Source organism: Paenibacillus sp. FSL R5-0470, from assembly GCF_037975205.1.
In the GTDB taxonomy this organism is placed as follows: domain Bacteria; phylum Bacillota; class Bacilli; order Paenibacillales; family Paenibacillaceae; genus Paenibacillus_AQ.
This window is the reverse complement of sequence record NZ_CP150238.1, coordinates 3,056,022-3,113,692: the sequence shown is the minus strand read 5'-3', so window position 1 is coordinate 3,113,692 and position 57,671 is coordinate 3,056,022. Positions and strand designations below refer to the sequence as shown.

At 40.6% G+C, this 57,671-nt stretch carries 62 protein-coding genes (2 of these 62 cut by a window edge); 9 read left to right on the top strand and 53 right to left on the bottom strand.

Annotated elements, in window-relative coordinates:
- The 15 genes from MKY99_RS13680 to MKY99_RS13610 all read right to left on the bottom strand — a co-directional run.
- On the bottom strand, nt 1-10 hold the 5' end (the start) of the coding sequence (locus tag MKY99_RS13680; RefSeq protein WP_339271070.1) for a hypothetical protein. The gene continues 1,190 nt to the left of window position 1, outside the view; the window shows 10 of its 1,200 coding nt (coding positions 1-10); it begins with the start codon at nt 8-10; the stop codon falls past the left edge of the window.
- Nucleotides 11-34: 24 nt separating this feature from the next.
- The gene (locus MKY99_RS13675; protein WP_076285824.1) at nt 35-880 is read right to left on the bottom strand and encodes a hypothetical protein; all 846 of its coding nucleotides are present in this window, start codon (nt 878-880) and stop codon (nt 35-37) included.
- Nucleotides 877-1,563, bottom strand: a complete 687-nt coding sequence (locus MKY99_RS13670; protein ID WP_042187925.1) for an ABC transporter ATP-binding protein — start codon at nt 1,561-1,563, stop codon at nt 877-879. The genes MKY99_RS13675 and MKY99_RS13670 overlap by 4 nt, the downstream gene beginning before the upstream one ends.
- Entirely contained in the window at nt 1,560-1,970 is a 411-nt protein-coding gene (locus MKY99_RS13665) for a GntR family transcriptional regulator (protein WP_042187923.1), read from the bottom strand. The genes MKY99_RS13670 and MKY99_RS13665 overlap by 4 nt, the downstream gene beginning before the upstream one ends.
- Before the next feature lie 282 nt (nt 1,971-2,252).
- On the bottom strand, nt 2,253-2,804 hold the full coding sequence (gene pgsA / locus MKY99_RS13660; protein WP_339271068.1) for a CDP-diacylglycerol--glycerol-3-phosphate 3-phosphatidyltransferase: 552 nt from the start codon (nt 2,802-2,804) through the stop codon (nt 2,253-2,255).
- The gene (locus MKY99_RS13655; protein ID WP_339271632.1) at nt 2,801-3,451 is read right to left on the bottom strand and encodes a phosphoribulokinase; all 651 of its coding nucleotides are present in this window, start codon (nt 3,449-3,451) and stop codon (nt 2,801-2,803) included. Before MKY99_RS13655 ends, pgsA begins: the two co-directional genes overlap by 4 nt.
- A 40-nt stretch (nt 3,452-3,491) precedes the next feature.
- Nucleotides 3,492-3,728, bottom strand: coding sequence for a DUF3977 family protein (locus tag MKY99_RS13650; protein ID WP_339271066.1), 237 nt, complete (start codon nt 3,726-3,728; stop codon nt 3,492-3,494).
- 155 nt (nt 3,729-3,883) lie between these two features.
- Nucleotides 3,884-4,540 (bottom strand): CatB-related O-acetyltransferase, encoded by a 657-nt coding sequence (locus tag MKY99_RS13645; RefSeq protein ID WP_076285829.1) that lies wholly within the window; start codon nt 4,538-4,540, stop codon nt 3,884-3,886.
- A 173-nt stretch (nt 4,541-4,713) separates the two neighbouring features.
- On the bottom strand, nt 4,714-5,181 hold the full coding sequence (locus tag MKY99_RS13640; RefSeq protein WP_339271064.1) for a DUF2691 family protein: 468 nt from the start codon (nt 5,179-5,181) through the stop codon (nt 4,714-4,716).
- Nucleotides 5,182-5,297: 116 nt separating this feature from the next.
- Entirely contained in the window at nt 5,298-6,794 is a 1,497-nt protein-coding gene (locus MKY99_RS13635) for a malate:quinone oxidoreductase (RefSeq protein WP_339271062.1), read from the bottom strand.
- Nucleotides 6,795-7,040: 246 nt separating this feature from the next.
- Nucleotides 7,041-7,301 (bottom strand): hypothetical protein, encoded by a 261-nt coding sequence (locus MKY99_RS13630; protein ID WP_339271060.1) that lies wholly within the window; start codon nt 7,299-7,301, stop codon nt 7,041-7,043.
- A gap of 207 nt (nt 7,302-7,508) precedes the next feature.
- Nucleotides 7,509-8,510, bottom strand: coding sequence for a Gfo/Idh/MocA family oxidoreductase (locus tag MKY99_RS13625; protein WP_339271058.1), 1,002 nt, complete (start codon nt 8,508-8,510; stop codon nt 7,509-7,511).
- Between the two features lie 30 nt (nt 8,511-8,540).
- Nucleotides 8,541-9,629 (bottom strand): Gfo/Idh/MocA family oxidoreductase, encoded by a 1,089-nt coding sequence (locus MKY99_RS13620; protein ID WP_339271056.1) that lies wholly within the window; start codon nt 9,627-9,629, stop codon nt 8,541-8,543.
- A 30-nt stretch (nt 9,630-9,659) separates the two neighbouring features.
- Nucleotides 9,660-10,421 (bottom strand): sugar phosphate isomerase/epimerase, encoded by a 762-nt coding sequence (locus MKY99_RS13615; RefSeq protein ID WP_339271054.1) that lies wholly within the window; start codon nt 10,419-10,421, stop codon nt 9,660-9,662.
- Nucleotides 10,422-10,445: 24 nt separating this feature from the next.
- Complete coding sequence (locus MKY99_RS13610) at nt 10,446-11,609, bottom strand: Gfo/Idh/MocA family oxidoreductase (protein ID WP_339271052.1); 1,164 nt, start codon at nt 11,607-11,609, stop codon at nt 10,446-10,448.
- Nucleotides 11,610-11,764: 155 nt separating this feature from the next.
- On the opposite strand from MKY99_RS13610, the gene MKY99_RS13605 reads away from it, so the two are divergent.
- The 4 genes from MKY99_RS13605 (at nt 11,765) to MKY99_RS13590 (ending at nt 15,511) form a co-directional block, all read left to right on the top strand.
- Nucleotides 11,765-12,601, top strand: a complete 837-nt coding sequence (locus MKY99_RS13605; protein ID WP_339271050.1) for an AraC family transcriptional regulator — start codon at nt 11,765-11,767, stop codon at nt 12,599-12,601.
- A gap of 78 nt (nt 12,602-12,679) precedes the next feature.
- The gene (locus MKY99_RS13600; protein ID WP_339271048.1) at nt 12,680-13,111 is read left to right on the top strand and encodes a GNAT family N-acetyltransferase; all 432 of its coding nucleotides are present in this window, start codon (nt 12,680-12,682) and stop codon (nt 13,109-13,111) included.
- Between the two features lie 30 nt (nt 13,112-13,141).
- Complete coding sequence (locus MKY99_RS13595; RefSeq protein WP_339271046.1) at nt 13,142-14,032, top strand: LysR substrate-binding domain-containing protein; 891 nt, start codon at nt 13,142-13,144, stop codon at nt 14,030-14,032.
- A 318-nt stretch (nt 14,033-14,350) separates the two neighbouring features.
- On the top strand, nt 14,351-15,511 hold the full coding sequence (locus MKY99_RS13590) for an asparaginase (protein ID WP_076286350.1): 1,161 nt from the start codon (nt 14,351-14,353) through the stop codon (nt 15,509-15,511).
- Nucleotides 15,512-15,577: 66 nt separating this feature from the next.
- Here MKY99_RS13590 and MKY99_RS13585 read toward each other — a convergent pair whose 3' ends face one another.
- The 4 genes from MKY99_RS13585 to MKY99_RS13570 all read right to left on the bottom strand — a co-directional run bounded on the left by MKY99_RS13585 (nt 15,578) and on the right by MKY99_RS13570 (nt 19,505).
- On the bottom strand, nt 15,578-16,270 hold the full coding sequence (locus MKY99_RS13585) for an ABC transporter ATP-binding protein (RefSeq protein ID WP_042187892.1): 693 nt from the start codon (nt 16,268-16,270) through the stop codon (nt 15,578-15,580).
- Complete coding sequence (locus tag MKY99_RS13580; RefSeq protein ID WP_339271043.1) at nt 16,267-17,364, bottom strand: ABC transporter permease; 1,098 nt, start codon at nt 17,362-17,364, stop codon at nt 16,267-16,269. Before MKY99_RS13580 ends, MKY99_RS13585 begins: the two co-directional genes overlap by 4 nt.
- Before the next feature lie 90 nt (nt 17,365-17,454).
- Complete coding sequence (locus tag MKY99_RS13575; protein ID WP_339247871.1) at nt 17,455-18,831, bottom strand: HAMP domain-containing sensor histidine kinase; 1,377 nt, start codon at nt 18,829-18,831, stop codon at nt 17,455-17,457.
- Entirely contained in the window at nt 18,828-19,505 is a 678-nt protein-coding gene (locus MKY99_RS13570; protein WP_042187886.1) for a response regulator transcription factor, read from the bottom strand. Before MKY99_RS13570 ends, MKY99_RS13575 begins: the two co-directional genes overlap by 4 nt.
- A gap of 144 nt (nt 19,506-19,649) precedes the next feature.
- Here MKY99_RS13570 and MKY99_RS13565 point away from each other — a divergent pair, with 144 nt between their 5' ends.
- Nucleotides 19,650-20,123, top strand: coding sequence for a ferritin-like domain-containing protein (locus MKY99_RS13565; RefSeq protein ID WP_042187885.1), 474 nt, complete (start codon nt 19,650-19,652; stop codon nt 20,121-20,123).
- 22 nt (nt 20,124-20,145) lie between these two features.
- On the opposite strand, the gene MKY99_RS13560 is transcribed toward MKY99_RS13565, so the two are convergent.
- From MKY99_RS13560 to MKY99_RS13535, 6 genes are all read right to left on the bottom strand, one after another.
- Nucleotides 20,146-20,742, bottom strand: a complete 597-nt coding sequence (locus MKY99_RS13560; protein WP_339271631.1) for an NmrA family NAD(P)-binding protein — start codon at nt 20,740-20,742, stop codon at nt 20,146-20,148.
- Nucleotides 20,743-20,772: 30 nt separating this feature from the next.
- Nucleotides 20,773-20,958 (bottom strand): SDR family oxidoreductase, encoded by a 186-nt coding sequence (locus MKY99_RS13555; protein WP_339271041.1) that lies wholly within the window; start codon nt 20,956-20,958, stop codon nt 20,773-20,775.
- Between the two features lie 52 nt (nt 20,959-21,010).
- Complete coding sequence (locus MKY99_RS13550) at nt 21,011-21,457, bottom strand: MarR family transcriptional regulator (protein WP_339271039.1); 447 nt, start codon at nt 21,455-21,457, stop codon at nt 21,011-21,013.
- Between the two features lie 149 nt (nt 21,458-21,606).
- The gene (locus tag MKY99_RS13545) at nt 21,607-22,800 is read right to left on the bottom strand and encodes a metallophosphoesterase (protein ID WP_339271037.1); all 1,194 of its coding nucleotides are present in this window, start codon (nt 22,798-22,800) and stop codon (nt 21,607-21,609) included.
- 189 nt (nt 22,801-22,989) lie between these two features.
- On the bottom strand, nt 22,990-23,400 hold the full coding sequence (locus MKY99_RS13540) for a bacteriohemerythrin (protein ID WP_081382799.1): 411 nt from the start codon (nt 23,398-23,400) through the stop codon (nt 22,990-22,992).
- Between the two features lie 149 nt (nt 23,401-23,549).
- Complete coding sequence (locus MKY99_RS13535) at nt 23,550-24,419, bottom strand: cation diffusion facilitator family transporter (RefSeq protein ID WP_042187882.1); 870 nt, start codon at nt 24,417-24,419, stop codon at nt 23,550-23,552.
- 307 nt (nt 24,420-24,726) lie between these two features.
- Here MKY99_RS13535 and MKY99_RS13530 point away from each other — a divergent pair, with 307 nt between their 5' ends.
- A complete protein-coding gene (locus MKY99_RS13530) occupies nt 24,727-26,085 on the top strand; it encodes a PQQ-binding-like beta-propeller repeat protein (RefSeq protein ID WP_339271034.1) in 1,359 nt (452 codons plus the stop codon).
- 43 nt (nt 26,086-26,128) lie between these two features.
- Here MKY99_RS13530 and MKY99_RS13525 read toward each other — a convergent pair whose 3' ends face one another.
- Both MKY99_RS13525 and MKY99_RS13520 read right to left on the bottom strand, forming a co-directional pair.
- Nucleotides 26,129-26,632 (bottom strand): ferritin, encoded by a 504-nt coding sequence (locus tag MKY99_RS13525; protein ID WP_042127399.1) that lies wholly within the window; start codon nt 26,630-26,632, stop codon nt 26,129-26,131.
- A gap of 96 nt (nt 26,633-26,728) precedes the next feature.
- Complete coding sequence (locus MKY99_RS13520; protein WP_339271032.1) at nt 26,729-26,938, bottom strand: hypothetical protein; 210 nt, start codon at nt 26,936-26,938, stop codon at nt 26,729-26,731.
- Nucleotides 26,939-26,987: 49 nt separating this feature from the next.
- Here MKY99_RS13520 and nagZ point away from each other — a divergent pair, with 49 nt between their 5' ends.
- The gene (gene nagZ, locus MKY99_RS13515; RefSeq protein ID WP_339271030.1) at nt 26,988-28,058 is read left to right on the top strand and encodes a beta-N-acetylhexosaminidase; all 1,071 of its coding nucleotides are present in this window, start codon (nt 26,988-26,990) and stop codon (nt 28,056-28,058) included.
- Nucleotides 28,059-28,076: 18 nt separating this feature from the next.
- Here the strand turns inward: nagZ and MKY99_RS13510 are convergent, their stop codons facing one another.
- The 11 genes from MKY99_RS13510 to MKY99_RS13460 form a co-directional block, all read right to left on the bottom strand.
- Nucleotides 28,077-29,165 carry an efflux RND transporter periplasmic adaptor subunit gene (locus MKY99_RS13510; RefSeq protein ID WP_042187874.1) on the bottom strand — a complete coding sequence of 363 codons (1,089 nt, stop codon included), beginning with the start codon at nt 29,163-29,165 and terminating at the stop codon, nt 28,077-28,079.
- A 30-nt stretch (nt 29,166-29,195) separates the two neighbouring features.
- Nucleotides 29,196-30,575: an ABC transporter permease gene (locus MKY99_RS13505; protein ID WP_042187872.1), complete on the bottom strand. Its 1,380-nt coding sequence runs from the start codon at nt 30,573-30,575 to the stop codon at nt 29,196-29,198.
- Nucleotides 30,565-31,284 (bottom strand): ABC transporter ATP-binding protein, encoded by a 720-nt coding sequence (locus MKY99_RS13500; protein ID WP_283911819.1) that lies wholly within the window; start codon nt 31,282-31,284, stop codon nt 30,565-30,567. Before MKY99_RS13500 ends, MKY99_RS13505 begins: the two co-directional genes overlap by 11 nt.
- Before the next feature lie 39 nt (nt 31,285-31,323).
- Complete coding sequence (locus MKY99_RS13495) at nt 31,324-33,909, bottom strand: hypothetical protein (RefSeq protein ID WP_339271028.1); 2,586 nt, start codon at nt 33,907-33,909, stop codon at nt 31,324-31,326.
- 136 nt (nt 33,910-34,045) lie between these two features.
- Nucleotides 34,046-35,380 carry an OadG family protein gene (locus MKY99_RS13490; RefSeq protein ID WP_339271026.1) on the bottom strand — a complete coding sequence of 445 codons (1,335 nt, stop codon included), beginning with the start codon at nt 35,378-35,380 and terminating at the stop codon, nt 34,046-34,048.
- Nucleotides 35,377-36,465 (bottom strand): DUF58 domain-containing protein, encoded by a 1,089-nt coding sequence (locus MKY99_RS13485; RefSeq protein WP_339271024.1) that lies wholly within the window; start codon nt 36,463-36,465, stop codon nt 35,377-35,379. The genes MKY99_RS13490 and MKY99_RS13485 overlap by 4 nt, the downstream gene beginning before the upstream one ends.
- Before the next feature lie 3 nt (nt 36,466-36,468).
- Entirely contained in the window at nt 36,469-37,446 is a 978-nt protein-coding gene (locus MKY99_RS13480; protein ID WP_339271023.1) for a MoxR family ATPase, read from the bottom strand.
- Nucleotides 37,447-37,586: 140 nt separating this feature from the next.
- Nucleotides 37,587-38,675: a GerAB/ArcD/ProY family transporter gene (locus MKY99_RS13475; RefSeq protein WP_339271021.1), complete on the bottom strand. Its 1,089-nt coding sequence runs from the start codon at nt 38,673-38,675 to the stop codon at nt 37,587-37,589.
- A 20-nt stretch (nt 38,676-38,695) separates the two neighbouring features.
- Nucleotides 38,696-39,850, bottom strand: a complete 1,155-nt coding sequence (locus MKY99_RS13470) for a Ger(x)C family spore germination protein (protein ID WP_339271019.1) — start codon at nt 39,848-39,850, stop codon at nt 38,696-38,698.
- The gene (locus tag MKY99_RS13465) at nt 39,847-41,289 is read right to left on the bottom strand and encodes a spore germination protein (protein WP_339271017.1); all 1,443 of its coding nucleotides are present in this window, start codon (nt 41,287-41,289) and stop codon (nt 39,847-39,849) included. Before MKY99_RS13465 ends, MKY99_RS13470 begins: the two co-directional genes overlap by 4 nt.
- Nucleotides 41,290-41,448: 159 nt before the next feature.
- Nucleotides 41,449-42,309 carry a DUF421 domain-containing protein gene (locus tag MKY99_RS13460; protein WP_042187856.1) on the bottom strand — a complete coding sequence of 287 codons (861 nt, stop codon included), beginning with the start codon at nt 42,307-42,309 and terminating at the stop codon, nt 41,449-41,451.
- Nucleotides 42,310-42,517: 208 nt separating this feature from the next.
- Between MKY99_RS13460 and MKY99_RS13455 the strand changes: the two genes are divergently transcribed.
- Entirely contained in the window at nt 42,518-42,724 is a 207-nt protein-coding gene (locus MKY99_RS13455; protein ID WP_036678243.1) for a DUF1657 domain-containing protein, read from the top strand.
- Nucleotides 42,725-42,809: 85 nt separating this feature from the next.
- On the opposite strand, the gene MKY99_RS13450 is transcribed toward MKY99_RS13455, so the two are convergent.
- From MKY99_RS13450 to MKY99_RS13410, 9 genes are all read right to left on the bottom strand, one after another.
- Complete coding sequence (locus tag MKY99_RS13450) at nt 42,810-44,558, bottom strand: sensor histidine kinase (RefSeq protein WP_339271015.1); 1,749 nt, start codon at nt 44,556-44,558, stop codon at nt 42,810-42,812.
- A gap of 16 nt (nt 44,559-44,574) precedes the next feature.
- Entirely contained in the window at nt 44,575-46,161 is a 1,587-nt protein-coding gene (locus MKY99_RS13445; protein WP_042187852.1) for a response regulator, read from the bottom strand.
- Nucleotides 46,162-46,329: 168 nt separating this feature from the next.
- Nucleotides 46,330-48,015, bottom strand: a complete 1,686-nt coding sequence (locus MKY99_RS13440; RefSeq protein WP_052404491.1) for an extracellular solute-binding protein — start codon at nt 48,013-48,015, stop codon at nt 46,330-46,332.
- Nucleotides 48,016-48,087: 72 nt separating this feature from the next.
- A complete protein-coding gene (locus MKY99_RS13435) occupies nt 48,088-48,984 on the bottom strand; it encodes a carbohydrate ABC transporter permease (protein WP_042127373.1) in 897 nt (298 codons plus the stop codon).
- Between the two features lie 29 nt (nt 48,985-49,013).
- Complete coding sequence (locus tag MKY99_RS13430) at nt 49,014-49,982, bottom strand: ABC transporter permease subunit (RefSeq protein ID WP_042127372.1); 969 nt, start codon at nt 49,980-49,982, stop codon at nt 49,014-49,016.
- A 263-nt stretch (nt 49,983-50,245) separates the two neighbouring features.
- Nucleotides 50,246-51,466: an FAD-dependent oxidoreductase gene (locus tag MKY99_RS13425; RefSeq protein ID WP_339271012.1), complete on the bottom strand. Its 1,221-nt coding sequence runs from the start codon at nt 51,464-51,466 to the stop codon at nt 50,246-50,248.
- Between the two features lie 82 nt (nt 51,467-51,548).
- Nucleotides 51,549-52,097 carry a YeeE/YedE thiosulfate transporter family protein gene (locus MKY99_RS13420; RefSeq protein WP_179085850.1) on the bottom strand — a complete coding sequence of 183 codons (549 nt, stop codon included), beginning with the start codon at nt 52,095-52,097 and terminating at the stop codon, nt 51,549-51,551.
- A gap of 34 nt (nt 52,098-52,131) precedes the next feature.
- Entirely contained in the window at nt 52,132-52,359 is a 228-nt protein-coding gene (locus MKY99_RS13415; protein WP_036678256.1) for a sulfurtransferase TusA family protein, read from the bottom strand.
- 65 nt (nt 52,360-52,424) lie between these two features.
- The gene (locus tag MKY99_RS13410) at nt 52,425-53,114 is read right to left on the bottom strand and encodes a YeeE/YedE thiosulfate transporter family protein (RefSeq protein ID WP_076286369.1); all 690 of its coding nucleotides are present in this window, start codon (nt 53,112-53,114) and stop codon (nt 52,425-52,427) included.
- Between the two features lie 174 nt (nt 53,115-53,288).
- Here MKY99_RS13410 and MKY99_RS13405 point away from each other — a divergent pair, with 174 nt between their 5' ends.
- Complete coding sequence (locus tag MKY99_RS13405) at nt 53,289-54,167, top strand: LysR family transcriptional regulator (RefSeq protein WP_339271010.1); 879 nt, start codon at nt 53,289-53,291, stop codon at nt 54,165-54,167.
- Between the two features lie 2 nt (nt 54,168-54,169).
- Here the strand turns inward: MKY99_RS13405 and MKY99_RS13400 are convergent, their stop codons facing one another.
- The 6 genes from MKY99_RS13400 to MKY99_RS13375 all read right to left on the bottom strand — a co-directional run.
- Nucleotides 54,170-54,385, bottom strand: a complete 216-nt coding sequence (locus MKY99_RS13400) for a sulfurtransferase TusA family protein (protein WP_042187842.1) — start codon at nt 54,383-54,385, stop codon at nt 54,170-54,172.
- 33 nt (nt 54,386-54,418) lie between these two features.
- Nucleotides 54,419-54,853, bottom strand: coding sequence for an NUDIX hydrolase (locus MKY99_RS13395; protein WP_339271008.1), 435 nt, complete (start codon nt 54,851-54,853; stop codon nt 54,419-54,421).
- Complete coding sequence (locus MKY99_RS13390) at nt 54,844-55,737, bottom strand: PhzF family phenazine biosynthesis isomerase (protein ID WP_339271006.1); 894 nt, start codon at nt 55,735-55,737, stop codon at nt 54,844-54,846. The genes MKY99_RS13395 and MKY99_RS13390 overlap by 10 nt, the downstream gene beginning before the upstream one ends.
- A 36-nt stretch (nt 55,738-55,773) precedes the next feature.
- The gene (locus MKY99_RS13385; protein WP_339271004.1) at nt 55,774-56,508 is read right to left on the bottom strand and encodes a DUF5071 domain-containing protein; all 735 of its coding nucleotides are present in this window, start codon (nt 56,506-56,508) and stop codon (nt 55,774-55,776) included.
- A 157-nt stretch (nt 56,509-56,665) separates the two neighbouring features.
- Complete coding sequence (locus MKY99_RS13380; RefSeq protein WP_339271002.1) at nt 56,666-57,103, bottom strand: LPXTG cell wall anchor domain-containing protein; 438 nt, start codon at nt 57,101-57,103, stop codon at nt 56,666-56,668.
- 386 nt (nt 57,104-57,489) lie between these two features.
- Nucleotides 57,490-57,671: the 3' portion of a hypothetical protein gene (locus MKY99_RS13375; protein WP_339271000.1), read on the bottom strand. 160 nt of this gene lie beyond the right edge of the window; 182 of the gene's 342 nt are visible here — the last part of the coding sequence; its start codon lies off the right edge, out of view; the stop codon is at nt 57,490-57,492.

The following is a 57,671-nucleotide window of genomic DNA, read 5'->3' as shown; positions in this document are numbered from 1 at the left end:
ATTTTCTCATTCCTTAACCTCCATACCCCTTCAATTATACCGATATTTTCTTACGCAATAGATACAAGCTGTACCAAAGCGAACCTCCAACAATGATCACTATTAATCCGAGACAAGCGCCTATGATTTCACCTGGATAGAAGTAGCTATCGTAACTGCTATAACCCATAAGAAATGGTATTGAGGCTAGTCCAGCCAGAACCGCTAAATATAGTACGATAAAGCCAATCCCTTTCAGTCTGTAGCTCCGCTCGATTAGAATCACTGTGAACAAGACGATCAAGCCAATAATGCCCAGTCCATAGTATAGTACAAACTCAGAAAAGTAGGGCGGAACCAGAACTTTAAGCACAGTAGGATACTTCAAAAAATCAAATACCGAGATGTTCCGATATAATTCAGCAGGAAGAATCGACTGTGCTATCAAACGCTCCAGTGGAACAAGGATAATTTGCAGGGCGACAAGTCCAAATGCGAATAGCAAGATCGTAACCAGCTTGGCAAAATACAAATTCGCCCGATTGGATGGCAACGTGAGCAGGCGATATACTACCGTATTTTTACCTCTCCAGTCACGGTACCAGATGAAGCAGCTATATATTAGCAACACTGTGATGCTCAAAAATATGGGTCCGAAATATAGAAGTCCATTATAGCGAGCATACATCATACTGTTTAGCTGAATATATCCAGTCACATTGTGATATTGCTCAAGGGTCCATTGATTCACTCTCATTGCCTCATTCGCAGAATCCAGCCAATGATTAGCACCGAGGGTGACTGCTACAAGTTGCAAGGCGACTGTCAGCACCAGGAGTCCAAAATATATTTTGGCAAATCGGTTCATTTCAAAATTCAATAGCTTCACAAAAGCTCTCATTTCTTATACACCTCTCTCATTACGTCCGTAATGGACTTACCTTCCTGCTCGCGAACTTCTTCACAGTAGAATTCACGTTCTACCTTCCCATGCTGTAGCAAGACCGCTTTATCAATTAAATGCTCAATATCGTTAATTTCATGAGTTGTAATAATCACACCACGATCCTCGATCAATTCACTCGTGAACACATCAGTAATTTGCTCGCGGCTGAACATATCAATCCCCGAGAACGGTTCGTCCATTAGGATGTAATCACAATCCAAGGCAAGTCCGAGCAACAAATTTAACTTTGCAGCCATCCCCTTCGACAATGAAGACACGCGATCTTTTGAGCTCAACTGGAAGAACTTAAGCAATTCCTCTGCACGTTCAGCGTTCCAATTCCGATAAAAGTCAGCCATAAAGCTGAAGCAATCAGCTATTCGCATATTGGAGGGCATCGTTAACGAATCTGGAATAAAAGTCATTTTCTCATACATCGCAGGTGTTAGTGATGCATTATCGATTAAGACTTCACCTTTGTACGGTGTCAGTCCCATGATGGACTTCAGCACCGTTGACTTTCCGGCACCATTGATTCCGATCAGGCAGGTGATCTCTCCCTTGGCAGCAGTGAAGCTAACGCCATTTAGTACCTTCTTGAATCCGTAATTCTTCACCATCTGATTCACTTGGATCATCTTGTGTCACCACCCTCTGGAGATCGCTCCGATGTATATTTTGTCTTTATGATGTCTACCAGTTCTTCAACTGGAATTTGAATATTCCGAATGGAACCGATGAATATATCCACTGCACTTTCGATTAATTCAGCACGAATCGAGCTTAGTATTTGCTGATCCTGTGTAATTCGACTTGGGGAATTTCCTTCTGTTACGATCAAACCCTGTTCCTCCATTTCCTTATATGCCTTCTGTGCCGTGTTCGCATTAATCTTCATTACTGATGCCAGCTCACGCCGTGAAGGAATCTTGTCTCCTGCTCCGATTTGCCCTGTAGCAATCTGTTCTTTAAAGTAACGGACAACTTGAATATATACCGGTTCTCGAATATTAAAGCTGACACCTGATTTTTGTTCTTCTGTCATACAACCAACTCCATATACTAAGTGTGTGTACTAAGTGGTTCATACATCTTATTTATGTACTATACGTGTAATACACTTTTGTGTCAATAGTTCAGATTTGAGCTTAGACTTGGCATACACATGCAAGGGTTATGGGTTTATTTGCAGTAAATCTCATAAATATATTGACGTTATTAAAGTAAAAAACACAAGGATATACATAAAATAAAGGCGAATTCTTACTCGAAATGGAGTGAGAATTCGCCTTTATCTATTTGTTATTCAGCAACCTTTTTATCGAGCTCATGCTTCTAATTTTAAAAAACGATAGTTATTTCTTATGTAGTTAAATCCTGAATAGATAGTTATGACTAGTGAAATATAGATTAGGATTTGATCAATAGGTATATTCGTAAGAAGGGTGAATGGATGGTTTGTAAACATAACTGCAGTAATTGCTACAACTTGCGATACCATTTTAATTTTTCCGTATCGATCAGCTTGCAACACTATTTTCTGAGTGACAGCAACAAGTCTAATCCCTGTAATGATCACTTCCCTCGCTACAATAACTAAAGCAACCCATGCGTATAACATCTGCTGACTTACCAGTAGAATCAACGCAGCAGAAATGAGCAACTTATCCGCTAATGGATCAAGTAACTTTCCAAGGTTCGTAACCTGATTATACTTCCTAGCAATATATCCATCTAGTTTATCTGTTGCTGAAGCGAGTAAAAAAACAATAGCTGCATAATAAATCCCCTCTGGCCAATCAGGATATTTTGAGAAAAGCACTATAAAGATGGGGATTAATAATATTCTGGCGATTGTTACTTTATTTGCAAGATTCATAATTCCCTCCTGAATTCATTTTCAAGAATATAACCTTCATTGGAATTTTTTATAATGATATCAAAGTTTCGATGAAAAGGATGCATAAATAACTCATATTGAATTCTACGGTCTTCATGAGATTTTCTTAAATATTTGATGTTTGTTCCTCTTTCAGAGACATCACGTATACTCCTTCTCATCAATTCAGTGTCTCCATCCGTATATAAGTACACCTTCAGATCAAACAAATTCGGGTCTGCAAAAGCAACGCTCATGCCCTCTACAATATTCACTCTGTTTTGTGAAGCTATCATTGTACTCTTTAAATAATTGGTGTCTATTGTATAAAAATCTAAACCATCTCGCATCATTCGGATGTCTCTCTCTAGAGCAGATATATTATGAGCAGAAGGATGACAAGCTGTCATTTTATTACGATGACGTTCATTGTTATAATCATAATCGATTACAGTGTACTTTCTAAGATGAGAGCCGATAATATAGGGATCAGTATTCATATAATTCACTTTCTCATGACCCAGAAGCTTTAAAAGATTATGGGCAAATGTTGTCTTTCCAGATGCACCATGCCCCGAAATCCCAATAGTAACTCTTTTTTCCTTACTGCTTATCAAATTGGCTATTTCATTCAATATTTTTTCCATAGTTTCCTCCATCTTGTCGTTATATGTATGCTCCTCCATTCTAGAGACTTGTTATACCAAAAATAATCTTAAACGCGTTATAACTTTTCTTACTTTTTTTAAAACCTTGCTTTAAGTCTAGGATTACTACAGTTTTACCAATCCAAATCCTGAAATATAGAGAATGGAACCTTACCGGTTTCACAATTCCCTTTTCTTCAAATTCATTTCCATCCTCTAACTCCGTTTCGGTTCTAATAAACCATGTATTACTTAGACCAAATTCAATATATTTCATATATCTAGCACACTTTCCGCCCAAGAGATTAGATGAGCCCATTCATATTATCATACTAATTAGGATTAATCTGGTAAAGAACAATTATTGTTAAACTACCTTAACTGATAAAAGAACAGGCTGCCGAATATTTGCGGCAGCCTGTTGTGATTGTGTTATGATTTTATTTCTCTTAGATAAAACTCATATAATTGATCAATCGATGAACTTGAAAAGATAGACGTAGCTTGTTCAATTTTTTCACGTTTCCAATCAAACCAACGCATTTCCTTTAACTTTTCGATTTCACGATCTGTAAATCGTTTTCTAATCTCTTTAGCAGGATTGCCACCTACTATTGTATATGGTGGAACGTCTTTTACAACAACCGAGCCTGCTGCAACAATAGCACCTTCACCTATTTTCACACCTGGCATAATCATTGCATTCATCCCAATCCAAGCATCACTTTCTATGATCGTATCACCTTTAGGTTCGTAAGAGGTTTCAATCTGGTCCACAAAAGGATACACGGTAATCCATTCCGGATGATGATTGTGATTTCCACCCATTAAAATAATTACACCACTTGCAATACAAACATAATTTCCTATAATCAATTTATCTAAATGCCACCCAAAATCTTCGATCGGGTTAAATAACTTTCTTGACGTTTCGTCTCCCCAAAGATATCTGACGCACCCGTCTTCAAAATGATGACTATCGTAATAACCAGAGTAGTACGAGTAATCCCCTACCTCAATCATTGGGTTGGTGACAATATCCTTTAAATACTTCGTTTCTGACCAGTGGTTAAACAGCTGTTGTTTCATTATTTCCCCTCGCTTCTAAGTAATTTATAGCATTTATACTTAGAAGCTTGATACAGTAGCGACATTCTTAAACCGTTTCAAACGACGAACCATCGTCCTCATCCTTTTCCTAATTGATGGGGTCATTGTAACAAATGAATGATTTGTTCGTCAAATCAACCTTACGGTTCTTTCTACCATGCTGATAATCTTGTTCTGAAGTCATTCTCATTCGTAATGTACTGAACATCTTCATATCCATTTGAAATTGCGTTATGACACAGTGCTTCAAGCATCCCCTGGTCTTTGCAATAAACTGTAGCATATTCACTGTCGACGACTAAAAGTACAAGCTGGCAATCACTATTTAAGAACTCCTCATAGGTCTGAACATCAATTACATCCTTCTCTCGTAGAAAAGCCTTGAAGTTCGCAAAGATGATATAGTATTCGTTATTCTCCAAAAGTTCTTTCAGAACGCTGCCGTCCATTCCATAAATTTCTTCATGGAACATGACCTCTCCTAATGTATCGTTTTGAATAAAATAAGACTCCTCGCCACCTATATACCAATTGAATGTTTCGGTATTAAATGGCTTTAAAAGATCTCCAAGTACTTTCCCGTAATCATTTGGAATCTTAAAAGTGATTCCTCGTTTCATATATATCCCACTTTTCTGTTCAATTTCCCTAAACAAAAAACCTATGAATGAAATCCATAGGCTTTCTTGAAGAAAATCTCTGTCAATTATCATACTTTCGAGCGAATGATCATTGCTTAACTATGCACTCGCTCTTTTCCACCTAGACCCAATGTAGTTGCCGTTAATGTGTGCACTTCTTGCAAAAGCTCTGGATTTTCCAGTAGTGACAGGCCATAAGAAGGAATCATTTCTTTAATTTTCGGTTCCCACTCTTTTATATGCTGAGGGAAACATTTATTAAGTACTTCAAGCATCACATGAACAGCCGTAGAAGCACCTGGGGAAGCCCCAAGCAATGCTGCAATCGAACCATCTGCGGCGCTAATTACCTCTGTACCGAATTGAAGGATTCCTTTGCCATCCTCTGTATCTTTGATTACCTGTACGCGTTGGCCTGCTACAACTAGATCCCAATCCTCTATTTTGGCATTCGGGATAAACTCTCGTAATTCCTCCATGCGTTTTTCTTTCGATAACAACACTTGCTCGATCAGGTATTTGGTCAAAGACATGTTCTTTGCACCTGCCGACAGCATCGTTAGGAGATTATCGGGTTTTACGGAAGTGATCAAATCAAACATTGAACCGGTTTTTAAAAATTTTGGTGAGAAGCCAGCAAACGGTCCAAATAACAACGATTTTTTGTTGTCAATAAATCTAGTGTCCAGATGCGGAACAGACATTGGAGGCGCTCCAACCTTAGCTTTACCGTATACTTTTGCATGATGCTGGGCTATAACTTCTGGTTTATTACACACCATAAATATTCCACTTACCGGGAATCCTCCAATATGTTTCCCTTCAGGAATACCGGATTTTTGCAGGATATGCAAGCTTCCTCCCCCGCCACCAACAAAGACAAATTTTGCAGTATGGTGTTCAATAGTACCGCTGTCGTTCTTCACTCTCAAGTCCCACGACCCATCGCCAGTACGTTTGATTCCATCTACACTATGTTTATAATGGAGATCTACATTCTTACTCTTTAAGTGATCAAATAACATACGCGTTAAAGCGCCAAAGTTAACATCTGTGCCTGAGTCGATTTTTGTTGCTGCTATAGGTTCATTCGATGGACGATTTTGTATAATAAGCGGTATCCATTCCATTAATTTGCTAGAGTCATCGGAAAATTCCATTCCTTGGAACAAAGGATTTTTTGACAGCGCTTCAAATCTTCTCTTCAAAAAAGCTACATTCTTCTCCCCTAGTACCAAACTCATATGGGGCAAGGGCATGATAAAATCCTGAGGATTATGTATCAACTTACGATTTACCAAATAAGACCAAAATTGCATTGAAAGTTGAAACTGTTCATTAATTTGGATGGCTTTACTTATATCTACAGTTCCGTCGGATTTTTCGACAGTGTAGTTAAGCTCACAGAGTGCCGCATGTCCAGTTCCTGCATTATTCCATTCATTAGAGCTTTCCTCACCTGCATTTTCGAGCTTTTCAAACACTTTAATCTTCCAATCCGGCACTAATTCTTTTAAAAGTGTTCCTAAAGTCGCACTCATGATTCCAGCACCAATTAAAATGACGTCTGTTTCAGTTGCACTTTTGCCCATTATTACCATCCTTATCCCCTGAATTTTGCAGAAAGGATGTGGGCGCTCCTTCTTAGGCGTCACACCTTTTCTGTCTCAATTATACCCTTATCCGAGTGTATTACAATTATTTATAAATTTAATATCTACTATTATATGAAAAAAATAAATTATTTAAAAGCTTGCAAAAAAGAGAGAAATAAGTCCTCCAGGTTAAGGAGCTTATGCTACAGCCATAAACCCGCTTCTTGCAAGGATTAATAACAGTTAAGCATTATAAATAAAATAAATGAACATACTGCCCGCAGCAGCAAGATCAACAATTGCCCATAAGAAGCTTTTTCGAATTAGCATGAGTAAAGCAGCAATTACACCAACAAAACAAGCAATAAGCATAATAAAAAAGGTGGTGAATAATCCACCAGAAAGAAACATCAGTACGTATAATATGACAAAGATAAAAACAATGGTCTGCACAATGGAAATTAGCTTGGTGTTCGTTCTAATGTTCTGTAGTATTTTCTCCATATTGTATGCACCCTCCAGATATCTTGCTGTTAATAACCTATACTTACTTTAGATTATTCCACTAAGGAGAATTAATCAAATCCATCTTCCTCTGCAAGTCGTAGTCTTCTTAGTGTTTAACCAAATGCGGGAAGTCCCTAAACACGAAAAAGCTGCCTCATTCGTAGATAAATCTACATATGGAACAGCCTTCGCTATATTTATGACTTATTTGTTCCTCTGCGATGAGCTATAAATACGCTTCACCAGTTCCAGCGCCTTTATCCCCTCAGGACCATCCAGCCAAAACTTTGATCCACTGAAAATATGGTCATAGAAGTCCTCAATTAGTCTCTTATGCCCAGTCCCCCAATACGATTTGCCTTCCGCAGGACTGAACATAGGCTCACAAACCAAGGTTTCCTTCCCATCTTTCCAAAGATATAAGTGCTCTCGACGGAGGTTAAGCGTCCCCTCTTCAAAAACTAGCTCCAACTCCACCGGAGAGTTCTCAAGATAGGTATTCGTGCCATAAAACAGCCCGCGAACATTATTGGCAAAGTCGATACAAGCATGGGCAGTATCTTCTACTTCAATGACGCCATCAAGCACATCCGTGGTAATACTGCCTTTCACGGATTTAATCTCACCCCCATACCACTGTAGTAAATCCAAGGTATGAATGGTCTGATTAATTAGAACACCTCCGCCTTCCGTGGACCACCTTCCTCTCCAATTGCTATCTTTGTAGTAACTTTCGTTTCGATGCCAGGTTACGACACCTTTCATACAAAGTAGTTTCCCTAAATCACCAGAATCTATAGTCTTCTTAATATAAACGGAAGCATCATTATAACGATTCTGGAACACCACACCAAGCTGGCCGGAGCTCTCTTGCGCTGCTTCCAGCATGCGCATGGCTGAAGGAAGGTCAACGGCGATTGGCTTTTCAGTTAACACGTGCTTCCCCGCACGTAATAGCTCTTCTGCCATTTCTGCATGAAGATGATGAGGTGTACAGAGATGAACAACATCAATACGATTATCATTTAATATTTCTCTATAATCATCAGTGGCATCGCAGGCATATTCTATTCCCGCTCGTGTAGCTTTATCAGCATCAATATCTGCAACTAGAAGTAGATTTACATCTTTTATTGCTGATATTGCTTTAGCATGGAGAGGAAATATCGCCCCGCAGCCAATAATCGCTACTCCAAGTTTGTTCATCTTTACCACCTCCATTCATTATTCCATTCGCTATTTCAGTTGATTAGGAGTTAGATTCATCGCTTGGGCTTGAGCCTTCAAACATAGTTCAGCAGCTTTGAAGACATGTGCTTGAGTCATGGACAGCTCCGTCCGGTTCAGACAATCGAGGATAAGTTCACCAAAGAACGGAAATCCAACCTTTCCAGCTACATGTTCGTAATGCTCCCCTTCCCCGTTCACCCAGTACACATGATCCGGTGTATTTGAACGCCCGATATCGCTGTATTTGCGCAGTTCAATGTACCCTTCAGTTCCCATGATCATTGTACGTCCATCTCCCCAGGTTCCGAGTCCGTCTGGCGTAAACCAATCTACACGAAAGTATTGGGTTACCCCATTGTCCCCAACAAGCGTCGCATCACCGAAGTCCTCTAATTCAGGGTAAGACGAATGATTATAATTAGCTACCTTACTGTGAACAACTGAAGCATCCTGACAATCTGTATAATACAAAAATTGTTCAATTTGGTGGCTGCCAATATCACATAGAATTCCGCCATATTTCTCCCGCTCAAAAAACCATTCTGGACGGCTAGATGCATTTAAACGATGCGGCCCTAATCCAATGACTTGAAGAACACGACCAATAGCCCCCTGACGGATCAACTGTCCCGCATAGATTGCGCTTTCAACATGAAGACGCTCACTATAGTAAACCATATACTTCTGATTGGTTGCTGCGACCATAGCTCTAGCATCATCCAGTTGTTCAAGTGTTGTAAAGGGGGTTTTATCCGTAAAATAATCCTTCCCGTGAGCCATAACCTTATTTCCTAAGGGGCCTCGTTCTGAAGGAATAGCTGCCGCTGCAACTAAGCGAACTTCTGGATCTTCCAATATTTCATCCATAGACTCAGCAGCCCTAACTCCAGGATATTTGGCTATGAATGCTCTAACTTTCTCTTCATCCGGATCATATACCCATTTCAGTTCTGCACCAGCCTCAACCAGCCCATTACACATCCCGTAAATATGACCGTGATCGAGTGCAATAGCTGCGATGATGAATTCACCTGGCTTCACTACAGGTTTAGCTACATATGTGGGTGCATAGGTCATCCCATCTATTCTATTCATAAGAATCCTCCTAATGGTTTCTTATAGATTCTATAATAAGCTAATGAGATAGCGCAGACTCATCTCTAAGCTCTCAAAAGGATCACGTCTACAAACATCCTGCTCCACTACGTACCATTCAACACCCGTCTCACGACAAGTAGCAATGATCTCCGCATAGTTCATGTTTCCTTCGCCTATTTCAGCAAAAACCTGTTTTCTATCAACTATCGCCATATCCTTTAAATGCACAACCTGCATTCTGCCTTCAACTTTACGTATCCATTCTTCCGGACTCGCGCCACCTGCCTGCACCCAATATAAATCAAGTATGAAACCAACTGATGGATCAGTCTCATTGAGCAATACTTCCATTCCAGTAGTACCTTCAAAGCGTTCAAATTCAAAATCATGATTATGATAAACAAATTGCAGACCGTGTTGTTCTTTTAATGTTATTGCAATTTCAGATATCAATTTCGCAAAGTTCCGGTAGCTTTCAAGTCCCGTACGAAATTCTTCTGGTAAACTTCCAAGTCCAATATATTTGCAATTCCACAGCTTATGCTCTGCGGCAAGCGCATCCAGATCATTCACTAACCGATCCCAGGACACATGGGTCGCACATATAGCCAGCCCCGCTTCATCCGCATATTCTTTAACGAGCATCGGATTAATCGGTCCAATGGATGAAATCTGAATGCTCTCATAACCCATTGCCGATACCTTTTGAAAAGTTGATCTTAAATCCTCCGCAGTTTGAGTATAATCACGTAACGTGTACATTTGAGCCGCTATCGTCGAACGTTTCATAGGATTTAACCTCTCTCTTTCGATTTAATGAGTTCCTTTAACATTCAATGTTTTAGTTTCTGAGGTTTCCTTTTGGAAAGTCGAGTTTTTTACTTTTTCCATCAGCTTATCGTAGAATAAATCCGAATCCATCGGAAGCTCCACCCAATTGTCCGTCCAAGCCGATAAATACATGGCATTTGAAAGGGTTAGCCCCTTAATCCCTTCCTCCCCGGGAGCAAGTAATGCCTCATCATGCAAAATGGCATTCGTAAAGTTCCGTAGAATTCCTTTATGCTGCTCCCCTCCGCCATCTTGTACAGGTATCTCACATTTCCAACATTCCGGACTACCGAAACCTCCCGTGAACTCTGCGTTGAACTGCGGCTCCGGTGTACGCAAACGCCAAAAGGTTAGCTTCCCGTCTTCCACTACGATTTTTCCATTATCGCCATTGATTTCAAAACGATTAGTTCCCGGTGCCTCTCCAGTTGTAGTAATAAACAGACCTGTAGCGCCATTCTCGTATTCCACATAAGCGGTTACATCATCTTCAACCTCAATGTTGCGATATTTTCCAAAGTGGCAAAATGCTCTTATCCGCTTCGGCATCATGCCTGTCGTCCATTGCCATAAATCTAGCTGATGAGGATCTTGATTAAGCAATACCCCGCCACCTTCACCCGCCCATGTCGCCCGCCAGCCACCAGAATTATAGTAGTTCTGCGATCTATACCAGTCGGTAATAATCCAATTCGTCCGGCGGATCTCACCTAACTCACCAGACTGAATAAGATCTCTCAGCTTCTGATACAAAGGATTTGTACGCTGATTGTACATGATTCCAAATTTGCGGTCAGACTGTGCTGCAGCATCGTTCATCTGTTGAACAGCTTTCGTATAAACACCTGCCGGCTTCTCCACTAGTACATGATAACCATGCTGAAAAGCTTCGATTGCAAGTGTAGGGTGATCATAATGCGGAGTACAGATTAATACCGCATCCATGATACGTGACTCGAATAATTCCTTCGGCGTAGAATATTTCCTAACATTCTCAGGTAACTGCTCTTCAGCCCATTTCAAACGCTCTTCTCTTATATCACATACGGCTGTAAGCTCAGCCCCCTTAATCTCACTCAGCAGACTTTGCGCATGTGCGGTTCCCATATTTCCAATACCAATAATCCCATAACGAACTGTACCCATCTCTGATCACTTCCTTATTAATGGTTATGGTTAGAGGATATACTTTATTTAAGGACATGAACATGATCGAAATTAAGAACTATTTGTATTTGAGTAAGATGTTTTAGTTAAATGAAACCGTTATAATGAGGATACAAAAGATTTAAAGGAGTTAAATGATGAACAATTCAGGGAACTTATCAGGACGTCTCCTGCAGAATCTCAAGGTTACTGTGACCCATGCCCAACTTAGTAATAGATATCCCGGATGGAACCGCACGCTGGAAACCCCCGCTTTTAATCGGCTTTATTTTATTGATGGGGGTGAGGGGAAAGTAATTATAAACGGGATTACCTACTACCCGAAGCCAGGTCAGATAATGATCATGCCTGCGGGGAGCACACAAACTACCGAAACTTCTATCGATGATCCATATATCCGTTATTACTGCCACTTTGATGCTGACATTGGAGAATGGCCCTTATTCCATGCGGAGAAAAAATTATACATCTGTGATTCGCCTAATCCAGATTCAATAAGGGCAATTTTCGTAGAGATGATCGAACAATTTCAAAAGGACGATGTCTTATCTATCCTTCGCACACAGGCTTGTTTGCTTAATCTCATTGCCACTTGTCTTGAATCGAGCGACAGTAGTCATACAGATTTTATGACGCAATTCATACACACCGGAGACCATGGTAAGCTGGCTCATGTGCTCCATTACATCGATAATTGTCTAAATAAGCCCATAGATATTGATGAACTAGCAGAGCTTGTCCACCTGCACCCGAACTATTTTATACCTTATTTCAAAAGATTCATGGGGGTGACTCCAATGGCCTATGTTCAATTGAAACGTATGGAGCACGCTAAAAGACAGCTTTCTTACACAGATTACAGCATTTCAGATATTGCGGAACAAGTCGGGATGGAATTGGCTCATTTCTCTAAATATTTCAAAAAGACGATGGGTCTATCCCCATCCACTTATCGAAATAGTACGAAGTAATGCACATAGAGATGTTCCTCTGAATGAGATGAACTATAATAAAAAACAGCATGAAACAACATTTTTTTAAGGTGGCGGATGATTATACATATTAGGACAACTTCATTTAGCGACACACAAGATATTGCAAAACTATCCAGTGAGCTCGGATATCCTTTAAATATCGAACAGCTAGCAGATAGACTTCAAGATATCAGAAATCGTAAAGATCATGTTATTTATGTAGCAGAGTCGGATAGGCAATTAATAGGATGGATTCATGCCAGTGTGCGAATGTTAATTGAATCTCCACCCTTTGTTGAGATTGGTGGTTTAGTGGTCGATCAGCAACATCGCGGAGTAGGAACCGGTAAACAACTTGTTGAAGCCTGTGAACGCTGGGCAGCACAAATTGGAGTGAACAAATTAAGAGTTCGTACAAACCAAACTAGAGAAGATGCCGTACGGTTCTACACACGAATTGGATTCTCACAGAAGAAGGCTCAGTTCGTACTTGATAAGATAATTTAATACATTCGGGACTTTCAGAGAGGGATTTTTATGATTGTGGATACATTACGGGTATTCGTTACTGTAGCTGAGCAAAGTCATTTCTCTAAAGCAGGAGAATTACTGAATCTATCTCAACCCGGTGTCAGTCTACATATCCGGAATCTCGAGAATGAACTAGGCGCAAAGCTTCTACACCGATCCTCGAAACAGGTAAAATTAACCGAAGCAGGTACAATACTTTATAATCACGCCAAACAAATATTGGCCCACTTCGAAGAAGCTCATCAGGAAATACAAATGCTACAGGATGAGGTTACTGGCAGTATACATATTGGTGCGAGCTTTACGATTGGAGAGTATATATTACCCTCAAGACTTGCGGAATTTGCAAATCAATACCCACAAGTCAAGCTTCAGGTGACGATCGGTAATACTGAAGAAATTATTGGTGGGGTAAGAGCCAATGAATTGGATATTGGGTTTATCGAAGGAGAAGCCCATGAGAATGATCTGATCGTTACCCCTTACATGAAGGACGAGATGATTATGGTCTCCCCGGCCAACCACCCTTTGTCAAAAATAGTCTCTGTGGAGCAAGGGATGCTACAAAATCAGGTTTGGGTTCTGCGAGAGCTTGGCTCTGGAACGCGTGCTTTCAGTGATCATTTCATTCAAGCAGAAGAGATTTCTGTCAAAAGATCCTATGTCTTCAACAGTAGTCAAGGAGTTAAGGAAGCTGTTGCCTCCGGTTTGGGAATCGCGATGCTCTCCAGATGGATTGTGCGCAAAGAATTAGCAAGTGGTGAAATCTGTGAGCTTCCCATCAGACAACATCATCTTGAAAGACAATTCTCCATCATTCGCCATAAAGAAAGCTCCTCCTCCATGGCTACCCATGTCTTTATTCAAAAACTACTTGTCGCTAGAAAAGATAAGTAGTCAGGTATTTCTAATAACTATGCCGGACAATCTCATAAAGATTGTCCGGCATTATGTTATTTATTCATCTCTATTATTATGTAATAAAATATAACATTAATATTATATTTCACTTTAAAAATAATATAATAAAATTCATAGTATACACAAGAAATCAATAGATATCCTTTATTAATAGTGTATTTAAGCGTTTTATTAATATGTTAGCAAACTTGTCATTATAATATATTCATAGATATAATCCAATCATGAATCACGTTTATGTAATATAAAATAACATAAGCATGAGAATACATAATCAAATGGGAGGTTACATCTATGAATGGATTACAATCAATGCTCGCCAAAACTACTGTTGCCGCAGGACTCTCTTTCACTCTACTCTTCTCTGCTACAACAATGCTTCCCGTTTCTACCACTTACGCCGCTGAGGTTACCCAAACGATTGAAGGAACGGTTAAGCTTCCAAAGGTCCAAGTCATAGCAACCGGTGGTACTATTGCCGGTAAATCTGTGGATGAGACCAGCTTCCAGAACTATAAAGCCGGGACTTTGTTAATGGAAGATATGGTTAAAGCACTGCCTAACCTTAAAAAGTTCGCCGATGTAACTAGCTATCAATTTGGGAATGCAGGCTCTGGCTCGTACACCATGCAACAACTATATGATCTCTCTTTAAAAGTAGATAAAGCACTAGAAACCCAAGATGGCATCGTTGTTACTACAGGTACCGATACGATGGAGGAAATTGCATATTTCCTTGATCTTACAGTGCGTAGCTCCAAACCTGTCGTAGTAACTGGCTCTATGCGTCCATGGACAGTTATCGGAAGTGACGCTCAGGCCAATCTATTTAACGCTATTAAACTAGCAGCTAGCGGAAAGACGAAGTATTACGGTACTGTGCTCATGCTAAATGACGAGATTCATACGGCTAGAGAGGTTACCAAGACGAATGCCTATCGTACAGACACTTTTGAATCTCCACAACTAGGAATCCTCGGATATATCGATGAGAATAATATCAGAATTTATCGGGCGAATTCCAGAGCACTATTGACCGCTGACAAATGGGCAACGCCGTTCGACCTAACGAAGATTAAGAGCAGTGATATGCCTAAGGTAGAAATTGCTTATGCTTATCAAGATGCCGGTTCTGGGGCAATTACAGGTTTTGTTCAAGATGGAGCAAAAGGTATTGTAACTTCAGGAACAGGGGCTGGCGGCGTATCTAAAGCTATGGGAGAAGCCCGTACGAAAGCTATTAAGGAAAACGGAGTTATCTTCGTGTCTACCACGCGTACGGGTTCCGGTTCCAACTATGCTTCAAGTGACGGCATAATTGCCGGAGATAATCTGAACGCAGCCCATGCCCGAATTCTATTAGAGCTGGCACTGTCATTCAGCAGTGATTTCAACACGATTAAAGGCTGGTTTGACACATATGGCTCAGGCCAAGTCACCATAGCTGACAAATAAGAACAAACTATTGTTCACACACAAAAAAAACGATTCATGCCATAAATAGCATGAATCGTTTTTTTACTAAATTTTGCTTAACTCATGTTCAACCAAATGACCATCTTCCAGATGCAGCACTCGATCACACCATTCGAGCATCCGTTCATCATGAGTGACCATTACGGCAGCTTTACCCTCATTCTTTACTTCGTCAGCAATCATTTGCACAACTTCTCTACCTCGTTTGAAATCTAAGCTTGCTGTTGGTTCATCTGCAAACAAGATTGCAGGTTTATTCATCCAAGCTCTTGCGATAGCTACACGTTGCTTCTCCCCACCTGATAGTTGCTCAGGGTAATGGTTTCGACGTTTCCAGATATCCAGACGCTTCATCAAATCAGCTGCCCGTTCCTTAGCTTCTTTAGAACTCATCTTCCCCTGTTTAGCTACAAAGAGAAGCTGCTCTTCTACCTTCAAGTAGGGCAATAGCTGTGCGCTTTGGAACATAAAGCCTATCTTCTCTAATCGTAGCTCAGTCAGCTCACTTTTACTTTTATCTGTAAGAGATTCTCCGTCTATAAAAATTTCACCACTGGTTGGCGTAAGAAGCGCCCCCGCTGCTGATAGGAATGTACTCTTCCCTGTTCCAGATGGTCCAAGGACAGCAACGAATTCCCCTTCATTGACTATAAGATTCAAATTGTTCAGAACAGATACCGTTGTATCGCCGTCTCCGTAAGTCTTGGTTACTTGCTTCATCAATAATTTAGCACTCATGCTCCAGCCCTCCCAATTGCTTCTAATGCATCTACTTTTGCCACTTTAGCGACAGAAATAAGTGATCCTAAAAGAGACATCCCCACGAACAAGCCGCTGGTTAATAGAATCGTAGAAGGTTCCAGTTGGAACGGCATAGTGTCTGGTAGTACCTGATTCATTCCAAAGGTTAGCAGCAAGCTAATGCTTAGACTTGCAATAGCCAATATCATGACCTGCCCTACAACGCTCCAAGCCAAGTAAGACATTTTTGTACCCATGGCTTTCAGAATGCCAAACTGGCTTGTTTTCTGAATTGTAATGACATAGAAGAATACAGCCAGAACAAAACCAGCGATTACGAACAGGAAGGCAATCATCATAAGCAGTGAACCTTGTTCTGATGAATAACCCGGAATATTAGAGATCGCTTCTTTTTGCTTAATAACTTCCACATTTTTCGTACTAGCAGAGATCTTATCCACTTGCCCTGCGTTTGCATTAAGCGCAATTACATTAAAAGGCGCTCCAGATGTAGCCTCACTACCTTGATTAACGCCTTGTCTCATTTCCTGCCAATCTTTATTGTTAATATAGACTACTGGGGTATGGCTGTATGAGCTATTCTCAACATATCCTGTAACTTTAAATTCCTTCCCAGTTGCCTGATCTTGGATCGTGCTACCAATCTTAATGCCCGACTGTTCCAAGTCACGATCAACGATGACACTTCCCTGCGTATCATTCGTAATCTTGTCACCTTCAATCACTTTTGGAGCCAGTAAACCGTTCATATCAACTGCGAAAAAAGTTACGTCTGCTTTAGTATCCACATCGTTCGTAGTCACTGTACTCATCTGTAGAGCGAGTGAAGAGGCATTATTATCTCCTACTACTGCTCGAACACTATCGAGCTCCGTATCCGTTAACTGAGAACGTCTAAACGTCTGATCCGCATCCTTCTGCACCACGTAATAGTTTGCCGGCATATTCTCTATTGCTGAGATATTAGCATACGCTAATCCTCTGGCCAGCCCCGTTACGAAAAGTACAAGAAAGGAAACCAATAACATGATTACCATTATTAACAGGTATCTGGCTTTAGAATGTCGCATTTCTCTTAAGGCTAGAAACATATTACCACTCCTTCTAATCTGTATAGTCACAGTTTAGAAGATGAAAATGAACGGAGTATGAATAACGAGTTACAAAAGCGGAAGAGTTACAGTAAAGGTCGTGCCTTTGCCAACTGTACTGGATACTTCTATGGTTCCGTTATGTGTCTCTACAATTTTTTGCGTAATCGCCAGCCCAAGACCGCTACTATGCGTTTCTCGTGTACGTGCCCGGTCGACTTTATAAAAACGGTCAAAGATGAGTGGTAATTCCTCAGCAGGAATACCATCCCCAGTATCCGAAAAGGTTACTACACAGTTCCCTTCGTCAAGCTTTGCGGAAATCATAATAGATCCCTCAGCGGGTGTATATTTGATAGCATTAGTAATGAGGTTCATCCACACCTGATACAATAGATTGGAATCGCCATGTACGCTAATGTCCGCAAGACTTAAACGAACCGCTAATTGCTTCTCTGTTAATCTCCACTCCATGATTTGTACAACCTGCCGAAGCTGTGCACGCAAATCTATAGGTTTCTTCTGCAAGGAATTCGGATCATAATCGAGGGAAGATAACGTTAGCAGCTGTTTACTAAGCATCGATAGACGATGGCTTTCTTGATCAATAATATTGAGGTACTCTATCCGTTCATCCTCTGGTAATGTAGGATCTTTAAGGGTTTGGGCAAATCCTTGAATAGAAGTTAATGGCGATTCGATTTCATGAGACACATTCGCAACAAACTCTTGACGCGCACGATTGGTCCGTTCCAGCTCACGACTCATAATCATAAAGTGTGAGGCTAACTGGCCAATCTCATCCCGGCGCCAAGTATTTAATTTAATATCATATCTACCTTTTGAAATCCGTTTAGTTGCCGTTGTCAAACGTGTAATGGGTCTGACCACATGCAGTACGCTGATCATGACGAATCCTAGACTGAATAACACGGTAAAACCGATGATGACAGCAAAAAACACGCGCAGTTCACCGAACTGAACCTCTGCATCCGGCCGCATGAATAACGCAAAAGTCTCATTATTGACTTCAATAGGTACGCCTATCGTATTGCGTAATTGATTGTCAAAAAAACCTGTAATAAATGCGCTGTCAGGAAACTCAGCAACACCATGATACACTTGTCCATTCAGGACCTTCTCTAATTGTTGCGGATCTAAGTCCTCTTTCCGAAATGGCTTGCCGTAAAATCGGGATTGGCCCTCTACATTGGTTAAATAGATCTTATATCCCAGTACAGCTACACTTCGCAGGTAATCCTCCATAGATTCCGGGTGAGATTCTGCAAACTGCTGGATATCAATGGCCATCCCCGTAAGCTTCGCATCGTTCTGCGATTTAATCTGAGCTTGATAATAAATATTAGATACCAAGAAGCCGAGAAGGCTGCTCACCACAATGGCCGAGCAAAAGAGAATGCACATTCTCACATACAAAGACTTCACGAGCTCACCATCTCCAATTTATATCCAATTCCCCGTACCGTCCGAATCACAAAGTCATTCTGATAATCCAAAAATCGTTGACGCAATCGCTTGATATGTACATCCACCGTACGTTCATCACCTTCATAATCCATTCCCCACACTAGTTCAATCAGCTCACTGCGTGAATACAGTCTTCCTGGATATTGTGCCAGTTGCGCGAGCAGTTCAAATTCCTTTACCGGTAACAGTAGTACTTCATCACCATCAGTAATCTCATAATTCTTTCGATCAATAACTAGTGAATTTAAACGAATCCGATCATCCGAAGCGATGGAATAACGCCGAAATAAAGCTTTGATCCGAAACAACAATTCTTCCGGCTCAAAAGGTTTCGTTACATAATCATCTGTCCCCCGCAGATAGCCTTGTTCTTTATCACTTAGCTGTTGCCGGGCTGTTAACAAAATGATCGGTATATCATACGTTTCTCTTATATGCTGGCATAGCTCTAACCCATCCACATGCGGCATCATCACATCCACAACGGCTAAGTCCGCAATGCTTTCTTTCAGTTTATGTATCGCGTCCCGGCCATCGCTGGCCTCCATTACTTGATAACCTTCTCTGGTCAATACATGCTTTAATAATGTACGAATATTACTATCATCATCTGCTACTAAAATCTTTTTCATCATTTACACTCCCTGAATAACGGATGAACCCATAGTATCAACTTTAAAGGGTTAGAACAACTAAAGAACCGAAAGAGACCATTTTGGGCATTCGTACATATACTACTCTAATAATAACGAACGAATCAGGAGGTAGTAAGAACTATGTATTGGACACCTTTATCTCAGAATAGATCTGATTTCAAACCTATCTGGGCAACCTCTCTTCCTCAAGCATTAAATTTAATCAAAGAAGCTGTGCAAGGTGAACGAAATGATGAGCTTTTCTATGATGAACTTATCAAACTGGCCCCAAATTCCGAGCAAGCCTCCATCATCACCTCAATACGAGATGACGAACGGGGTCACAACTCCATGTTCCGCGGGATGTTCAAAGAAATTACGGGGCAAGATATCACTGGGATTAGTAGTGAGCAATATCAACGGATCAGTTCTTATGAAGAAGGATTAGAAAAAGCACTCCAAGGTGAACTGGCTGCAGTCGAAAAGTACCGCAAAATATGGTTTGGTCTGCCTGTTGGAGTATACCGCGATACTGTTTATGGGATTATATTAGATGAATTAAAACATGCCAGTAAATATAATTATTTACTTACTTTAGATCGAACCACTATATAGTTGAATTAGTCAGAGTCATTATTTAAACCTGAAGGAAAGTGATTATACTTTCCTTCAAAGAGGTAACAGGCCGTCCCATTAGTCTCTCCATATCTTTTGAAGTAGAAGCTGTATCTATCTTCCCAAGGAATGAATAAATCCAGTGCTGAATGCTTGAATCCTGCCGATGAACGATTCTTTTTCCTGTCAGCTCGGATAATACCTCCGCAAGTTCGCTGAAGTCCCAAGAGCGCGGTGCGGTTAATTCATAAATCTGATTAAGATGACCTGTAGTTGTAAGAACGACCGCCGTAGCTAAAGCGAGATCCCTTCGTGTCACCGAATTAAATAACCAGTTCCCCGGATAGGTGATTAACTCACCGCTTTGGATCGCCTCTTTCAGCCCTAGTACATCTACAAAATCCATATACAAAGCGTTGCGTAGAAATGTATAGTCAATACCTGATTTAAGAATCATCTGCTCTGTAAGTAAGTGAACATGATTAGCTGGAATTTGTCCTTTAGGTGGAAATGCGAAGCTTGTATACAGCAAATGCTTCACCCCTGCCTTTGATGCTGCATGAATAACCTCAGAATGTTGAGTTAATCTGACGTTATCATCGGGATGTGAACTAGAGATGAATAATAGCTCTGCTACACCTGTAAAAGCTTAAATTAGAGTATCAGGCTGATCATAATCGCCAAAGCGAATCTCAATCCCTTTTTCCAAAAGATCATTTGCTTTCTCCCGATCACGAACACATGCGATAATCTCACCTGCCGGCACAAACTGAAGAAGATTGTCTATAATCAAACTTCCTAATTGACCAGTAGCCCCAGTAACCATAATTGACATAACACCCCAACCTTTCTGTTCCATGTTTTCGAGACTACAATATTATTTATATTTAGCCATTGCTAAGCTTTTCTAATAAAACGATGAGTTGCCGAAGCTCTTGTTCATCCAGACCCTGCATACGTTCAGCGACCGCTTGACGATTTCCGGGAAGATGCTCCAAAAGTAATCGTTGTCCTTCACCCGTAATTGAAATAACGCTTTTTCTACCATCCTGAGTATGGTTCGAGCGGGTAATCCAACCATCTTTCTCCAGGGGTATCAGCAACAGACTAATATTAGCTTTAGTAACCCCAATATTGTGAGCCAGTGTAGAAGGTAAAATCGTACCGCCCTGTTTAGATATTTCTACCAAGGTACGAATTCTTGCGCCATTTAATCCTTTCGACTGCCAATATTTATCAGATACAGAAACTAAGCTTGCAGTAGTATCAACTAAAGTGAAAAATGCCTGAGTATGTAGCGGCTGATTCAATACCAACGGTTGTAAATGATCCATCTTAGATTTCTCAACTCCAATTTAGTTAAGTGCTTAACTATTTTAAACCATACTACAAGCTCTACTAATTGTCAAAAAAAAAAGAAACTGCCTCAGCTCGCAGAAAAATTCTACGGATTCGGGCAGCCTCATATCATTAAAAATTTCTTTTAGATTAACACCGTCTTTGTAGACACGGCTTCTTCACTGTATTGTTTAGTCCCGTCTAACACCACTTCAAGCTTAATAATCTCCGAACGGCTGGCTAAACGGATTGGAGGTCCCCAGGTCCCATAACCAGAGGAAACAACGACATGCAATTTATCCTTGCGGAGGTAGCCCCAGTCCAGTTCGAACAACCGCTTGGTGATCCAGTGATTAGGAGCAATCTGTCCACGGTGAGTATGACCTGAGAGTAGAATATCTACGCCTTCTTGGGCAGCGACATCAAATCCGGTAGGCTGATGATCCATCATGATCACAGGACGCGTCAGATCGAGGCCATTCAATAAGGCGTTTACGCTCAATCTACCACCGGCTTCCATCGTCTCGGCAGTCTTATCTTTTCGACCTACAATATAAGTTCCCGCCACTTCTTCAACCTCATCCTGTAGGACTTTAATGCCTATGCTACCCATTAAATCGGTATATTCCTTAATCGAACCACCGTAATATTCGTGATTGCCCAGTACCGCGTAGACCCCATGGCGTGCTTTTAGCTGCTTTAGCTGTTCACTCATACCATTGCGAATAAAAGGCTCAATACTATCGTCAAGTACATCCCCAGCCAGCAAAATCACATCAGGCTTCATGGCGTTCATTTGAGCAACCATTTTTTTGAGATGCCGATTGCCGACGATATTTCCTAGATGCAGATCGGATGCAACCGCGATGGTAAGTGGCGTACTAGTTCCGATGGATTTATCAATGGGAATAGGATGGGTACGAACTACTGTACTCCAAGCGTTGATCGAACCCCAGACTAGAAAAACAACCAGTAATATTAGCAATGTACCACCCGCTTCTGAGACGTAGTGCGTTCGATCGACACCCATCCAGCCCAGGAGCACATATAACAGATCAGCTAATGGCAACATGATAATAGCGAATTCCATACAAGCTAGATAATACGACCCAATCACCTTAAAGAATCTGGCTAACGGCTTCACTATTGTAGGCCACGGTATCATTCCAACGACATACGCAAAAGCAACAAGCAGGAATAATGTCCAGAACAGAACAGAGGAAGCACCTGAGAACCATTCATGGACAAGCAGCCAACCGTGATACCCAATGTAAAAATTAACAAGGCCCAGAATAAGCAGCATAGCAAACCCTGAAGCTAACATTCGTAATGTTTTCATCGTTCCACTCCCCTTTACCATACTAACTCTATACGTCTTATCTCAAATCATAACACAAACCGTTAACCCAGTATAAATTACGATGCTGTCTTCGGAAAATGGATCAAATAACGCACTACAATTCTTTAACACATTCCCCGTAAAAAAAAAAAGAAAATGCCCGTCGGCATCTTCGTTGGAGGTCTTCAATTATACTGCTCTATCACGCGTGGCCATACATTCGCCAATTAGCTTATCGCATTTATTAATGTGATTCAGAAGCCAATCGGTTAACGTACGGTTAAGCTTAATCGTCGAAAGAACGGAGACTCCCTTGGTTTTAATCGTTTCTTCTAATTCAAGAACGGCTTTCACAAAATTAGCGTGCGTCTTACGATGTTCCGCCAATTCAGGAAAATCGATCTCTTCCATCAATTGCTCTTCATTGCTAAAATGCTCGATGGTATATTCCTTCAAGAATTTGAGCGTTTCTTCGATCTTCTCTTTCCCCTGCTGCTTACTGCAAGCATCAAAAAATTCATTCAATTTCGCCAGCAACTGTCTGTGCTGACAGTCTATTTTCTCAACGCCGATATCATATGAATCCTTCCATTCAATCACGAAATCACCATTCCATTTCCTGAAATTAACATATCGATAAATACAACTAATTCTCCACCTTTCCGCACAAAAGATCTATTAACAACATCACAGGGAAAATCCCATATCCATCCATGGGGAAGTCACAATTCACAATTCATTGTCCGTTTCTACTTCATTACAGGTTCTATGTGGACAAGCACATTTGAAACTTGGTGCCGATCTTTCAATTGTTCTTCGATTTCTTCCGTAATATCATGGCTCTGCACCACACTAAGCTCGGAATCTACTAATACAGTTGTATCAACTAGCACGTTATTCCCGTGGATGCGAGCTTTAATATCTTTAATGGATTGCACACCGTCAATTTCAGCAACGGTTTCTTTCATGAGTTCAAGCTCTTCCGCATCAAAACCATCTGTTAAGTCATGTGTAGCTTTACTAAAGATATCCCATGCCGTCTTGCAGATAATCAGGCCGACAATAATCGCTGTAAGTGGATCAAGCCATGGAATTCCAAATCCAGAAGCCACAATTCCGACAAAAGCACCTATGCTAACTAAAGCATCTGATCGATTATCTAGTGCTACTGCTCGCATAGCGTTACTATTAATAGAGCGGGCCAGTCTAATGTTATACATATATACGCCCATCATTATCACAGCACAAAAAACTGCCGTCCAGGCTGCTATAAGATCTGGACTTTCCAGTTCGGGTTGAATAAATTTGTTCACGCCCTGGTACAGCACTTGAAGCCCTACAACGATCATAATAAATGAAGCAATTAAGGATGCCACGGTCTCTGCTCTGAAATGCCCGTAGCTATGATTGGAATCCGGCGGTCTCCTGGAGATCTTAAGACCGATTAGTATGGCGATAGAAGCGATAATATCAGTACTGTTGTTCAGGCCATCTGCAAGCAGCGCTTGAGATCCCGCGACCGTACCAATAAACAGTTTGATGGCGGACAGGAATATGTAGGCAACTATGCTTAGCCATGCTCCTTTTTCACCTTGTTTGATGTCGTTGTAATTTTCCAAAAAAAAGAACCCCCAAAGAATAGTATTGTTCTATACTACACTCCGAGATTCGGGTGGGTCTAGAGAAACAGTGTTGCTAAGAGGCGTAATAGTTCCCTCCGTCAAATAGAGTTGCTAGGTCATAACTGTTTTGCGGAGCGTAACATAGTTTGCCTTAGTTCAACTTTAAGTATTATATTTCTCGCTTAAACGCTTACCGTCCTTAAAAAAAGCCGTAGGCGTTTATGCTTGTTCTACAGAAGTAGTAACTTTTTGCCATTTATAATGTCTAATTATAGTAATCACTATTTTTGAGGAGCGTGAAACGATGATTCAGTCTTTGCACAAGACAATGATTAAAGTTTTAGCTGTTACATGCATTGCATCCCCAATAGCTTACAACGGATCGTTATCCGACATTTCCGCGGAACAAGCAGTTATAAGTACAAGCAATCCCTATTACAATGAAGTCAAAGCACCTATTCTTGTACCTGTATGGACATCACCGCTTGCCATCTTAAAAGAAGATAGAATCACTGGGCAGAACGTTACAGCCCTTGCCGAGAATGGGAAAGTCTTTGCCTTGCAGCGGAATGAAAAACTAGTCGCATTGAATGCTACAACAGGTAAAAAAATGTGGGAATTCGGAAGTGTATTAGCCCCGTTGTTCACGTACAGTAATGGATTTATCTATGGTTTGACTAAGAGTGGCTCTCTTTATGCCGTTAATGAAGCAGGTAAAAAAGCGTGGTCAGCTTCATTATCACTACCTAAAGCCACCAGTATACAACGGTTAGGCTCCACCATCTATGTAACACAAGATAGTCAACTGGCCGCTGTCGATGCGGTCAGCGGGAAGATCAAATGGAAGGCTGCGGAGGAGAGCAATAACTTTACAGGCTTATCGGAACTTATGGAAACGGATGGGGTTGTTATTCGAAGTTATCTCTCACAGGGAGCATTAACAACTGGCGCACTTGCTGCTTATGACAGTCTGACAGGAAAAAAACTATGGGACCATACCCGTCAATGGTGGCCACTAGCAGTAAAGGACGGCCTCCTCTACTCCATTACCAATACGTTAATGATGGATGATGACGCTGTGAATCGTAATGTTAAAGTTTCTGTATTCAACGTAAAAACAGGTGAACTTAAAGGAGAACGTTTATATAAATGGACAGATACCGAGAATAAAGATGGAGCATTCACATTTGGTGGTGTAAATGGGACCGCATTCTTGGATGGAAATGACTTCTATATTTTTCAGGGCAAAAAGCTTGTGAAATATGATTTTTGGAATTACTCAGCGGAAGGTAAGCCAGTTCAAACCTGGACTTCTATGGCAAAAGAGAAAGATTATCCTCTAAACCAAGTCCATCAGCAAAGAATGTTATATTCCAATTATGATACAGGGACGTTATCCGCACTCAAACTTGGAAATGGTCAGGCGGTAGTCCTCAATAATGGTGAGAATCCTGTAGTTCAGACGGATCTTTTTGGAAATGTGGTTTATAGCGGACAATCAGATGGCCTATTTCACGCTTATGACATGTTGACGTTGAAGCCTATTTTTACCGTGAAGACAGGATCTCGTAACTTTGCCCCTTCTCTTAAAACTGGAGGCATGCTGATCATCCGAACGGATAATAAGCTGCTGGCTATTAAACTGCCTTCATCAATTAAATAAAAAAAGCCTGATTTCTCAGGCTTCTGATCTTAAGTAACTTTACTTACTCAGCAGGAGCTGTAAAAGTACGTGCAGCAAATTCAGCATCCAGCATGTAGAAGGCGTTGCTATCTTTATCAATTCGTTTCAGTTTACTAATGATGTTGCTAAAGAGCGCTTCCTCTTCTACTTGCTCGTCAATAAACCATTTCAAGAAATAGATCGTTGCATGTTCACGCTCATCCAGCGCCAAGTCAGCTAAATGATAGAAGCGTTTCGTGTTTTGTTGCTCATGCGCGAATGCATGTTCAAAAGCATCCAGCATCGAAGAGTATTCGTTCTTTGGCTCTGGTAGAGCTTCAAGTGTCGCCCGATTATCGCGATCATTAAGGAACTTATAGATTTTCATGGCATGGAATCGTTCTTCTTCTGCTTGAATTAAGAAAAAGTTTGCGAATCCATCGAGACTTTCACCGGAACAATAGGCTGCCATAGCTAGATAAACATGAGCGGAATAAAACTCGAAATTCATCTGTTCATTAAGTGCGTTTACTAATCCATCTTTCATTTGACCGTCACCTCATAATTCAATTTTAATATGTAAAGATTTAAGTTCATCTTATCACCGTGTATCTAAGTCAGCAAGGATTCATCCTTCTGACATCTAAATAAGCAACGAAGGGACGACTATACTAATGACCAGTTTTACACGCAACATCCTTAAACCTACATCCTCTGCTAGCTTTTTAATGGCTTCTGCTATGGTATCTATGCTTCTGCTAACTAGCTGCTCCAATAGCAGTAACAGCTCCCAAGCTGCCGCTACAAATCCGCCGACTGCCGAATCCACATCTTCACCTGTTGCCAGTTCCACAGCAGCTCCCTCCTCAGAGAGTGATCCAATTGCTGTTCAGGTTTCCAGTATGAGCCTTGAAGAGAAAATTGGACAAATGCTCCTTGTTGGCATCGACGGAACCGTTCTGGATGATCAAGCAAAAAGGATGATTGCAGAAGACAAAGTCGGTGGAATCATCCTTTATAAGAACAATATTCAAGATCTGAAGAGTATGGTCAGTCTTGTTAATTCCATGAAAGAGAGCAACAGCGGCAACCCTGCCCCTTTATTTATGAGTATCGATCAGGAGGGCGGAAAAGTCAGCCGGATGCCTAAGGAGTATGCTTCCTTCCCCTCTAATGGAAAGGTCGGTACCCATAAGGATGCTAACGCTGCCGAAATGATGGGCAAGCTGCTCGCTAGAGAAGTATTGTCAGCAGGATTTAATATGAACTTCGCTCCCGTCCTTGATATCAATAGCAATCCAGATAATCCCGTAATTGGAGATCGTTCCTTCGGTAGCTCCGCTGAACTAGTCAGTACGCTAGGGATTGCCGAAATGAAAGGAATTGAGAGCGAAGGTGTTGTTCCTGTCGTCAAACATTTCCCTGGTCACGGAGATACTTCCGTCGACTCCCACCTTGAGCTGCCGATTGTGAATAAGACTGCTGAAGAACTCGCTAAATTAGAATGGCTCCCGTTTCAAGCTGCAATAAAAGAAGGAACCGATGCCGTAATGGTCGCTCATATTTTATTCCCGAAACTTGATCCTGATAAACCCGCATCTTTATCAAGTAAAATCATTGGTGAGCTACTTCGCGGTGACATGAAATATCAAGGACTCGTAATCACAGATGACCTGACTATGGGTGCTATCATGAAGAATTATGACCTTACCACAGCAGCGGTAGATACTATAAATGCAGGCAGTGATATCTTACTTATCGCTCACGGCTATGATAATGAGAAACGGGTATTAGAATCGCTTCTGGACCATGTAAAAAAAGGTAAGATACAGGAATCACGGATTGATGAGAGCGTCTATCGGATTTTAGCATTGAAAGCTAAATATAATCTATCCGACGAGCCAATTCCGGTTCCTGACCTTACCGAGCTAAATAAAGATATTAAATCTTGGCGACTCACGATTGAGAAATAGGCTTAGGTCTATTTCAATCTATTGAAGCACAACAACATCTCCAACCTTTAACCCTGAGACGGCCTCTGTTTTGTCAGCCGTCTCCATGCCCACTTTGATATCTCTTCGTTCATATTCCCCATTGCCTTTATCCACCATCACGTAGGAGAGATCTCCTTCATGCATTACTGCGATGCTGGATACAACGATGGCATTTTCCTTGCGGACCGTCTCGATTTCTCCGCTCAAGCTTAGTCCACCAATTAAGCGCTCGTTAGGTTGCAGTGAGATTACCACTTCAAATTGTGGAACCGAAGTAGCAGTAGTATTTTGACCCGAAGCAGTCTTAGCAAATTTAGATACCTTAGTCACTTCTCCAGACAGCTTTAAATCTTTTAAAGCTGTCATTTTAACATCGACCTTCATTCCCGTCTTAATACGGAAGACATCTTGTTCACCTACAAGAGCTATGAATTCAAGCTTGTTCATATCTACAATTTTGCCGATGTATTGATTATCTGTTACCGTTTGCGGAATTTCACTCGCACTGTCAAATAGAAAAACACCTGTTGCAGGAGCATGGTAGAGGGCTGTATTTAGCTTAGCCTTCTTTTCTTTTAATTCACGAGCCTGTATTTCAGCATTTACTTGGTTAAGCTCATCCCCTATTCTTGCTGATTCTTGGGCTGTAAGTGCTTTTATACGTTCGGCTTCTGTTGCACCAAGGGCTGCGTTCTCCTGGTCCTGCTGACTAACAAATTCATTTAATTCCGCTTCTAGCTGAGCCTTTCGAATGGTCGCCTCTTGTGTAGCAATTTCATTCTTTAAGGCTTCCTGATCGAGGGTAAACAGTAAATCCCCCTTCTTAACTTGCCCACCATTCTCAACCTTCCACTTTGTTACCTTTGAAGCATATGGTGCATATACAAGCGTTTCCTGCTCATAATGTGAATTCCCTTTGACCTGAACAGAGTTGGTGATGGTTTCCTGTGTCACTTCAAAAGTTATCGCCTGTGGTGGTTCAACAGGTTCTAGCTGTGCCTCGGGTTTATACATCTTGTTGTATACAAAATAACCCGCTGCAATAATAATCAATACCAATACAATCCACTTGATTCTCCTCTTCATCACTTCTGCTTCCTTTCAACTTAAAAATAGCTAATCCCGTTTTATCGCCGTGAGCGCATTCGTTCTGGACGCGCTTATCGCAGGATAAATTCCCGATAGTACGCCTGTCATTACCGCAAATGCGATCCCTATTGGAAGGGTCATCAGAGGAATAGTGATTACTAAGGGCTCACCCATCCCCATTCCTCCTGTGGAACCAATCAGCTTATTTATGCCAAACACAATCAAGTATGAAAAGCCTATACCGAGCAACCCACCAAGCATCCCGAGCAATGCCGCCTCTGTAATGAACATATTTCGGATTTGCCCCATATTGGCGCCTAGCACCTTCATAATACCGATCTGGCGACGACGCTGATGGGTGGACATGGTCATCGCAACGATGATCGAGATCGAAGCAATAATTAGAATAAATATACCAATACCAAGCGCTGCTTTCTTGAACATACTGAATGTAGAAGCCATCGCCTCTTTTTGATACAAATTCGTACTAGTATTTAGTGTAAGTTTCTGGATAAGCTTCTCCACTTGTACGATGTTGTCCGTACTGTCAACTTTTACAATGGCTGAGTTGTAAACATCCTTTTGCCCAGCAGTTCCATTCATTAGTTTCAGTTGTTCCACCAGACGCTCACCAGTCTCTAGCGAAACATAAATCTTCTTGTCGTACATCGCCATATCAGGGTTCCCAGTACTATCCAATATCCCAACAATTTGAATGGGTGAGCTGATTAGAGACTGTCCAGTTTGAGAAGCAGGGTCATATGATTGTAATTGAACCTGTTGTTTGAACATATCTGACGGAAGCATGCTTAAACTGTTGTACTGTTCCATTATTTTATTATTGTAAGGATCAGTACTCAGTTGTTCAAAAAGACGTTGCCGAGTCTCGACATCAATCAATCCTACAGTTGCTCCATAGTTTAGTACTGCCATACCAACCGAATCAGAAGGACCACCCTGCTTAAATTTATGGTCATATTTCGTTAATAGTCGAAGATCCGTTCCGATTAACTGTACGTCCGTAATTTTATTATCGATAGTAGTCATTTGTATGTAGCCAAGCTCTTGAAAAGGTGCTGCTGCGGTAACATGCCGCAGGCCTTGAACAATTTTCAGCTTCTGGCCCGTTAGCCTGCCGGGGTCGAGCTTTGCATCAGAGGCAGAGGCTCCTTTTCCTTCTCCGCCCCCTTGTGAAGGGATGCCGCTGTTCGGAGTCACCGTAATTTCATCCATTTTGAAATTCCGGTTAATTTCCCGCTCCGTATAGCTTTGCGCGGAATCTCCTATACTTAAAGCAACAATAATAGCAGCACAGCCAATCGATATACCTGCCATACAAAGACCTGTGACAACTTTCCGTCGTTTGACTTGCTCCCAAGCCAAACGTGAAATATCACTAATCCTCAATGAGTTTACCCCCTTCGAGTTCTGTATCCGAAGAAGTTTGTTTCTCAGTAATCATATATCCGTCCTGAAGCGTGAAAATCCGTTGCATTTGTTCTGCTACTTTGAGCTCGTGTGTTACAACGATGAAGGTGGTCTTCATCTTCTTGTTCAGGTTAAGCAGGATATTGATAATTTCCTCTTCTGTCTTCGAGTCCAGATTTCCGGTCGGTTCATCTGCGAAAATAACGGACGGTTCTGTGATCAAGGAACGTGCAATACTGACCCGCTGCTGCTGTCCGCCAGACAACTGTGAAGGGAACAGGTCGGCTTTATCCGGAATGCCGACCCCTTCCAGCAAGGCCAGAGCTTTTTGCTTACGTATTGATGGTGAAACGGATTGGAACACAAGCGGCAACTCAACATTTTCACGGACAGTCAAGCTAGTAATCAGTTCATAAGCTTGAAAGATAAACCCGATATGCTTCCTACGAAATTCAGATAGCTTGTTTTCGCTCATCTTCACAATATCTTGGTCAGCAATGTAAATGTGGCCTTCCGTAGGCTTCATCAGACCTGCCATCAGGTTGAGCATGGTTGACTTACCGGAACCCGAGCTCCCCAGTAATGCAACCATCTCCCCCTCTTTCACAGAAAAATCTATTTGATGAAGGACTGCCGTCGTTTCATTACCATTCTTAAAAGAATGCGTTACATTTTCCACTCGCAACATTGGAGCTGCTCCTTCTCGTACATTAATAGATATGAATTCCTACTTCTCAGTTACTGTTCTATCAATCTTTATGCTATATGCCTGGCTGGCCAGCTCGATCCGTTCTCCTTGGAACTCATCATACAGTGTGATTCTGTAGGCGCCACCTGACAAGTTTTTATACATATTATTGGTAAATGTTGCAGTATAGGAGTTGTAATTCCCTTCAAGTAGTTCAGTACCGATGTTCAAGCTTCGTTCCTGTGATAGACCATATGGATCTGTCATTTTGAGCACCAGCTTATGAGTGAAGGTTCCCATGTCATAGGTACTGTCACGAAGTAGGTTGTAATTCATTACGATATCTATAGTGGTACTACCTTGCATCGATCGCCCTTCCGAACTCAGAACAGACATCGTGTACGGATATAGCGCAACCTTCGTCAAGTTATTCTCCGGTGGAGTAGAAACTGGATTTAGACTCAATGAAGCAATGTTAATGAATCCTGTTGGTTCCTGACCTGGTTCAGATAGCTTATTCCCAGTAATTCCTGGACCTAGATACATACTTACATCTGATGGAATAACGGATTTAGGCAATTTTGCCCAGTACGTTATTAATTGCTTACCACCAGGTGTAGCTGAAGTATCTGGCTGATTCACTGTAGCTTCGAATAGCTGGCCATCTCCCGTTTTAAAGTAACCCTGAAGGCGAGCCATTTTGCTTTGTCTTTTTTCCTCACTGCTAAGCAGTAGCTCTGTATATACGATATTAGAATTGAGACCTTCATAAATAATTGTTTTGTTCTCTTGGACACTAGCGTTCTTGCCTTTACCGGTGATTGCATAACTTCCCCCACGTTCAATAGTCGCTACAGCATTCATCGTACTGTTCGTGCTAAGCGACAGGAACGAGCTCTTCTCTTCTTTTACCGTTGTAAAGAGGTTCACTTTTAATTTATCAAACTCTTGCGTGTAAGGGATTTTTGCAAATACATAGATTTCCGCATTTTTTCCTGGCGCAATCGTCGAGGTTTCCTTGTCCATAAACAGTTCTGTAGAAGAAGACACATCGTCATTGTCTACTTGCACAGATCCTTTTAATTCTGGAAGTGTTAATGCCACCGATTGCGAATTCTTAATATTTATTCTAGCAACAACGATGTCATCATCTTTCCAAGGAAAGCGCTGTAAAGACAGCAAGTTATAAGTGAACGAACCATATTCATTGGATGCACTATACTCCACGCCTTTTTGAATCTCAGGTCGTAATGTATAGGAAATTGTGTAGTATGCAACAGGTACTGTCAGCTTGGCTGTATTGCCCGTACTGACATTATTCCCTTCTGATCCTGTTCCCTCACCTGAACTGCCCGTTTCTGTATTAGCTGGAGCTGAAACAGCCTCTATCATTTGCAATTGCAGCGAACTCTGCTCAACCTCAAGCGGAATTTGTGCGGTAAGTGGAATGATTTTTTCTTCCAAAGGTTTTATGGTTAAGCCGCTCAATCCCTTCGCATTGATCGGAAAGGTTGTCCCTGTTGAAGATTTGACGGCAAGCTCATACGTTGGCAACGTAACGGCCGTCTTCCCAACATTTTTCACTCGAAGCTGGAAGGTCCAAATCCCTTTATTATTCTCAGCGTATACGTTTGCGTTGTTTAACTGAGTTTCTATCGGATTATTATTAATGGTGATTTTCTTGGTCACACCTTTACCTACCACCAAATTAGGTGTTGTAGCTGTCGGTAGCTTGTACGAGGATTTAGCGATCTCAAGCTTCAGTGCTTCATCTTTTTGCGTAAATTGCAGCTTCATATTATCCGTCTTCATATAAGGAGGAATCTCGGCAAGATAATAGATAGTCTTCTTCTCCTGCGGCTGAATCTTGTAACTAATCTGAGAACGATCAAGTGCTAATTCATACGAACTGCCACCTGCAGAAAGTAAATAAGCCGCATAACCAGGATCACTGAGTACCTTACTGCCCTTATTGGTCAGGCTTATACCCACCTTGGCATAAACTTTCCCATTATATTTATAGAGCTCTAAGGACTCACTTTTGGCGATGACAGGAATGTCATTCATTGTGGTGCTAACATTTTTTCCATTTACAGCAGTTGGGGAATAATTAGCTGGCACAGTAAAACTTCCTGCATGCTTTAAGTAACCTTTGGTTTTGGAATCCCATACATACATGGGAATCTTAATCCCTTTTAACGAATTGGTCTTGCCTATGTTGACGTAATATGTAACCCGCAAGCTTTCTTTAGCACCAATCTTCTTCTTAGTCGCGTCAGCGCTCAGTGGGTTACCCGGAATAACAGAACCCCCTGGCGTCGTCACTCTCGAAAAATAATACATTAGGTTTGCGTTTTTACTGCTCCCATTTGAATAATTCAGGGTATAGGTTAAAATATTTCCACCAGGTTGTGACCAAATATTGACATCTTCTAATGTAGCTTTGATATTTGCTCCTAATGAAATGGAACCCAGATTACTAGGGGGTGTTACTGTCGCCGCAGCTACAGCTGGATTGGTACGAACAGCATTATCGGATGCAGCTGAAGCGGTATGACCAGTCAATTGACTGATGACAAAGGTACTTAATAGTAAAACAACATATGTACTGCTATGCTTTCTCATTTACTTCCCTCCACGAGTATTTTGCTAGAATTATTATAGTGGTAAGTACAAAACCAATTGTATCCATGTTGTAACACTTTTGAAGCGTTTGTAACCTATTTGTTCCTATTTGCATGAATTTGAAGAATATTCTATTCTATAATTTCAATTCATCTTTCAATGCAGCCACATCTTTAGCAGAAGGATTTTCTTCTCCATATCTAACTTTTTCATATAATTCAATCAATGAATTCGACGTATTAACCGTATGTTCTTCGCCCTTATGTTTAACCTTGTTAAGAGCAGTCCATTTAATAATATCGTCTTCTGTTTCCTTCGGCGTAAGATAACTCTTAACTTCATAACCATGATCGTGCTTCAAATGAAGCCAACGCCGATATAACCAGCGAACACGCTCCGTTTCACTATTCATCTGCTCCCAGCGGTCTTTTCGATGTCTTGGCGTAAGGCGAGTACTCCAGAAATCCTTTAGACCTTGAAGCGTTTGTTCCCATGTAAATACACTTTTTTCCTCATCAAGATAAGTTGTATTGTCCTTTGGCGTATGTTCCCTGCGCAGCATGGATAGCAAGGCATCCATGGCTCTCTTTAATTTCCCACCGGCATTTCTATACAACCACCGAAGTCCATAATAAGCTGCAACGCCCAATAACACAGCTCCAGCAACATATAAAGCAACATCTAATATAGCAGCTAGTAGACCAGGCTCTTCATCTCCAACAAAAGGTAGTTCAGGACTCGCTTGAGGCTGTTCTACTGGCGGGGGTAGCGGCTCACTTGACCCAGAGAATAAATTACTAATCCATCCAAAGAACGAGCGTACCATATTCCATAGCAGTGTCCCTATAGCTTTTCCGACTCCTGCCGCTAATACGGCCGCAACAATTCCTATTCCAATGACATAAATACGGTTATTCCTTTGTAATCCTTTTGGCAAAGCTTTGCCCTCTTGAGAAAGCGAACTATACTGTAAATAGCTACTATTAGAAATAAATAGTGTGAGCAATAGACACAAACTACCGCACCAGGTCAGTAGTGTAACACTTCCCTCCAAATCGGGAATTCTACCAAATGCAATGGTCGCAACAAAATAGATTACAATACCTATCCAATACTTCTTACTGGACTGATCTCGAGAGTCAGCAGTCATTCCGAGAAAAGCGCATATAAAACCTGCGACACCTAAAGGCAGACTCTCGATAGACAGACTTCCTGCTGACAAAGCCCCAACCACCGTCCCAAGGATTAGAGCAGCCAGCAGTTGCTTCCATCTAACACTACACTGTTTTCGTAACAGAATACCTACTAATGATATTAGTGGTATGGCAGTCAGCCACATAGGTTCAACTTGCTTGGGCAGTACATAAACCTGAAACAGAATCCATACAGGTAAAACTAATAATAGTTCTAAGATAGAGTATATCCAGAGTTTGACCGTATTCCATACGTAACCAGATAACGGAAGTTTCATGCGCTCTCTCCTCCCTGTTCCGGAATATCCAGCCATTCTATACCATTGCCCAACACCAATAGGAGGTCAGCAGCCTCTTGTAATTCTGCTCCTCTATGACAGCTAATGATCAGAAAGTCTGTATCACTTATTCCGCTCTCGGCCTGCAGGGCTAGCAATCGACTCATAGGAAGCGTTCTTTCTAGCTCCAGCTTTGCTAACAGCTCTAGCAAATCTTCCAGCTCAGCCATAGGCTCTGCTTCAACAGGATCTCTTTCGCCCCCGTTATCCAATCTGCCGTTACAGATAAATCCCGTCTCAATTCCATGGCGCATGGCGTATTCGGCGATAGTGGCTGCATATCTTATCCCTTGCTCGATACGTTCCACATCCGTTACCGCTCTCCACATGGAATCACTGTCCTCTATATTCAAGCAAATGACGAGTCTAGAATCCGCAGTGTAGTCTTTCTTATGTACCTGCATAGTCCCTGTGCGCGCTGTAGCCTTCCAGTTTATAAGTCCCATAGAATCTCCTGAGCTATACTCGCGAATACCTGCAGTCAGGAAAGGATCTTCTACGATCCATCTTTTCACTGGAAGTTCACCCAACCAGCTATGTATCGGTAGCGGAAGATCGTCTAGATTCAGCAAATTAGGATAGACTAATAACTCTAATTGGAGAGGGTACGTTTTATTTTTCCGGATCAATCCAAAGGGATCTCCAGTGGTCATGGTGACTGACTCCAAACGGTATATCCCACGCCGTTCGCAAGTTACTTGATGACGCCGTTTAATATGACGGTAAGATTTAAGAAAGAACAAGCTGATATGATTCTGGTAGATTTCACCCGTGCTAATACCGAGATTATCTTGATTTCCAAATTCCAAGCCTCTTGCAATACTAGACTCCAGTCGAAGCCATGGTAATGGCAGAAGTTTCGCATTAACGATCTCCTCGATCATCTCAAGGTTATCCCCTTCATAAGCGACCTTCGTTGAAAAATACCGAGTATAACTAAGCGCTTTCAGACCATTCCGTTCATAGATAACGGCAAGAAGGAACAGGAGAGCTATTGTAATGAAAATGAACCAAGGCAAAGCCATAGCTCATTCCACCTTTCCGCCTCTTAAGGATGCAACGAGTTCTGTCGGCACCTCTACCTCACGAAGCACTTGTAACACAATTTCCGCGGCCTGTCCCTCTTTTGAACCCAATCCACGATGAAGAAGTAGACGATGGGCAAGCACCGGAACAGCTACGGCTTTAATATCATCTGGTGTAACGAAAGATCTGCCTTGGATTAGAGCATATCCTTGAGATGATCTGAGCAATGCTCCACTCGCACGTGGACTCGCCCCTAGTTTTACTGCCGCAGATTTGCGAGTAGCTTCCGTAATCCAAACGATATAGGCTAGCAAATCATCACTTATACTCACGGAAGCAGCCAAACGCTGCGCAGCTTGTATATCTTGAGCGGCAGCCACAGCAAAAGTCTCTTCAAGTGGATTATTCTCACGGAAACGCTGCAAAATATGAATCCCTTCGTCAAATGAAGGATACCCCGTAGTAATCCGCATTAGAAATCTATCTAATTGAGCTTCAGGCAACGGAAAAGTGCCTTGGTTATCAATCGGATTCTGAGTAGCAATAACGAGAAAAGGTGCTTCTAGGCCATGAGTCACACCATCGATCGTGATTTGCCGCTCCTCCATACATTCCAGCAGACTGGATTGAGTTCTTGGTGTAGCACGGTTAATTTCATCAGCCAACAAAATATTCGCAAATACTGGACCTGGTCTAAACTGAAATTCACCTGACTTTTGATTATAAAAATTAATGCCGCTTAAATCAGAAGGCAGCAAGTCTGGTGTAAATTGAATACGTTTAAATGTACAATCTAAAGACTTTGCAAGGACTTTGGCTAACAAGGTTTTACCTGTACCCGGAACATCCTCCAGTAGAACATGACCATTGGCAAGTAATGCGGTTAATAGCAGGTCTACTCCATCTTCTTTACCTACAATGACTTTAGCTAGATTGGTTCTAATAGATTTGATGAGTTCAGTAACTTCTTGAAGATTCATGTAAATACACCATCCAATCCTGAGGAAATTATTGTAATAAGTCCTTTAATCATAACAGAAAGTGTACCCAATATATAATTAACAAGAAAAGGCCCTGCCTATTAAAAAGGCAGAACCTAAATTTCCCCTCCTGTTTTCATTTACTTCGCAGTTTTATTCCGATATCGAAAGAAAGCCGTGATGGCATAATAGATCGGTATGCTTTCAACGATTAGCCAAATGACAACAATAGCATAACTATTATAGTGTTTATAATAACTGCCTATGTGTCGTGAATATAAAAAAGCTATCGTTATTGAAGCTATTGCTAAAAAGGGAATGTACATTTTTCTAGCTTTTGTATTAAACAAGCCGGATACACATCTAGAGGCTACATAGATAAGAAAAGAGCTGTGAATGAACATAGAAGACGACCATATTCCAATTAAGAGCGGATCCGAATTACCTAGCAGATTATCTTGTTTGGCGCTGCGCACCAATTCAAGGAAAGGATATTGCAGTTCCTGACCCAAATGTGGACCAAAACTCATCATCGTCAGTGACCAACCAATTAAGACAGTTACTAAGACAAATATCCCCGTAAGGACTAATCTTTTCAGCATCTTCGCTTCAAGCTTCAGATCGGGCACAACAAACAAGAGGACAATCCATTCCCCAAACCATGACATGACTACAATAGAGTCCTTCAGGGCAATCCCGGGATCATGATAATGAATGAAGGCTGGCAGCATATTGAAGTCCGCATTTGGGAGAAATAAATTAAATAAAATGATCATCGTGATGAAAAAAATAAGAAAAAGTCCATCCGCCATATACGCTATCGTTGTAAAGCCTAAACTTGCCGTGTACATAATCACTAGCCCAATTACACATTGAATAAACAGAGGTGGAGTTCCTCTCAAATAATTAGAACCAAAGAATAGCACAAAGTTCTCAATATCATAGGATGCATAATAAACACACCAGCATAAAAGCAAAAGAAGCATGAACTTGTGTGGCCATTTACCTATGATATCTTTTCCAAAGCTAACCCACGCTTGATTAGGTCGCAGCATACCGACGTGAAAAGTAAACCACAATAATATTAACCCTAATAAAGATCCCACTATTAAACCAATCCAGCCTTGATAGGATGAACTAGCAATTAGATTCGGAATCAAAAAAATAGTGGTTTGGGAGCTGAAGAAAATAATAAAAAAACGGAACAGCTGCCATTTCGATGTTTGCATAACTTCTCCCTCTAAACGTCTTATTTTGCTGTTCCAAAATCCACAATGCTAAAATCTGTCTTCACTTTAATATCAGCCTCTTGAGCATAATAATTATCCCACCGCTCTCTAAGCTGTTTCCATTGCTTTGGATCGTTCCATTCCAGTAACAATCCGAGTTGCAGAACATCGGCACCTGCTTTTTGGGTATTACGAATAGCTTCGTTAAGATTATCAGAGACTTTCTCTTTAAGCTTCGAAATGATAATTTGGCCGAGTTCCTCTGCATCCCTATTCTTAGGATCCCTTAAATAAATCACACTAGCTTTCCCCTTTAAATTCACTGTGAAGACAGGACCCTTATCCGTTTTATTTAACTTCTTTGATGATTTTGTGCTTACAAATACAACACTTGCGGCGCTTTTTCCCTCATCCCAATCGACGGAGTAAACGGCCAGCTTAAGACTGCCTGCCGCCCAAGCTAATGCCCTTCCCTCTTTAAGCTTAAGAACTCCTTTCATCTTATCTTTTTGAAACAGCATTGCCCCTTGGATTCCTGCCCAGAATTCCGGTTTTCCATCTTTCGATGTTTCTTCTTTTTTACCAAATGAAAGATTGTTTATAGCAAATCCAACACCGGATGCCTCTGCATACAGGCAATCCTTAATCGTAGTTGAAAACAAATATCTCTCTGATCCAAAGTTCCTTAGTACATCCGAGGGTATTTGCTCGTAAATAGGTGTTAAAGTATTCATCTCTTTTGCACTTCCCGGACTAGCCATAACAAAAGCACCCAGAGGAAGACTTGGTTCTCTTTCAATCCATAATAGTAGTTCGCTGATTCCTTGTTCAGCAAAGGTCTTCCCTAAGACAATTACTTTTAATTGAGCAAGACTAAGCTGACGTGTTAAGTCTTTTTGAATTAACAGCATGGCATCTGCAATCGTTTCTGCGGTCTTAGAGACGGTAGAATAAGTATTACCGTCTCCTCCACCGCCATTTGAAGGTTGTCCAGCTGCGTTAAGACGATTGGGCAAGGGTGAGTTAATCGTAATTTCAACAGTATTTGGTTCTTTGCCTTCATCGATAAACATTCCATATACAAATGTTAGTTCATCCAACTCAACCTTCGACGACCAACAACCTGTTATATTTAGGAGCAAGATTACAATAACTCCTATCTTCAGGATTCTCATTTCTCTTTCTGTCTCCTTTTATTCCTATCAGTATAGAGATTGCTGCGTTTCGTCATAAAGTTCGAGGGAAAACGAGCTAATGTATCCTTCCAGTCCCGTAACACAAGTGGGGCAACGGGTTGCAAATATGGAGCACCTAAAGGTCTTAAATTAGCTAAATGACCGTAAATCAAAAAAGCTGTAATATATACCCCTAGCAGCCCCATTGTTCCACCCATAACGAGTAACGGGAAACGAAGTAGTCTGAAAGTCAGACCTAGCTCATAATGAGGAATGATGTAGGTGGCAATTCCAGTAATAGAAACAACAATAACCATTGGAGCAGATACAATTCCTGCTTGGACCGCAGCCTGACCAATAACGATACCCCCAATAATTGAAACCGTCTGTCCTACAGGTTTCGGAATTCTAGTCCCGGCTTCTCTAAGCGCTTCAAAGGTAAGCTCCATAATTAAAGCCTCGGTAAGCGCTGAGAAAGGAATGTTCTCTCTCGCAGAAGCAATTGTAATTAACAGGTTTGGTGGAATGATTTGAGGATGAAAGGTTGTAATCGCTACATAAAGTGATGGAAGAATCATGGATATGATTGAGAACAGAAATCTAACAACACGAATCCAGCTTGCTGCATAAAAGCTTTGGTAATAATCCTCAGAGGATTGCAGCATGGTGAAAAAAGATGTCGGAGCGAGCATTGCAGTAGGTGTGCCATCTTGTAAGATTCCGATTCGGCCTTCCATTAAAGAAGCAGCCACCGAATCAGGACGTTCTGTATATTGAAATAACGGAAATGGCGTGAGATTACCATCCCTTAAATATTCTGATATATAACTAATCCCTAGTATCCCGTCGATATCTATTTCATTTAGTTTCTGTTTTATCTCTTCAAGAACTTCTTTTTTGTAAAGTCCTTCAATGTAGACCACATACACATCAGTTTTTGTATATTTACCAATCGAATAATGAATGGTTTTTAGATCCGGATGTTTAATTTTATGTCGAATCAAAGAGAGATTCGTTTCAATATCTTCAATGAAAGCCTCTTGGGGACCAATCACAACAAGTTCGTTTTGTGATTCGGTCACTGATCTTTTTTGATATTGGGTAATTTCAAAATAATAAACATAAGGAAGATCCTCTATACAAAGCACTACTTTTCCAGCAACGATCATATCTACAATCTTCTGTAAATCAAATGCCTTGAGATATTGGATAGGAAAAACAATTCCTTGATCTAACCGTTCTAAAAAATTCGCCCATTCCAGCTTTGCTTCTGCTTCTTTTTTTAGCGGCAAAGCAATACTTTCATGAAGTGTCTTAGAATCGATGATGGAAGGGATATAGATCAAAAGACATGTGTGCCCATGAACAGAAATGGACTGATAAACCGCATCACTGCATCCCTCCAGTTGAACTTTAATGGTTTCTAAAATTCCTGACATAGGCTGTATACCTCCTGGGTTGTGACTTGCGAATCTGGCTTAGTTTGCCAATTGTTTACGAGGTTTATACTTCATACTCCATTTAGCTGTATACGAAAAAAAGAACCGGTGCGAAAAACCGATTCTTTCTTGCTTTTAGGTATGAGGTTTGTTAGCACATCAACTTTGGATTAAAGGCTTTAGCACTTTCAAAGATGCTTGCAATTGCTCTGAGCATTGTTCATACATTTTTTTAGCTTTTTCATTTTCTGTCGACAAACTGAACATTTCCAGATCAGCTTCACATTTTTTGAGCAAAGCATATAATTGTGGTTTGTCTTGTGGCTGTGGAACTTTAAAGTTGTCGGCATACAAATCGACCGTTAGCTCACCGTAAGAATCAACTTGAGCGAGAAATACATTCTCGACGGTTAGCCCCATTTTCTCTAGCGCTCCATCAAGCCAGCTGCGAGTCAGATTTAAGGTATCTAACGGTTTATCTAATACTTTCCCATCCATAATGACGGCTTGTGACTCTTTCTGTGGGGCAACCTTCACACCCAGGTCTTTTGCCGATAGAGGGAGATACTCCTTCTTAAGCAGAACATTAATCGCTCCATCAGACTCCATAATCGCAAATTCCACTTCAGATATATTGAATACATCCTTTTTACGTAGCTCTTCCAATAATTCATCTGTTGTTAAACGTTCCTTTTTCATATGATCTTCAAGTATTTTCCCGTCTTTTATAAGAACGGTGGACTTAAAGTCAATGAAGTCTCTTGCTTTTTTACTCTTCATCTGAAGCCATTCAATTCCTAAAGAACAAGCGACCCATACAATCAGTGCAATGAGTCCTAAATGCCAATACTTATCCGTATCCAAAGAAATATAGGCGGCTAAGCTGCCGACGGTTATCCCCGTAATATACTCGAAGAACGAAAGCTGCGATACTTGTCTCTTCCCCAGTAATTTAGTTAAAAAGAAAAGCACAACCACAGCAAAGAGTGTTCGTACTACAACCTCCAACCACTCCGGCATCACAATTTTCCTCCTTTTTTAAATCAACACTTGTTTAGTAACACTCATTATTTGTCAAAAAAGGTCCATTCAATCCTGAATTAGACTACTTATTTATGGAAATCGGTTAACGTGTAAAGCTTGTATTTTTTTCCTGCATAACTAAAGTAACGGTTGAGGACAATAGGAAACGTCATGCTAGAAACTTAAAACAGAGGAGAGAAACCTAATGACAGTAGCCTCACAAGTTAAAACATGTTTATCTTCTTTAAAAGGTGCTCAAGCGAGCTTGGAGCAATTTGCGCTTGAAACACAAAACGAAAGTGCAAAAACTTTATTCACAAATGCAGCTGAGCAAACGCAACAAATCGTTACACAGGTTGAAAATCGGGTAACCGAATTAGAGTCAGAAGAACCTCAATACAAAGGTTTCTAACTTTCACTTGAATAATCAAAGGGGTCATTAAGCTAGTTATCGCTAGCTTAATGACCCCTTCTCTATATCATCACTGCAATTCCGCTTACTTTCTTTTTTTGGCAGGAATCAGGATCTGAACCGATGTTCCAATTCCCACACGACTAAAAATACTTACGCCATACTCAGGTCCATATTGCAGTTTAATCCGTTGATCCACATTACGGACGCCATAACCTGTATTTGTATGTCCCTTAGAATCAAAAATTTGATCAATACGCTCTTGTCTGATGCCTATACCATCGTCAATAATACGGAAGAGAATATTATCGCCTTTCTTACGTCCTACAATCCGTAAATGAATGTGATCGCCGCACCAAGCATGCTTCAGGACGTTCTCGATAAAGGGTTGTAGAATCAGTTTAATGGTCTCATAAGGCCAGATCTCAGTATCAAAATCAAACAGAACCTCTAAGCGGTCACCGTATTTAATTTTCTGGATTTCTAAATAGGCGTTTGCTTGCTCAATTTCAGTTGGAACCGGGATCATCGTACGGCCCTCATTAAGCGTTAAGCGGTAAAACTTCGCTAATTCCATCACCATCTTCTGCAGCTTCTCATTTTGACCAAACTTGGCTAATTGAATAATAGACGACAAAGTATTGTACAGGAAATGTGGGTTGATTTGCGATTGTAGGATTTCAAGCTCCGCTTCCTTCTTCTGGAGCTGAGTCAGATATACCTCTTTAATCAACATATCAATATTTTCACCCATATCATTCAGCGCGGTTGCTATCTGAGAGAATTCATCCTTCCCTCGATATTTAATACGCTTGTGAAGATCACCTTCCCGATAGGCATTAAGCACATATACGAACTTATTAATACGAATCGAAAAATAACGGGATATAAATATACCTACAAAGCTAAAAACCACACAGCATATGAGACACATTAAAATAATAAACAAACGTACCTTCATTGCATCCTTTTCAAGGATTGTAATCGGAACAAGCGCGATTAATTGCCATGCTTGGTTAGCAACCATAATCGTTTCTTTAATCGTCAGGTAATCCTTATTTAGCTCCGCTTCATTAGTATAGTTCTCCGGTAATTCACCCGATTGATACATCGTTCTTCCAAACTCATTCTTTATAATTAAATTACTTCCTTTTCCTATCTTCGTATAATTGACACTGTCAAATAGATCTGGAATCCTTACATTAATCCTTAGGAATCCTATTTCTTTAGGCTTAAGAGGCTCGTATGTATCTATTAGTCTACGGAGCAACGAGATGCGATTATTCTCTACATCACTCTCGATCTGCCACCATTTCATAGTTTCAGCGTATTTTTCAGTTGGAAAATCATAATACCAGGACTTACCTTCAATCCGTTTCATGTGGTATAGATGATAAAAGCTACTATTATCCAAATAACCCTCAAGTGAATTCGAATAGATCTCAGGGATCGATTCATTTTTTAAGAATAGCGACATCCCTATCTTCACACCAGTAGATTGAATAGCTACGTCAAGCTTTGGCAGCACCTTCTTAGACATCCGATCGTAATTTTCCCAGCCTTCCTCATAACTCCGAAGATTCCGATAAAAATCAAAATCACTGTATAATTGCGTTGATATTCGAGTAACTTCGTCCATTTTATAATCAATATTGTCACGAATCTGCAATAACGTTCCTTTAATATTCGTATTGATATGTTCGCGTAATGAATCATTATACATGGAATGAGAGACGAACCCTATCAAGGATATAGGAATAATTATAAAAAACATATACGTCAGCATTAACTTATACCCAATCGGCACATACTTATGTCTTCTTCGTAATTTCATAGAACATCATCCCCCATCACTTGTCGCGCTTACGATACTCCATAGGTGTCATACCATAAGCCTCTTTGAACTGTCTGCTGAAATAAGGGAGATACCGATAGCCTACCTTGCTAGCGATTTCATAGATTTTGCAGGTCGGATCTTTTAAAAGCTTGCCTGCTTGATCCATTCGAAGCTGTGTAAGTACTTCACTGAACGTTTTCCCTGTTTCCTCTTTGAATAGATAGCCCAAATAGTTAGGGGAGAAAGAGAACTGCTGCGCAATATCTTTAAGCGTAAAGTTATCGCTCATTCTGTCCTGCATCGTTTGGATGATTTCTCTAATCAATTTATGGTTCACTGAATCTGATTTACTACGCAGGTACTCGGAGATCTCAAACGTTTTGAGCACGAGCCACGAGCGAATATCACTGATCGTATCGAATTGATGTAAAACATCTAAACTATGTATCTCCATACCTAAAATTTCAAATAAATCCTCACTAACATCCTTTAACTGCTGATCTAGCTTCCAAATGATATACATTGCCAGATTATGAATAGTGAATTTAGATCTTAAACTACTTACAGAGCGGAATAACTTGTCGATTTCATCATAAATAAGAACTAGCTCATACTCTTTCACCGCTTTAAACAGAGTATCCATGCGGGTATCTAACATACGAGCATCGATCATTCCTGGTTCACTGCTAACGGTCTCATACATTATTAGATTGCCTTTGCCAATAAACATTTTTCCGTCCACAGCTTCCATAGCTTGTCGATAGGAGATATGAATCTGTTCCATAGAAAATGTTGGTTTGCCTACACCTACAGTCATTGTGACTGGAAACTTCGCACGAATCGAGGCGTAAATATCTTCAGTGAACTTTTCCATTTCCTGCTCGTTAATCAATAATGCAATCCGATAGGACGATACCTTGTAGCAATGTGGCATTCCGTGCTTCTGACCTATTCTATTCACTTCATAAAGGAAGTCCTTAGCCATTTGATGTTTAGATAGATTATCCTGTCCTTGAAGCCAGTTGAAGTAGTCAAGCTCCAAGACAGCTACACGAACAGGCCAATTCAGCTTATCCAGACCGTATGACTTCACAAGCGACAACATTCCGGCCTGGCTACCCTCTTCCCCTTCCCATTCCCCTTCGAATAAGCGTATCAACAAATCATTTTTGGCCATTGGAATCATATGCTGATAGGCTTCTTCAACATCACGTCGTTTACGTTCATCGTCTAAATCCTGCCTTACTTTCTGAAGTGCAGCAATGAGTTCGCTATCATCCATTGGCTTAAGGACGTAGCTATACGCCTTTAGTGACAGTGCTTGCTTAACATAGCTAAAATCTTGGTAACCGCTTACAAATATCACGCGTATATCCTTTTTTTTCTCTATAGCAATTCGAGCCAGCTCAAGGCCCGACATATTCGGCATATTCACATCGCTTACGATAATATCAATAACATGCTGATCTAAAATATCGCACGCGGTAAACGCGTTATTTGCTGCCTCTACAACTTCCATACCAAGCTCATTCCAAGGAATAAATTGTCTCATACCTTCTAGATCCAGCATCTCATCGTCTACTAATAATACGTTGTACATCAACAAGTCCCCCTTTGAAATGCATAAATCTGTCCCTGTAAATTCTACCATTACTCTTTCCCAGTATACCATTCATAAATTTGTCTACCAGCCTATAAACAATGAGTCATCAGAATACAACGTAAAAACGAAGGCTTGCCTAGTAGCAAACCTTCGTATTACTAATTATTATTTTCCTAAAGCTTTCTTGTTTTCTGTCCATACTTTTGTAACATAATCAAGGAATTTCTCATAACCAACCTTCATGGAATCATCATGTGCTTTGTCAAGAATGGCTAATGCTTCTGCATCGGTCTTCGCATACATTGATTTCGCTCTAGCAGTTAGCCAGATATCTCTAACGCTTTGTCTGATAATACCTTCTTCACTGTCTGGAGCCGGATCCCAGTTTAGGAACTCCGTAAAGTCGCCTTGTGAAGCCCACGTCACTTCCATCTGCCAACGGTTACTAAAGTCGATCTTATCAGCTGGAAGGGTTTGCAACATCATTTTCTTCGTATTATCCAAGAAAACTGTGTTTCCTACCCAAACCAAGTCACCAGCCTTACCGCTGATTTCAGACAATGCTTCTGGCTCATTTAGATATTTATCTTTATTAAATTTAGGAGTAAGTCCATCTGCTTCAAATCCATCCCAGTAAGCGTCTGGTCCTGGAGGGCCCCAGTTCAGAACCATTGAACCTTCTGCACCTGTCATCCAATCAAGCATTGCGAATACAGCTTCTGGATTTTTAGCATTTTTAGTGATTGTAGCCACGTTCCAGCCTAACTGATTGTACGTTCCCGGAGTGATTTTACTTTGATCCAAGCCCGGTTTGTAGATTGGTTTAATAAACATATAACCATCTTCCGGATTTTTCTTCTTCATCTCTTCATCAGCAGTAGCCAGCAACTTCATCGGATCAAATGTCGCAATCACAGCGAACTTTCCGTTCATCGCTTTCTCTCTAATTTGGTCTTCTGTTTGGGTATTCGCATCCTGTGTCATAAGCTTCTCACGCATTAATTTAGCACCAAAGACAACGGACTCACGGAACCCTTCATCTTTGTAAATGGAAGCCATTTTGTCGCCATCAGGTACAGCATATATTCTAGTATACGAAAGGTTATTCTCTTTAAAAGAGGAGAACAACTGGTCAATACCGTTACCATCTTTCGCTAAGCCAGTCTCAAACGGAATAACATCTGGGAACTTCGCTTTAACAGCATTTAAGTAAGCATACAAATCATCCGTAGTCTCTAGCTTAGGAGAACCGAGTTCTTTGTAAATTTTCTTATTGATCGCATAACCGGCATTACCGTTTGGCTGTGTTGTATAATAATTCGGCAGCTGATAGATTTTACCATCAGGAGAACGAAGCAATTCCAAATGTCCAGCTGTTAAGTACTTTTTAAAGTTTGGATATTTATCAATGTATTCATCCAAAGGAACTAGCATATCCGCTTGACGAAGACGCTCTACGTCAGCACCTTTCTCAGTCCATACAATATCCGGTAGCTCATTACCAACGATCATCGTTTGCAGCTTCTGAGCATTATTACCACCAGAGCTAATTCCAGTGACATTGATTTTCAAATTATCTAAAATCCATTTAGAAGCAGCATCTTTGCCCCATTTCGGCATTTGATACCAGCCGTAGTTTCCGTAGAATGATACTTCAAGCGGTTCTTTCCCTAACTCATACAAATCAGCAGCTGGAGCTTCAGTTGCTGTGTTAACCGCTGTTCCTCCTTCTTTCACTGGTTCAGCAGTTGCAGCTGGAGCGCTTGAATTGTTGCCACCACAACCCGCCACCACAGTCGACAATAGCAAGGTAGACAACGTTCCGAGAAGCATCTTTCTCTTAGTCTTCAATGTATTTTCCCCTTTCAATTTGTAATCTATGTTCAAAGCAATACGCTCTAAACCCCATCTCATTCTATCATCCTACTCTTTCAATGATCCGACCAAGACACCTTTAACGAAGAATCTTTGTAGGAATGGGTATACACATACAATCGGAATGGTTGCAACCATGATCGTAGCCATCGTTAATGACTTCGACGTTATTTTCTTGGCTGAGTTAATATGAGCAATGGAACTTGCATCTACATTAGACAGCTGTTCTGAAGCAATATTAGAGAACAATATCTGTCTCAAGATGGTCTGAATCGGCATTAACTCCTCTTTCGTAATGTAAATACTCGCTACGAACCACTCATTCCAGTGATTGACTGCTGTGAACAATGATAATGTTGCGATGACTGGCCCTGACAAGGGAAGTACGATTCGGAGAAAAGTTCCCCAGTATCCGCAGCCATCAATCTTTGCTGACTCCTCTAAACCTTGCGGAAGACCTTGGAAAAAGGTCCGGAATATGATCATATTCCATACGCTGACAAGTGCAGGAATAATAAACACCCAAAATGAGTTGAAGAGGCCTAAACTTCTGATAAGCATGTATGACGGAATGAGTCCCCCGCCGAAATACATTGTAATGATACACATAATCATGTAGTATTTGCGACCCATTAGTTCGCGCTTCGACATCCCATAAGCAAATATCGAAGTGGCCAATATCGCTGTTACTGTACCAATTACCGTCCGCAATGTTGCAATGACGAATCCACCCATTAAACGAGAATCTTCAAATACGATCTTATAATTCTCAAGCGTGAACTCACGGACCCAGAAAGTAATTCCGCCTTTGGAAGTATCCATCCCCTCATTAAAAGAAATCACAAGTGAATTCCAAAATGGATAAAACGCGGAGAATGCCAGTAAGGTCAAGAATACATATATGAAGCCAATAAACAATCGGTCTCCTATGTTAGTACGTTTCATAATTCAGTCCCCCTATATTGAGTAATTCATTACCACAAGCTGTTTCCCGCTCTTCTGGCAATGAAATTTGCAAAGGTAAGTAATGTCACACTGATAACGGCCTTGAACAATCCGATAGCAGTCGCATAGGAGTACCTGAAGTTATCTATACCGACACGTACAACATATACATCAACTGAATCTGATACCTCTCGTAGAGCCGGATTGGAAGCAAGGATCAAAATATCTTCAAATCCTGCATTCACCAGATTACCGATTGCCAGAATCATAAAGATGATCACAACTGGCATAATGGAAGGCAACGTAATCAAATATATCTGTTTAAAGCGACTCGCACCATCCATCGAAGCAGCTTCGTATAAGTGCGGATCAATACCAGCAATGGCAGCTAAGTAAACGATCGAGGCAAATCCAATTTCCTTCCACACATTGGTTGTAACTAAAATGCCCCAGAAATATTCGGTCATAGACAGGAAGTTAATCGGTTCATCGATAAATCTCAATTTCTCAAGCAGCATATTTATACTGCCATTATCTACGGATAGCATCGAGGTAACCATCGAGCCGATAACCACCCACGATAAGAAGTGAGGCAAGTATGTAACGGTCTGAATAACCCGTTTAAAGAACATCTTACGAACTTCGTTCAGCATTAACGCCAAAATAATCGGTGCAGGAAATCCAAAACAGAACTTCAGTAAGCTGATTATGATTGTATTTTTCATAACCACTTCAAATTCAGGAGCATTAAAGAAGTAAATAAAGTGCTTTAATCCAACCCAATCACTGCTAATAAAGCTATTACCTAACTTGTAATCTTGAAAAGCGATTAGAATACCGTACATGGGGATATAGGCAAAAATAAAAACTAAAACAAGTGCTGGCAATACCATAAGCTGCAGATCTATTTGCTTAAAAAAGCGTCTTATCCCGCTGGTCCGATGCTTGCCGAGATTCGGTCTTGATGTCTTGTCTGGTGCGACGCTTGCGTTCGCCATATGTAAGTCCTCCTAAACCTAGATTCTTATAAATAAAGCATCTTTCATGGCTTTCTCTCTTTTTGCAGCCTTGGTTCTCCTCTACTCTCCCTCCGTTGATTTGCTATCTTATGAATTAATCTTAATATCTAAGCGCTTTCAAAGGTATATGACAAAACAACTATTATTGATACTTTGACACTTTCTTGAAATAGCTCGTCCAATTTAATAAAAGCATAATTTAAAAAAGCCCTATGCAGAGATATCTGCATAGGGCTTTTTCATCAATTCGTTAGAGCATTCAATATGTTATCACTTATCTTGTCTGTAATTACTCTTTGGATCTTTCCATCATCTAGATAAACAATAGAAGGAACTGAATCTATTCCTAGCTTGGCAGCAAGTCCGGGTGACTTATATACATCTACCTTTGTGACCCTGATCTCAGTATGGGATTGTTCAAACGCCTCAAAGAGTGGTAATAGCTCCCGGCAAGAAGGATCAGTTGCATTCCATAAATAAACAACGGATGGTTTTCCTTGATTTAGAATTTGATGCTCATAGGTCTCACATTCAGAGATATACTTCTCTGCACCATACCCTGCAATGGCACCATCACCGACAGCTGTAGCCACTTGCTTAAGGAACTTATCACATACATCGCCTGCTGCGAACACACCAGGTATATTTGTTTCCATTTTTTCATTGACTAGGATATATCCATTTCGATTCAACTCAACTACACCTGATAAAATTTCTGTGTTCGGGGTATATCCAATAAATAAGAAACATGAATCAACCTTTACGTTTTGCAGTTCATTAGATTTTAAATTTTTCAGGACGACGGAATTCAAACGTTCCTCACCTTCGAAAGAACTTACCACCGTATTCCACATGAATTCCATTTTAGGGTTTTCTAGTGCCTGCGTTTTGGCAATTTCATTACAATCCATTTTCCCATGATCATGCATAACAGAAACGATTACTTTATCTGCAAACTTGGTCAGAAACATTCCTTCTTCAATAGCTGCATCACCACTGCCAACAACCATAACCGTCTTTCCCGTATTTGCTGCAGCGTCACAGGTTGCACAGAAAGAAATTCCTTTATCATATAAGAACATATCTTCATTAGCTGCCCCGGTAATTCTTGGTTTTCCCCCACTGGCTATAATAATGACCTTGCACTCATAACGAACCCGAAAGGTCTCCACTACCTTAATATCTTCCGCTACCGATACAGATTTTACATCTGTCATTTTAAAATCCACACCAAATTTCTTAGCTTGTTTATGAAATAATTCCATAAGGTCTGTACCGGTCGTTCCTTCAGGAAAACCAGGATAATTTTCTATTTCATTAGTATAAGTGGCAAGACCACCTACCAGTGATTTTTCCAAGAGGAGAGTCTTTAATTTTGCACGTCCACAATAGATTCCCGCTGTTAAACCAGCAGCCCCGCCACCGATAATGACGACATCATACTGTTCTGTCTTCTTTTCCATTCCGTTTGTCCCTCCTGTGAGTCTGTGCCTTAATAAAATAGGCTGACTCTCGTCAGCGCAACAAGCTCAGCCTATTTCACTTTTACATAAAGAATTTGGCTAATAATTTACTGCCTATAAATGCGCCAACCAGCAGGAACAATCCAAATATCCATCCTGAAAGCGATAAAGAAGCTATAGCCGTAAACAATGCACCAATATTACATCCATTAGCCAGTCTAGCTCCGTACCCCATGAGTAATCCACCAAGTACCGCTGCTACAACCTGCTTTTTGGACTTAATTTTCTTCAACTTGAATTCGGAAGCAAACAAAGTCGCTGCTAAAGCACCTAATATTATCCCTAGATTTCGAATCGAACCACCATCATTCAAAAATCCGGAAGATAATGTTTTTTGTGCTTTTTCCGAACTAAAATATGCCCATTGATCTACATTTCCGCCTGCTAATCGATACAACCAAGCTCCCCAATCTGCAAAAGCGCTAGTTACTCCCCATCCTTTAGAGAAAACAGCCAGATGTGCTGTAGCGAATACAGCGAGAAGTACAGCTCCAGTTACATAAGTAAACGGTTCTTTGAGCAAGCGCTTGTAAAAGCGGTTAGACGATATCTTCAACCAGAATTCGTTCACCGTTTCATTCACCGTCCTTTCCTACTCAGCGATCCTATTTTACCTTCTCAATAACAACTTCCCACTCGCCATCATCAACCTCTTCGATTTCCACATTATGTCCCTGTTTTCTCGCCCATTCTGGAACGTTCTTCATTGCGCAGCTATGATCAATAGCTACTACTAGTACATCACCTACATTGAGTTCAGTCATTTTCTTTTCTGTTCTCATTAACGGAACCGGACAAGCTTCTCCCATGCAATCAAGTGTAAATTCAGCCATTTTAAAAACCACCTTTATATTTTTTTGGAATAACAATAGTGAAAATATTCACGTAATAATCTAAACTAATCTGCGCTTCCCATCTTTTTCTCTTGCCATTTAACAGCTGCAATGTATAACAGAAGAATAATCAGGAACTGAACAACCAGTGCTCCAAGCCAACCAAAGACGTCTGGTAAAAATACAGTTGGTGCATCCTTTATAACGTTAGCTCTCCACCACCCCATATCATGTGATCCCCAAAGTGAACCAATGACAAAAAACACAAGTGAAAGCATCTGCATCGTGAATCCTTCACCTACACGCATCAATGTACCCGAAGCGCATCCACCCGCGATAACCATGCCAATTCCGAATAATACAGCACCAATGATCAAAGCCAAGCTGATTTGACCCACATTATCCATCCCAGGAATCGGTTTACCATCTAGAAACGCTGGGTACTTAATCGCTGTAAATCCGATGGTTGCAAGGGAAAAAGCAATCAGAACCGCTCTTGTAACTGATGTGCTGCCTGTAATACAGGGATCTCTAAGTGATGCAGTAAAGCAGAAACGTGATCTTTGCAAAATAACGCCAAACGAAATACCGAAAAGCAGGTAGACAACCATTTTATCGTGGGAATGGTCTAGGAAAAAACCAAACCCAATAATGAGAGCTGTGACCAGCAACGCGATGGGCAACTGACTCTTTTTAGGTTTTCTAGGAGCTCTGGTTCGGGTTGATCTCGTTTCGGGACTTACGGTTTGCCCCATAGTCTAACACCTCCATCGTTTTTATGTAATTGACTATGTGAAAATAGTAACATACTTATTTAAGCTGTGGTTATCTGCTTTCTTTATGCTGTATAAGTGTTACTAATGGCACAGATGGAGCGTAATCAAGTATGCTATAGTGTGCACTAACAGCGGGCAACAGGAGGAATAAGTATGAATATGGAAACGCTTAAATTATTTTTAGATATTGCTTCGTTAAAAAGTATATCTAAAGCCGCTCAGAAATCTCATATCACCCAATCCGCACTTAGTCAGCAGTTGAAATCATGGGAGAATACCCTGGGTTCTGAACTTTTTGTGAGAAGTAATAAAGGCGCTAGCCTAACCGAAGCAGGGATTATTGCGGAGAAGTACGTGGAGCAAATCTGTAAATTGTATGATGATATGATCACAGAAATCAATCATTTACAGCCAACACAACACGAGCTGTCCATTTATGCGATTCCGGAGGTCTGTAATTATGCTCTCCCTTGTACCTTGTATGAGGTGAAAAAACATTTTCCCAATTTCCATATCACTTTAAATGAAGGGGCATCGTCCTTAGTAGAAGAACGTTTACTTATTGAAGAAGGTGATATCGGGTTTATTTCCGGTCCCTCTCCAAAATCCGAATTAAGCTCACATATGGTATTTTCAGATCAAGTTATGTTGGTGGCAAGCAATACGACCGTTTGCCCTGATAAAATCACATTGACTGAGCTCCCCAATTATCCTTTAATCTGGTCCTCACAGCTTCATTGTGTGCAAAGGGCTTTGAATGCAGTGGGCGAGCTTAAATTAAATATACTCTTTAATCTAGACTCTCTTGAGGCGGTAAAGCTTGCTGCCATTAGAGGGCATGGTCTCGCCTTTCTCCCTTATATGTCCATAAAAAAAGAGTTGTATAGTAAACAACTCAAGATCATTCCTATTGATCAGTTCCAGGTCAATAACGATGTCTACATGATAAAGAAACAAAATCAGCGCTGTGACAACGATACGAAACAATTAGTTCGATATATTGAAAAGACTTTAATAGATACTTTGTGTTGAGCCTAAACCTCAATCGTAATTTCCCATACTCCATTAATCACTTCTTGAATGGAACATTTTAGATTTGAACCACGACAGTAATCCGTGATAGAAACTTTTGCGCAGCTATGATCAGTAACTAGCATTACCTTTTCACCCTTCTGAATGGCTTTTTGATGTTTTTTTAACATCATTACTGGTACTGGGCAGATTTCACCCAAACAATCAATTTCAATCATGAAGCTGCCTCCATTACATAGATCATTAAAGTTCTAATAATGACCCAGCATTATTTTCTTCACAAAAGGGGTTAAAGCAAGGTTGTTTAGTTGTTTGATTTCTATCCACTGTGCCCCATCAGAGTCTTGTCCGTCTCCATCGGTCTTAAGCTCAAAGTTCACATCTAACAATGAAACATTATATATGATCCCTATATGGTGTAATTCTTCTAACTGGGTATCACTGTATGGATAAATTAACGTATAGGAAATGGAATCATGAAGCAATCCTTTTAAACTTGTAATTCCGGTCTCTTCCCAAAACTCCCTCTTAAGGGCCTCATACGGCTCCTCTCCAAACTCAACAGAACCCCCTGGAAAGTCCCACTTCCCCGTATGAGGGCCTCTTGCTTTCTTAATTAGTAATACTTTATCGTTCTTCACTAAGACTCCATACACTCCAAGCTGAGTATATTTTATCATCTCCATAAATCTACCTCCCTCACAAACACCGCAGTTCCAGAAATAAACACATCCATTTCACCGGATTCATTTCGATATACTTCTACGTTCACCTTGCCATCCCTACCCATTTCCAATCCCTGTTCCACATCAAATTGTATCGAGTCCAAATGCGGATTAATATATTTTAAATAATAAGCCCCCATGACTCCCGATGCTGTACCTGTTACTGGATCCTCAACGGTTCCCGAAAAAGGCGATGAGAAATGTCTAGCGTGCATTAATGAGTGTGGATCAAAAGTTTGGAGTGAAAATGGGTGTACAGATGCTTTTGGAAGCTGCGTTAAAATCTCCGGAAACAACGAGTTTATCGGTTTCATTTTATTAAAGCTATCGATACTCTTAATTGGGACTAATAGAGTCCATGCGCCAGTACAGCCATAAACAATAGGCAGATCCTCTTCTATCTCATCAAGGGTTAGACCTATGGCGTGCGCAAGCTTCGCTCTATCGCCGTTAAATTCAATAAACTTCGGTTGATCTTGCTTCATTTTTATTAGTAAGTAATTATTGTTGTCCATACTAAATTGAATGGGTAGCACACCCACATTTGTTTCGATCTTTACCGAGCTAGCCTCTCCAAGAATACTCTTTGTTTTTAAAGCAAATAAAGATGCCATTGTTGCATGTCCACAAAGATTGATCTCATGGCCTGGCGTAAAATACTTAAGCCTTAAATCAGCTACATCTGATGAGATTACAAAAACTGTTTCGTTAAAACCGACTTTATGAGCTATTGATTGCATTTCACTTTCGCTTAAATGATCAGCTTCTAACACTACTCCCGCAGGATTCCCTTTGTTCGGATAGGGAGAAAACGCATCATAATGAAGCACCTTGATGTTGTTCACTGATAAGTCTCCTTTATTTAAATTCATATAGACTGACTAAAGACACTCTGCTGTGAAAATCTCTATTTCTCTTAAAACTTCTTGGCGCTTTGATATCGAATTACATATATAAAAACGTTCTTTATTGTGCTCATGAAACTGTTTAATTACATTAGGCTGCTGATTGAAGAATTCTTTATAAAGAGCTTCACAATCAATTACAGGATGAGTATCATGAAGTTCCTTGAGTTCAAATACAAGGACATCTTTTTTGCGCTGGATTATTTCACAGACCACATCTTTTGCGTATATACCGTGAGTTAATAAGATTCTTAATGCCGAAAGATCATTGGCTTTTTCCTGTGAAATCTTAATTAATTCTGCTTGTATCTGTAGGATTTGTACCGTATTCCAATGATCAATTAAATCATTAAAAATCCTGTACACCCATTCTTCATCATCACTGTGTTGATTTAGTACATCTTTTACATATGGAATCATCGGATCCCCTATTTCAAGTAAAAAAACAGCTATTTCCCCCGCACCTGGCCAATTTATATCTTGTATCCATTCAAGTAAACCCGACAATATGCTTTTCACACGTGGATATCCTAAACGTATGACTGTTTCAGCCGCTCCATCCCAATAGTCTTTTGATATAGGTTGTACTAATAAATGCAAATCTTCATCCTTTATGTATTGTAGCTTATTAATTACATCTTTCTTTTCTTCTTCGGATAGATTCCATGATAACTTTTCGATTAAACTCGATATGTTTTCTATTACATCCACCTTCTCATCATCATTTTGTCATCATTGCAAGCTTTATGGATAACCTAATCGGTAGTGCAGCATTTCCCATCTGGTTCAAATCCTCCACCATAAATAAATCTTTAACAGGGTAATAAAAAGCAAAAGACCCTGTCACCCAAAGGCATAACGGATAACTCTATAGCACAGATTTCTTTCGTTTCATTATCCATATTATTAATAACACAATAATTAAAGACCCTAGTATAGAAATCCAGATCGTTTTACTTTCCAATTGACCATTGGCATATTGACCTTTATTAATGGCTTTGACAAATTCAGCTTCGTGGGTCTTAATGGCAATGATTTCTTTTGGATCGATATTCTTAATTGAATAATATGGCGTGCCCTTAGGGTAAATATTTGAAAAGTTGCCGCTATACGTTCCTTCGTGGTCTGAATATCGTGTTACTTGCCCTATCTTCTTGTCAATTTCATTCGATGGGATGAGTTCGTTGTCGGATATTTCATAAATATCACCTGAGTAAACAACAAACGAACCTGCCCAATCCGCGGAGACCGCATGTAATGGCAATAAAGCAATTATGGCTAGAATTACAATAATGAACTCCTTCATTACAACCTCCTCTATCTACGAGATTCTATTGCTTTATACAGTTCATTAAATGCTCCACCTTTATTTAATCCTTCAATAAGTTCTGCTAAGCCAGATTTTCCTACGATCCCAAACCATCTAGTAACTTCTGAATGGGCGATCTCATAATTTTCTTTTACTTGTGAGGGTTCATAAAAAGCATCTCTACTACTTAAGTCATTAATATGATCTAAGCTTAAATTTTCATTTCTTATATATCTATGATCAACTAAGGTTGCTAACCCTTCATCAAACCATACAGGTACCTTGTCCTTATTCTTTAATCTCGTTCTTAATTCACTATGCAGCAGTTCATGAGCTATTACATCTTCATTAAATCCATCAGGACCAATAACGATGTAATGCCCCTAATATGTATAATAAGTCTGTCCCGTTCGATTCTTTTGAGCATACTTCTTTAGGGCTTGAGGAGATTGAATAAATAGCATGGTTGGAGTAGAATGTAATCCGTCAAAAATCTCTGAAATTCTTTCTTTCGATTGTTCGAGATCGTTTATAATCAAATACTCAATATTCTCAGAGATGTCAG

Excerpts from the sequence above, each read along its gene's own strand:
- MKY99_RS13675 (WP_076285824.1), bottom strand. The coding sequence starts at position 880 with ATGAGAGCTTTTGTGAAGCTATTGAATTTTGAAATGAACCGATTTGCC.
- MKY99_RS13670 (WP_042187925.1), bottom strand. The coding sequence starts at position 1,563 with ATGATCCAAGTGAATCAGATGGTGAAGAATTACGGATTCAAGAAGGTA.
- MKY99_RS13665 (WP_042187923.1), bottom strand. The coding sequence starts at position 1,970 with ATGACAGAAGAACAAAAATCAGGTGTCAGCTTTAATATTCGAGAACCG.
- pgsA (WP_339271068.1), bottom strand. The coding sequence starts at position 2,804 with ATGAATCTTGCAAATAAAGTAACAATCGCCAGAATATTATTAATCCCC.
- MKY99_RS13655 (WP_339271632.1), bottom strand. The coding sequence starts at position 3,451 with ATGGAAAAAATATTGAATGAAATAGCCAATTTGATAAGCAGTAAGGAA.
- MKY99_RS13650 (WP_339271066.1), bottom strand. The coding sequence starts at position 3,728 with ATGAAATATATTGAATTTGGTCTAAGTAATACATGGTTTATTAGAACC.
- MKY99_RS13645 (WP_076285829.1), bottom strand. The coding sequence starts at position 4,540 with ATGAAACAACAGCTGTTTAACCACTGGTCAGAAACGAAGTATTTAAAG.
- MKY99_RS13640 (WP_339271064.1), bottom strand. The coding sequence starts at position 5,181 with ATGAAACGAGGAATCACTTTTAAGATTCCAAATGATTACGGGAAAGTA.
- MKY99_RS13635 (WP_339271062.1), bottom strand. The coding sequence starts at position 6,794 with ATGGGCAAAAGTGCAACTGAAACAGACGTCATTTTAATTGGTGCTGGA.
- MKY99_RS13630 (WP_339271060.1), bottom strand. The coding sequence starts at position 7,301 with ATGGAGAAAATACTACAGAACATTAGAACGAACACCAAGCTAATTTCC.
- MKY99_RS13625 (WP_339271058.1), bottom strand. The coding sequence starts at position 8,510 with ATGAACAAACTTGGAGTAGCGATTATTGGCTGCGGGGCGATATTTCCT.
- MKY99_RS13620 (WP_339271056.1), bottom strand. The coding sequence starts at position 9,629 with ATGAATAGAATAGATGGGATGACCTATGCACCCACATATGTAGCTAAA.
- MKY99_RS13615 (WP_339271054.1), bottom strand. The coding sequence starts at position 10,421 with ATGAAACGTTCGACGATAGCGGCTCAAATGTACACGTTACGTGATTAT.
- MKY99_RS13610 (WP_339271052.1), bottom strand. The coding sequence starts at position 11,609 with ATGGGTACAGTTCGTTATGGGATTATTGGTATTGGAAATATGGGAACC.
- MKY99_RS13605 (WP_339271050.1), top strand. The coding sequence starts at position 11,765 with ATGATGAACAATTCAGGGAACTTATCAGGACGTCTCCTGCAGAATCTC.
- MKY99_RS13600 (WP_339271048.1), top strand. The coding sequence starts at position 12,680 with ATGATTATACATATTAGGACAACTTCATTTAGCGACACACAAGATATT.
- MKY99_RS13595 (WP_339271046.1), top strand. The coding sequence starts at position 13,142 with ATGATTGTGGATACATTACGGGTATTCGTTACTGTAGCTGAGCAAAGT.
- MKY99_RS13590 (WP_076286350.1), top strand. The coding sequence starts at position 14,351 with ATGAATGGATTACAATCAATGCTCGCCAAAACTACTGTTGCCGCAGGA.
- MKY99_RS13585 (WP_042187892.1), bottom strand. The coding sequence starts at position 16,270 with ATGAGTGCTAAATTATTGATGAAGCAAGTAACCAAGACTTACGGAGAC.
- MKY99_RS13580 (WP_339271043.1), bottom strand. The coding sequence starts at position 17,364 with ATGCGACATTCTAAAGCCAGATACCTGTTAATAATGGTAATCATGTTA.
- MKY99_RS13570 (WP_042187886.1), bottom strand. The coding sequence starts at position 19,505 with ATGAAAAAGATTTTAGTAGCAGATGATGATAGTAATATTCGTACATTA.
- MKY99_RS13565 (WP_042187885.1), top strand. The coding sequence starts at position 19,650 with ATGTATTGGACACCTTTATCTCAGAATAGATCTGATTTCAAACCTATC.
- MKY99_RS13555 (WP_339271041.1), bottom strand. The coding sequence starts at position 20,958 with ATGTCAATTATGGTTACTGGGGCTACTGGTCAATTAGGAAGTTTGATT.
- MKY99_RS13550 (WP_339271039.1), bottom strand. The coding sequence starts at position 21,457 with ATGGATCATTTACAACCGTTGGTATTGAATCAGCCGCTACATACTCAG.
- MKY99_RS13545 (WP_339271037.1), bottom strand. The coding sequence starts at position 22,800 with ATGAAAACATTACGAATGTTAGCTTCAGGGTTTGCTATGCTGCTTATT.
- MKY99_RS13530 (WP_339271034.1), top strand. The coding sequence starts at position 24,727 with ATGATTCAGTCTTTGCACAAGACAATGATTAAAGTTTTAGCTGTTACA.
- MKY99_RS13525 (WP_042127399.1), bottom strand. The coding sequence starts at position 26,632 with ATGAAAGATGGATTAGTAAACGCACTTAATGAACAGATGAATTTCGAG.
- nagZ (WP_339271030.1), top strand. The coding sequence starts at position 26,988 with ATGAGCCTTGAAGAGAAAATTGGACAAATGCTCCTTGTTGGCATCGAC.
- MKY99_RS13510 (WP_042187874.1), bottom strand. The coding sequence starts at position 29,165 with ATGAAGAGGAGAATCAAGTGGATTGTATTGGTATTGATTATTATTGCA.
- MKY99_RS13500 (WP_283911819.1), bottom strand. The coding sequence starts at position 31,284 with ATGTTGCGAGTGGAAAATGTAACGCATTCTTTTAAGAATGGTAATGAA.
- MKY99_RS13495 (WP_339271028.1), bottom strand. The coding sequence starts at position 33,909 with ATGAGAAAGCATAGCAGTACATATGTTGTTTTACTATTAAGTACCTTT.
- MKY99_RS13490 (WP_339271026.1), bottom strand. The coding sequence starts at position 35,380 with ATGAAACTTCCGTTATCTGGTTACGTATGGAATACGGTCAAACTCTGG.
- MKY99_RS13485 (WP_339271024.1), bottom strand. The coding sequence starts at position 36,465 with ATGGCTTTGCCTTGGTTCATTTTCATTACAATAGCTCTCCTGTTCCTT.
- MKY99_RS13480 (WP_339271023.1), bottom strand. The coding sequence starts at position 37,446 with ATGAATCTTCAAGAAGTTACTGAACTCATCAAATCTATTAGAACCAAT.
- MKY99_RS13475 (WP_339271021.1), bottom strand. The coding sequence starts at position 38,675 with ATGCAAACATCGAAATGGCAGCTGTTCCGTTTTTTTATTATTTTCTTC.
- MKY99_RS13470 (WP_339271019.1), bottom strand. The coding sequence starts at position 39,850 with ATGAGAATCCTGAAGATAGGAGTTATTGTAATCTTGCTCCTAAATATA.
- MKY99_RS13465 (WP_339271017.1), bottom strand. The coding sequence starts at position 41,289 with ATGTCAGGAATTTTAGAAACCATTAAAGTTCAACTGGAGGGATGCAGT.
- MKY99_RS13460 (WP_042187856.1), bottom strand. The coding sequence starts at position 42,309 with ATGCCGGAGTGGTTGGAGGTTGTAGTACGAACACTCTTTGCTGTGGTT.
- MKY99_RS13455 (WP_036678243.1), top strand. The coding sequence starts at position 42,518 with ATGACAGTAGCCTCACAAGTTAAAACATGTTTATCTTCTTTAAAAGGT.
- MKY99_RS13450 (WP_339271015.1), bottom strand. The coding sequence starts at position 44,558 with ATGAAATTACGAAGAAGACATAAGTATGTGCCGATTGGGTATAAGTTA.
- MKY99_RS13445 (WP_042187852.1), bottom strand. The coding sequence starts at position 46,161 with ATGTACAACGTATTATTAGTAGACGATGAGATGCTGGATCTAGAAGGT.
- MKY99_RS13435 (WP_042127373.1), bottom strand. The coding sequence starts at position 48,984 with ATGAAACGTACTAACATAGGAGACCGATTGTTTATTGGCTTCATATAT.
- MKY99_RS13430 (WP_042127372.1), bottom strand. The coding sequence starts at position 49,982 with ATGGCGAACGCAAGCGTCGCACCAGACAAGACATCAAGACCGAATCTC.
- MKY99_RS13425 (WP_339271012.1), bottom strand. The coding sequence starts at position 51,466 with ATGGAAAAGAAGACAGAACAGTATGATGTCGTCATTATCGGTGGCGGG.
- MKY99_RS13415 (WP_036678256.1), bottom strand. The coding sequence starts at position 52,359 with ATGGCTGAATTTACACTTGATTGCATGGGAGAAGCTTGTCCGGTTCCG.
- MKY99_RS13410 (WP_076286369.1), bottom strand. The coding sequence starts at position 53,114 with ATGGGGCAAACCGTAAGTCCCGAAACGAGATCAACCCGAACCAGAGCT.
- MKY99_RS13405 (WP_339271010.1), top strand. The coding sequence starts at position 53,289 with ATGAATATGGAAACGCTTAAATTATTTTTAGATATTGCTTCGTTAAAA.
- MKY99_RS13400 (WP_042187842.1), bottom strand. The coding sequence starts at position 54,385 with ATGATTGAAATTGATTGTTTGGGTGAAATCTGCCCAGTACCAGTAATG.
- MKY99_RS13395 (WP_339271008.1), bottom strand. The coding sequence starts at position 54,853 with ATGGAGATGATAAAATATACTCAGCTTGGAGTGTATGGAGTCTTAGTG.
- MKY99_RS13380 (WP_339271002.1), bottom strand. The coding sequence starts at position 57,103 with ATGAAGGAGTTCATTATTGTAATTCTAGCCATAATTGCTTTATTGCCA.